Annotated in this window: 37 protein-coding genes; 21 read left to right on the top strand and 16 right to left on the bottom strand. The window is 70.5% G+C overall.

The features are described from left to right. The first annotated feature begins 127 nt into the window (after positions 1-127). The gene (locus ALI22I_RS02735) at positions 128-730 is read left to right on the top strand and encodes a TetR/AcrR family transcriptional regulator (RefSeq protein ID WP_077003979.1); all 603 of its coding nucleotides are present in this window, start codon (positions 128-130) and stop codon (positions 728-730) included. A gap of 13 nt (positions 731-743) precedes the next feature. Here the strand turns inward: ALI22I_RS02735 and ALI22I_RS02730 are convergent, their stop codons facing one another. Further along, a complete protein-coding gene (locus ALI22I_RS02730) occupies positions 744-2,237 on the bottom strand; it encodes an amidohydrolase family protein (protein WP_077003978.1) in 1,494 nt (497 codons plus the stop codon). 195 nt (positions 2,238-2,432) lie between these two features. Here ALI22I_RS02730 and ALI22I_RS02725 point away from each other — a divergent pair, with 195 nt between their 5' ends. Genes ALI22I_RS02725 through ALI22I_RS02705 form a run of 5 tightly spaced genes read left to right on the top strand, consistent with a single transcriptional unit; the run spans position 2,433 to position 11,784 of the window. Then, on the top strand, positions 2,433-3,533 hold the full coding sequence (locus tag ALI22I_RS02725) for an SDR family oxidoreductase (RefSeq protein WP_077003977.1): 1,101 nt from the start codon (positions 2,433-2,435) through the stop codon (positions 3,531-3,533). Next, positions 3,530-4,672, top strand: a complete 1,143-nt coding sequence (locus ALI22I_RS02720; protein ID WP_077003976.1) for a flavin-containing monooxygenase — start codon at positions 3,530-3,532, stop codon at positions 4,670-4,672. Before ALI22I_RS02725 ends, ALI22I_RS02720 begins: the two co-directional genes overlap by 4 nt. Next, positions 4,669-8,976, top strand: coding sequence for a non-ribosomal peptide synthetase (locus ALI22I_RS02715; RefSeq protein WP_077003975.1), 4,308 nt, complete (start codon positions 4,669-4,671; stop codon positions 8,974-8,976). Before ALI22I_RS02720 ends, ALI22I_RS02715 begins: the two co-directional genes overlap by 4 nt. Continuing rightward, positions 8,969-9,604, top strand: a complete 636-nt coding sequence (locus tag ALI22I_RS02710; RefSeq protein ID WP_238598037.1) for a class I SAM-dependent methyltransferase — start codon at positions 8,969-8,971, stop codon at positions 9,602-9,604. The genes ALI22I_RS02715 and ALI22I_RS02710 overlap by 8 nt, the downstream gene beginning before the upstream one ends. Further along, on the top strand, positions 9,604-11,784 hold the full coding sequence (locus tag ALI22I_RS02705) for an MMPL family transporter (protein ID WP_083751368.1): 2,181 nt from the start codon (positions 9,604-9,606) through the stop codon (positions 11,782-11,784). The genes ALI22I_RS02710 and ALI22I_RS02705 overlap by 1 nt, the downstream gene beginning before the upstream one ends. Positions 11,785-11,788: 4 nt before the next feature. Here ALI22I_RS02705 and ALI22I_RS02700 read toward each other — a convergent pair whose 3' ends face one another. Together ALI22I_RS02700 and ALI22I_RS02695 are read right to left on the bottom strand one after the other, a co-directional pair. Further along, entirely contained in the window at positions 11,789-12,976 is a 1,188-nt protein-coding gene (locus tag ALI22I_RS02700; protein WP_077003973.1) for a 3-hydroxybenzoate 6-monooxygenase, read from the bottom strand. A gap of 149 nt (positions 12,977-13,125) precedes the next feature. Next, the gene (locus ALI22I_RS02695) at positions 13,126-15,051 is read right to left on the bottom strand and encodes an anthranilate synthase family protein (RefSeq protein WP_077003972.1); all 1,926 of its coding nucleotides are present in this window, start codon (positions 15,049-15,051) and stop codon (positions 13,126-13,128) included. A gap of 239 nt (positions 15,052-15,290) precedes the next feature. On the opposite strand from ALI22I_RS02695, the gene ALI22I_RS02690 reads away from it, so the two are divergent. Genes ALI22I_RS02690 through ALI22I_RS02680 form a run of 3 tightly spaced genes read left to right on the top strand, consistent with a single transcriptional unit; the run spans position 15,291 to position 18,027 of the window. Continuing rightward, complete coding sequence (locus ALI22I_RS02690) at positions 15,291-16,517, top strand: 3-deoxy-7-phosphoheptulonate synthase (RefSeq protein ID WP_238598036.1); 1,227 nt, start codon at positions 15,291-15,293, stop codon at positions 16,515-16,517. A 51-nt stretch (positions 16,518-16,568) separates the two neighbouring features. Next, complete coding sequence (locus ALI22I_RS02685) at positions 16,569-17,354, top strand: 2,3-dihydro-2,3-dihydroxybenzoate dehydrogenase (protein ID WP_077003971.1); 786 nt, start codon at positions 16,569-16,571, stop codon at positions 17,352-17,354. A 13-nt stretch (positions 17,355-17,367) separates the two neighbouring features. After that, entirely contained in the window at positions 17,368-18,027 is a 660-nt protein-coding gene (locus ALI22I_RS02680) for an isochorismatase family protein (protein WP_077003970.1), read from the top strand. Between the two features lie 31 nt (positions 18,028-18,058). On the opposite strand, the gene ALI22I_RS02675 is transcribed toward ALI22I_RS02680, so the two are convergent. Further along, positions 18,059-20,488, bottom strand: a complete 2,430-nt coding sequence (locus ALI22I_RS02675; RefSeq protein WP_077003969.1) for a LuxR C-terminal-related transcriptional regulator — start codon at positions 20,486-20,488, stop codon at positions 18,059-18,061. Between the two features lie 299 nt (positions 20,489-20,787). Between ALI22I_RS02675 and ALI22I_RS02670 the strand changes: the two genes are divergently transcribed. Together ALI22I_RS02670 and ALI22I_RS02665 are read left to right on the top strand one after the other, a co-directional pair. Continuing rightward, positions 20,788-21,276 carry a BlaI/MecI/CopY family transcriptional regulator gene (locus tag ALI22I_RS02670; protein WP_077003968.1) on the top strand — a complete coding sequence of 163 codons (489 nt, stop codon included), beginning with the start codon at positions 20,788-20,790 and terminating at the stop codon, positions 21,274-21,276. A gap of 46 nt (positions 21,277-21,322) precedes the next feature. After that, positions 21,323-23,125 (top strand): AfsR/SARP family transcriptional regulator, encoded by a 1,803-nt coding sequence (locus tag ALI22I_RS02665; protein ID WP_077003967.1) that lies wholly within the window; start codon positions 21,323-21,325, stop codon positions 23,123-23,125. Here the strand turns inward: ALI22I_RS02665 and ALI22I_RS02660 are convergent. From ALI22I_RS02660 to ALI22I_RS02650, 3 genes are read right to left on the bottom strand one after another with little or no spacing between them, the layout of a single operon-like run. Continuing rightward, the gene (locus tag ALI22I_RS02660) at positions 23,094-24,128 is read right to left on the bottom strand and encodes a ketoacyl-ACP synthase III family protein (RefSeq protein ID WP_077003966.1); all 1,035 of its coding nucleotides are present in this window, start codon (positions 24,126-24,128) and stop codon (positions 23,094-23,096) included. The genes ALI22I_RS02665 and ALI22I_RS02660 overlap by 32 nt on opposite strands. A 48-nt stretch (positions 24,129-24,176) precedes the next feature. Next, a complete protein-coding gene (locus ALI22I_RS02655) occupies positions 24,177-29,450 on the bottom strand; it encodes a type I polyketide synthase (protein WP_077003981.1) in 5,274 nt (1,757 codons plus the stop codon). Between the two features lie 58 nt (positions 29,451-29,508). Further along, the gene (locus tag ALI22I_RS02650) at positions 29,509-30,294 is read right to left on the bottom strand and encodes an alpha/beta fold hydrolase (RefSeq protein WP_077003965.1); all 786 of its coding nucleotides are present in this window, start codon (positions 30,292-30,294) and stop codon (positions 29,509-29,511) included. 187 nt (positions 30,295-30,481) lie between these two features. Between ALI22I_RS02650 and ALI22I_RS02645 the strand changes: the two genes are divergently transcribed. Both ALI22I_RS02645 and ALI22I_RS02640 read left to right on the top strand, forming a co-directional pair. Next, a complete protein-coding gene (locus tag ALI22I_RS02645) occupies positions 30,482-31,483 on the top strand; it encodes a C40 family peptidase (RefSeq protein WP_077003964.1) in 1,002 nt (333 codons plus the stop codon). A 70-nt stretch (positions 31,484-31,553) separates the two neighbouring features. Further along, positions 31,554-32,513 carry an amidohydrolase family protein gene (locus ALI22I_RS02640; RefSeq protein WP_077003963.1) on the top strand — a complete coding sequence of 320 codons (960 nt, stop codon included), beginning with the start codon at positions 31,554-31,556 and terminating at the stop codon, positions 32,511-32,513. 41 nt (positions 32,514-32,554) lie between these two features. Here ALI22I_RS02640 and ALI22I_RS02635 read toward each other — a convergent pair whose 3' ends face one another. Beyond that, a complete protein-coding gene (locus ALI22I_RS02635) occupies positions 32,555-34,468 on the bottom strand; it encodes a PA domain-containing protein (RefSeq protein ID WP_143531915.1) in 1,914 nt (637 codons plus the stop codon). Between the two features lie 365 nt (positions 34,469-34,833). Between ALI22I_RS02635 and ALI22I_RS02630 the strand changes: the two genes are divergently transcribed. Further along, a complete protein-coding gene (locus ALI22I_RS02630; protein WP_238598035.1) occupies positions 34,834-36,633 on the top strand; it encodes a hypothetical protein in 1,800 nt (599 codons plus the stop codon). Here ALI22I_RS02630 and ALI22I_RS02625 read toward each other — a convergent pair. Beyond that, entirely contained in the window at positions 36,619-36,843 is a 225-nt protein-coding gene (locus tag ALI22I_RS02625) for a hypothetical protein (RefSeq protein WP_077003960.1), read from the bottom strand. The genes ALI22I_RS02630 and ALI22I_RS02625 overlap by 15 nt on opposite strands. A gap of 205 nt (positions 36,844-37,048) precedes the next feature. Here ALI22I_RS02625 and ALI22I_RS02620 point away from each other — a divergent pair, with 205 nt between their 5' ends. After that, positions 37,049-37,705, top strand: a complete 657-nt coding sequence (locus ALI22I_RS02620; protein WP_143531914.1) for a hypothetical protein — start codon at positions 37,049-37,051, stop codon at positions 37,703-37,705. Positions 37,706-38,221: 516 nt separating this feature from the next. On the opposite strand, the gene ALI22I_RS02615 is transcribed toward ALI22I_RS02620, so the two are convergent. The 4 genes from ALI22I_RS02615 to ALI22I_RS02595 form a co-directional block, all read right to left on the bottom strand. Then, complete coding sequence (locus ALI22I_RS02615) at positions 38,222-38,746, bottom strand: hypothetical protein (protein ID WP_077003958.1); 525 nt, start codon at positions 38,744-38,746, stop codon at positions 38,222-38,224. 46 nt (positions 38,747-38,792) lie between these two features. Continuing rightward, a complete protein-coding gene (locus ALI22I_RS51890; RefSeq protein WP_202970597.1) occupies positions 38,793-39,086 on the bottom strand; it encodes a hypothetical protein in 294 nt (97 codons plus the stop codon). A 237-nt stretch (positions 39,087-39,323) separates the two neighbouring features. Continuing rightward, positions 39,324-40,170 (bottom strand): IS5 family transposase gene (locus ALI22I_RS02600; protein ID WP_238598034.1). Its coding sequence is split into 2 segments (ribosomal slippage): positions 39,324-39,828 and positions 39,827-40,170, totalling 849 coding nucleotides; the frame shifts between segments, so codons are not numbered across the junction. A gap of 102 nt (positions 40,171-40,272) precedes the next feature. Next, entirely contained in the window at positions 40,273-41,139 is an 867-nt protein-coding gene (locus ALI22I_RS02595; protein WP_077003957.1) for a GNAT family N-acetyltransferase, read from the bottom strand. On the opposite strand from ALI22I_RS02595, the gene ALI22I_RS54990 reads away from it, so the two are divergent. From ALI22I_RS54990 to ALI22I_RS02565, 5 genes are all read left to right on the top strand, one after another. After that, complete coding sequence (locus ALI22I_RS54990) at positions 41,086-41,811, top strand: GNAT family N-acetyltransferase (protein WP_338013454.1); 726 nt, start codon at positions 41,086-41,088, stop codon at positions 41,809-41,811. The two genes, ALI22I_RS02595 and ALI22I_RS54990, sit on opposite strands and share 54 nt — an antisense overlap. Positions 41,812-42,197: 386 nt before the next feature. Continuing rightward, a complete protein-coding gene (locus tag ALI22I_RS02585; protein ID WP_077003956.1) occupies positions 42,198-42,650 on the top strand; it encodes a hypothetical protein in 453 nt (150 codons plus the stop codon). Next, entirely contained in the window at positions 42,647-43,717 is a 1,071-nt protein-coding gene (locus tag ALI22I_RS02580) for a tyrosine-type recombinase/integrase (protein ID WP_077003955.1), read from the top strand. Before ALI22I_RS02585 ends, ALI22I_RS02580 begins: the two co-directional genes overlap by 4 nt. 186 nt (positions 43,718-43,903) lie before the next feature. Then, entirely contained in the window at positions 43,904-44,245 is a 342-nt protein-coding gene (locus ALI22I_RS50320; RefSeq protein ID WP_077003954.1) for a hypothetical protein, read from the top strand. A 604-nt stretch (positions 44,246-44,849) separates the two neighbouring features. Next, complete coding sequence (locus ALI22I_RS02565) at positions 44,850-45,056, top strand: hypothetical protein (protein ID WP_077003952.1); 207 nt, start codon at positions 44,850-44,852, stop codon at positions 45,054-45,056. A 235-nt stretch (positions 45,057-45,291) separates the two neighbouring features. On the opposite strand, the gene ALI22I_RS02560 is transcribed toward ALI22I_RS02565, so the two are convergent. The 3 genes from ALI22I_RS02560 to ALI22I_RS02545 all read right to left on the bottom strand — a co-directional run bounded on the left by ALI22I_RS02560 (position 45,292) and on the right by ALI22I_RS02545 (position 48,532). Next, a complete protein-coding gene (locus ALI22I_RS02560; RefSeq protein WP_077003951.1) occupies positions 45,292-45,828 on the bottom strand; it encodes a hypothetical protein in 537 nt (178 codons plus the stop codon). A 1,312-nt stretch (positions 45,829-47,140) separates the two neighbouring features. Further along, positions 47,141-47,656, bottom strand: a complete 516-nt coding sequence (locus ALI22I_RS02550; RefSeq protein ID WP_077003949.1) for a helix-turn-helix domain-containing protein — start codon at positions 47,654-47,656, stop codon at positions 47,141-47,143. A 558-nt stretch (positions 47,657-48,214) separates the two neighbouring features. After that, positions 48,215-48,532: a hypothetical protein gene (locus tag ALI22I_RS02545; RefSeq protein WP_143531912.1), complete on the bottom strand. Its 318-nt coding sequence runs from the start codon at positions 48,530-48,532 to the stop codon at positions 48,215-48,217. 586 nt (positions 48,533-49,118) lie between these two features. On the opposite strand from ALI22I_RS02545, the gene ALI22I_RS02540 reads away from it, so the two are divergent. Continuing rightward, the gene (locus ALI22I_RS02540) at positions 49,119-49,460 is read left to right on the top strand and encodes a histone-like nucleoid-structuring protein Lsr2 (protein WP_077003947.1); all 342 of its coding nucleotides are present in this window, start codon (positions 49,119-49,121) and stop codon (positions 49,458-49,460) included. The last annotated feature ends 643 nt before the right edge of the window (positions 49,461-50,103 follow it).

Below are 50,103 nucleotides of genomic sequence, written 5' to 3'. Positions count from 1 at the left end.
TTCCAGAACGCCTTCCTGGCCTGCGCGATCGTGGCGCTGGTGGTGGCGGTCGTGTCCCCGCTGCTGCTGCCCGCCGGCAAGCCCAGCTCGGACGGCGGCCCGGTCTTCGCCCACTGACCCGCCGAAGATGACGACGGACCCACCACGCACGGAGTCGGTTCGGCGGGCTCGTCCGCGCCGGGCCGACGCCGAGCGGAACATCGAAGCCATCGTCCGCGCGGGGCTGGCCTGCTTCACCGAACGACCGGATGTGAGCATGACGTCCATCGCGCAGGCAGCCGGCGTCAGCCGGGTCACCCTCTACACCCACTTCCCGACCCGGGAGGAACTGCTGGTCAGGGTGCTGGACAGCGCGGTGGCCGAAGCCGACCGGGCGTTGGCCGCGGTCGACGACGGGCCCGCCGACGAGGTGCTGTCGCAGATCGTGCGCTCGTCGTGGGACGTGCTGGGCCGGTACCGCAACCTGATGCTGGCCGCGGAAGTCCTCACGCCGCAGGAGCTTCGCGGCACCCACCGGCTGACCCTGGACCGGATAGCCCGGCTCGTCGTGCGCGGCCAGGCCGAGGGGACGTTCCGCGACGACCTGGGCGCGGAGTGGATCGTGACGATCTTCTACAGCCTCGTCCACTCCGCCGCACTCGAAGTCACCGAGGGCCGGATGAGCTCCGCCGAGGCGGCCGACGCCCTGGACCGGACGTTGCGCGCCGCGATCACCAAGTCCCCACAGTGAGTCGCAAGGCGAGTCACAAGGCGTCGAACACCCGCCGGAGGGCTTCCTCCGGGATGCGGAGGTGACGTCCGGAGTACGAGCGCAGCGCCGCCAGGTACTCGCGCTCCAACTCGGTTTCATCCAGCGTGGTGGACCGGCCGCCCTGGACCAACACGTCGCCGCCGACGATGACGGTGTCGACGTCGATCGAGCCGCCGAGGGTCAGGAATGCCTCCAGCGGGCGCGGGTTGAGCAGGTAGCGCCAGTCGGTGGTCGGCACCAGGACCAGGTCCGCCTGCTTGCCCACCTCCAGGGAGCCGACCTCGTCGTCCCAGCCGAGCCCGCGGGCCGCGATCCGGGTGGCCATGGCCAGCGCCCCGCTGGGTCGGACGCGGGTGTTGTCCGCCGCCATCTCGTTGTGCATCTGCCAGGCCGCGCGCATCGCCTCGGGCATACCCCCGAGCGGGTACGGGCCCGCGTCCGTCGACAACGAGACGTCCAACCCGGACTCCGCGAGGTCGGAGATCACCCTGGTCTCGCTGAGGCTGGACTCGCCGCTCGGGCCGTACTTCGCCGGCGATTGGCTGATGTGCGCGCGTGCGTCCAGCAGCAGTTTGCGCTCCTCGTCGTCGACGAACGCGCAGTGCACCGCCATCAGCCGGTCCGACAGCAGGCCGAGGTCCGCGAGCCGCCGCACGGGCGTGGCGCCGTAGTAGGCGCGGACCACGTCGGATTCGTTGCGCAGCGCGGCGACGTGCGTGGCGAACCGGGTGTCGTAGCGGCCGACCAGGTCGGCCAGTCCCCGTCCCAGTTCGTCGGACATGTTCGCGACGTAGAGTGCCGAGGGCCGCACGCGGACCCGTTCACGCGGTGGAGCGCTCAGCAGGGCTTCCAGGTCGGCCAACACTCGGTCGGTGTCGCGGGTACGCCGGTACCGCTGCTCCCCCGGCGCGCACACCGCGTCGGCCGCCCAGGTGCTCACGGACAGGCGGATGCCCAGGTCGCCGGCCGCGGCGATCATCGCGTCCGGCCGGTTCAGCGAACCGGTGTCGCCCAACGTGGTCGCGCCGGTGCGCAACTGGGTCCACAGGGAGTAGCGGGCGATGGCCACCGCTTCTTCCCCGGTGAGGCCTGCGATCATGTCGTTGAAGGAGTCGAAGGCCGCGGAGACCTGCGTCATGGCGCCGCCGCGAGCCAGGAATCCGGGTTCGTCGTCCACATCGGATGGTGGGCGCAGCGCGCCGCGGAACGCGACCCGGGACGCGAACATCTCGTGCCAGTGCCCGTTGACCAGTCCCGGCAGGACCATCATGCCGCCCGCGTCGACCGTCCGCACCTCGGCCGTCAGGCCGGTGGCCACCGCGTCCACCTCGGCCACGTCGCCGACCGCGACGATCCGGCCGCCCAGCGCCAACACCGATCCGACCGGGTGGAGGCGGTCCGCGGCGTCGGCGGTGTGCACGTAGCCGCCTCGGACCAGCGTGGCCCTGCCATCAGGATTGCCAATGCCGCCATCGGAATCGCTCATACCACGTCTCCCCCTGAGTACCCTTGATCGGTCGCTTTTGTACCGGTGTGACAACTTCTGTCGTCGAGGCGGGCCAAGTCTGTCGAGACGCGACCTGGTGGACAAGCCTTGACTGCCCTACGGCGGTAGGGTACTCAGAACCCGAACTGTGGTGTTCGAGTTATTGAAAAGCCGCCAACTGGGGGATGTTTCCGCATGTCGTTGTTGATGACCGGTGGCACCGGTTTCCTGGGCTTACACCTGCTGGGCGAGAACCTGCGCGCCGGACGCCACGTGACCCTCCTGGCCCACGCGGGCACCACTCCGGCCGGTGAGCGCGTCACGCGTTTCCTCGACGCCACCGGCCTGCGGGACCACCTGGCGTCCCCGCTGGAACGGCTGCTGGAGATCGTCGAGGTGGACGTGCGGCTCCCCGGCCTGGGCCTGCCCGCCGGCGAGCTGCGCGCGCTGGCCGCCGGCGCCGAGGAGTTGTGGCACGTCGCGGCGTCGGTGGTGCTCGACGGCCGGGACGACCACGTCTGGCAGTCCAACGTGAACGGCACGGAGAACGTGCTGGCCCTGGCCGCCATGATGCCGCGCGATGCGCTGTTCCGCCACGTGAGCACGGCGTTCGTGGCCGGCCGCACCCGACGCGGTGCCGTGACCGAGGCCGACAGCGCCGCCGCCACCGAGTTCGAGAACAACTACGAGCGGTCCAAGCACACCGCCGAGGGTTCGGTCCGGCGCTGGGCCGAGCAGCACGACCGTTCCGCACTCGTGCTGCGGCCGAGCATCCTCATTCCCGGTGACGGTCCGATCGCGGCATTGCCGGAGCACACGCTGCGCACCGTCAGCCGGATCATCGGACGTGTCCTCGAACGCTCCTCCACCGCCGAACCCCGGGTGGTCGTGCGCGTGGGCGCCGATCCCCGGGCGCACCTCAACCTCTTGCAGGTCGACTGGGCGGCGAAGGCGATGCTGCTGCTGGGCGAACGGATTCGTGACGGCGTTCGGACGGCGCACGTCGTGCACGACCACGACGTCGCGGTGCGGACCATCTCGGCCGCTCTCGAGGACGTCTCGAAGGTCCGGTTGCGGATGATGCCCGCCGCGCCGGCCGAGCCGACCGAAGCCGAGGAGTGGTTCCAGCGGCGTGCCGCGGGTTTCCTGCCCTACCTCTACCACCGGCGGAACTTCGACGCGTCCGCGACCCGAACGCTGCTGCCGGACCTGCCCCGGCCGGCCATGATCGACCGTGAGCACCTGCGGCGCTGCGTCGCGCTCCCGGAGGCCGCGACGATGCGGAGGTCGGCATGACCGGCCGGGCAGTGGTCATCGGGGCAGGGTCGGCGGGCTTGGCCTCCGCTGCGGAACTGGGCCGACTCGGTTTCGCTGTCACCGTCCTGGAAGCCGGGGAACACGTCGGCCACCGCTGGCGCAACCGTTACCGCAGCCTGCGCCTCAACACGCTGCGCGCGCTGTCCGCCCTGCCGGGGCTGCCGATCCCCCGCCACCACGGGAATTGGCTCTCCGGTGGGACGTTCGCCGACTACCTGCGCTCCTACGCCGAGCACCACGACCTCGACGTGCTGATCTCGACACCCGCTACGGCAGTCACGCGTGACGCCGGTACCGCGTGGCTGGTCGACACCGCGGAACAGCAGTTGCGAGCCGATGTCGTGGTCGTCGCGACCGGTAACGCGGCCGTGCCGGTGCTCCCCTCCTGGGCCGCCGGGTTCACCGGCGAGATCCTGCACTCGGCGGATTACCGCGAGCCGGAGCCGTTCGCGGGCAAGGACGTCCTCGTCGTCGGTTCGGGCAACTCGGCGACCGAGATCGCCACCGACCTCATCGGACACGCCCGCGACATCCGGCTGTCCGTGCGGACCTCTCCCCTGCTGGTGCCCACCAGCACCCTTGGGGTGTCCACGCACCGCATGAGCGTGTTGGGGGCCGGGCTGCCGGACGCGGTGTGGAACGCCGCCGGCCTGAGCACCCACTGGTCGCTCTACCGGGACCTGGCACGGTTGGGCCTGGGTCAGCCCGAGGTCGGCTCGCACACGCGGTTCCGCGAGACGGGCATGGCGCCGGTCGCGGAACGCGGGTTCGCGCGCGCGGTGCGCCGGCACCAGATCCAGGTCGTGACGGCAACCGAGACCGCCACCGGCAACGAGGTCCGGTTGAGTGACGGCACCGTGCTGCGTCCCGACGCCGTGGTGCTCGCCATCGGCTACCGCCCGTCCTTCCCCGCCCTGCTGGGCGACCTCGACGTGTTGACCGACAACGGCACGCCGGTCCGCTGGGGCGGCCCGATCCCCGGTGCTCCCGGCCTGTTCGTCGTCGGAGCGCCGTCGCTCCAGGGCGACATCCGCGAGCACGGACGGGAAGCCAAGCGCGTCGGACGTGCCGCCGCCGTGATCACCTCCGCCCACCACGCCCACGGGACAACCCGATGACCGATCCCGATGTCACGTTCGACTTCGTCTCGTTGCCGGACCTGCTCCGGCAGTCCGCCGCCCGCGAACCGGATCGGATCGCGCTGCGCGAAGGCGGGCGCACGATGACCTACCGCGAGTTGGTCGACTCGGCCCACCGCCTGGCCAACCACCTGCTGCGGCTGGGCTGCGTTCCCGGTGACCGGGTGGTGAGCACCCTGCCGCGCGGAGTGGACGCCGTCGTCGCCCAGGTCGGCATCATGGCCGCCGGCGCGGTGTACGTGCCGGTCGACGCGGAGTACCCGACCGCCGTCCTGCGCGACATGCTCGCCACGATCGCGCCCCGCCACGTCGTGGGCTCGACGCACGAGCTGACGACCGTCCACCTCACCGAGGCGGTGCGGGAGAGCCCGGCCGACGTGCCACTGGTGCGGGTGGAGCCGTCGAGCGGCGCGTACGTCATCCACACCTCGGGCTCGTCGGGCACGCCGAAACCGGTGCTGGTGTCGCACCGGGCCATCGCCCACTCGACCATGGCCCGGTGGCACCGCTACCCGGAGCTGGTCACCGGATTCCTGCTGGTGTCCCCGATGACCTTCGACTCGTCCATGGCCGGTCTGTGGTGGACGCTCGGCCAGGGCGGCACCCTGGTGCTCGCCCCGCCGAACCCGGTGGCGCTCGTGGCCGAGTTGCGGCGCGTGCTGACCGACCCGGCCGCCGGGGTGTCCCACACGCTGCTCACGCCCACGCTGTACCACCAGGTGCTGGACGGACTGGGTGAAGTCCACACCGGTGTCCGGCACGTCGTCGTGGCCGGGGAGGCGTGCCCGGAGAGCCTGGTGCGGCGGCACCACGCCACGTTGCCGGGTGTCGAGCTGGTCAACGAGTACGGCCCGACCGAGGCGGCCGTGTGGTGCACCAGCGCGGTGTTGCGGCCGGACGAGGACGTGACGATCGGGACCCCGATCGCGAACGTCGAGGTGCTGGTCGTCGCACCGGATGGCACCCCGCTCCCGACCGGCGAGGTCGGCGAGCTGTGCGTCACCGGTGACCAGTTGGCGGACGGCTACCTCGGTGACGAGGAGCTGACCGCGCGGCGGTTCGTGGCGCACCCCTCCGGCCACCGGATGTACCGGACCGGCGATCGCGGCCGGCTGCGCCCCGACGGACGGCTGGAGGTCGTGGGCAGGCTGGACGAGCAGGTCAAGATCCGGGGTCACCGGGTCGATCTGGCCGGCGTGCGCGCCCGGCTCGCGGACGCGGAAGGCGTCGCGGACGTCGTGCTGGCGCTGCGGGACCGCCCGAACACCGAGGGCAAGGTGCTCACCGCCTACGTCGTGCCGACCACCGACGCCCGCGCCGTCGAGGACGATATCCGCGACACCTGGGCACAGGTCGTCGACGAAGTCGCCGCAGGCGCCGCCGCCACCGGCACCGATTTCGACACCAGTGGCTGGACCAGCAGTTACACCGGCCGCCCGTTGCCGGACGACGATATGGCCGAGTGGGTGGACCACACGGCCCGGCTGCTCCGGGAAGGCCCGCACCGCACGGTGCTGGACTTGGGCTGCGGCACCGGGCTGCCACTGCTGCGGGTCGCACCGCACGCCGAGCGCTACGTCGGCGTGGACGTGTCCGAACGGACGCTGGAGGGGCTGCGGCACGCGGTGGACTCGGCAGGGTTGAGCCAGGTCGAGTTGCGGCGAGGCGAAGCGAGCGATGTCGCGGACTTCGCGGGCGACGGTTTCGACCTCGTCGTGTCCAACTCGGTCAGCCAGTACTTCCCGAGCGCCGACTACCTCGACCGGACGGTTCGCGGCGCGATCGCGGCGGCCGGCCGCACCGGGCGGGTGATCATCGGCGACATCCGGGACCTCTCGCTGCTGTGGGAGTTCCACACCGCCGTCGTGCTGGCCCGGTCCGCGCGCGACACCCCCGCCGACGTCATCGCGTCACGGGTGGCCAGGCGGGTGCAGGACGAAGCGCAGCTCCTGGTGGATCCGCGCTGGTTCGCCGCCCTCCCGTCGCGGCTGCCCGGCACGCACGTCGAGGTCCGGCCGCGCCGAGGGTGGCACCGCAACGAGATGACCGACTTCCGGTTCGACGCCGTGGTGCACACCGACCCGGCCGTCGAACTCGTCGAGATCGAGGGCTGGCTGGAGTGGTCCGGTCCCGACGACCTGAAGGCCCTGCTGGCGACCCGACCGGAGGCCGTGGGGCTGCGACGGGTGCTCAGCGCCCGCACCGCGGGCATCACCGCCGCCGCCCAGGCGCTCCGCTCCGGGTTCGACGGCACGACGGCCGAACTGCGTGACCTGGCGGCGTCGTCCGATCCGACAGCCGTGCACCCGGAGATCTTCTTCGAACTGGCCGAGGAACACGGTTACACCTGCCACCTGAGTCGCGCCGACGCGTGGGACGGTGGCGCGTTCGACGTCGCACTCATCGCCCACAGCACAGCGCGCGCCGTCCTTCCACGGTTCCCCACCACCGGGGCGGCCACGGACGCACTCACCACCGATCCGCTGCGCAAGCGCGGTGTCAGCTCGCTACGCGCCGCGTTGGTGCCCAGGCTGCGCAGGCACGCCGAAACCGAACTGGTGCCGCACGAACGGCCGGGCGCGTACGTCGTGCTGACCGAACTGCCCACCACCACGCACGGCAAGGTCGACGTCGCGGCGCTGCCCGCGCCCGGCCAGGACCGCCCCGAGTTGGACACCCCGTTCGCCGCACCGCGCACCGCGACGGAGGTGGCCGTCGCCGAGGTCTGGTGCGCCGTGCTGGGGCTGGACCGGATCGGCCTGGACGACGACTTCGTCGAGCTGGGCGGTGACTCCCTGCTGGCGGCGAACTGCGGCGTGCGGCTGACCGAGCGGCTGGACGTGGCACTGCCGGCGGGCGCGTTGTTCGCCGCACCCACGGTCCGCGCGCTGGCCCGGCTGGTCGAGGACGCCGCACCGAGGTCGGCCCCGACCGCCGTCACCGGGAGCGGCGGCACGCTGCCACTCACCAGCGCGCAAACCGCGTTCTGGTTCCTGGACCACTACCAGCGGCCGGGCGGGTCGCGGCACCCGGACTTCGCGCTGCCGGTGCACTACCGCATCTCCGGCCCGTTGGACGTGGACGCCCTGCACACGGCGATCGACACGCTGGTCCGGCGGCACGAGGCGTTGCGCACGCGGGTGCTGCTGGAGGCCTCGGAGGGCACCCAGCTGGTGCAGCCGTCCTGCCGTGACGTCCTGTCGGTGCACCGGGTGCCCGCCGTAGACGCCGACCAGGCGCTCCGCGAGGCCGCCCGGAACGACGCGCAGCGCGCCCTGGACCCGGCCACCGGCGAGGTGTTCACCGCCGAGCTGACCAGCGCGTCGGACACCGAGCACCTGCTCGTCCTGCGGGTGCACCACATGGTGGCCGACGGGTGGTCCATCGACGTGCTGGAACGGGAGCTGGAGGAGCTCTACAACGCGGGCCGCGCGGGCCGGGAGCCAGCGCTGGAATCGCCGCCGAGCTACGAGCAGCTGGTGCACGGCGTCGACCGGACGTTCTTCGTGGACGTGGCCTGGCGTGAAGCGGAGCCCTACCGGACGGCGTTGCGCTACTGGGGCAGCCAGGCCGACGGCGCCAAGCCCATCCGGCTGTCCGACGACGAGGTGACGCCCGGATCCACCCGGCTGTGCAGCGTCGACCTCGGCGTGGACGAGACGTCCGCGCTGCTGGAACGCGCCCGCCGGCACGGTGCGACGTTGTTCTCCGCGGTGGTCGCCGGGCTCGCGTGCCTGCGGGCGCAGGACTCCGGTGACGACGACGTGCGGCTGCTGACGTTGAACGCGGCACGGGACGAGCCCGGCCTGGACCGGATGATCGGCCTGCTGCTCAACCCGATGCTGATCCGGCTGGACGTCCCGCGAGGCAGCACCTTGGCCACCGTGCTGCCGAAGGCCGCCGCGACGGTGCGGGACGCGCTCGCGCACGGCCAAGTGCCCCTGCTCGCGCTGTGCGAGGAGGTGCCCGACCTGATGTCGGTGATGACCGAGTCGCAGTTCGTCGCGGTCGAGTCGCTGCCACCGGTGCGCGGTCTGCGCCTGGCCGACTGCCGCGTCCACCGCACCGACCCGTTCGACGAGGAGTTCCTCGGCCGCGGCTTCGAGTTGCCGGTGGAACTGCTCGTGGTGGCCCGCCGTCTGGGCGACGGGCTGCGGCTGACCGCCCTGCACGACCCCGCCGTCATCGACGGCCCCGAGGCGCGCACGTTGCTGGAACGGCTGCGCGCCCTGCTGCTCGACCCGGATTCCACGGAGGACGTCGATGAGCCCGTCGGTGCGTAGCCACCCCGTTTACGCCTCGGTCTACGACCGCTACAACCGCGGCGCCGAGCGCACCTGGCTCGGTGAGGCCAGGCACCTGGCGCTGGGGCACGCGCGGGGTCGCGTGCTGGAGATCGGCGCGGGCACCGGCATGAACCTCCTGCGCTACCGCGATGTGGAGGAGGTCGTCGCCACCGAGCCCGACCCCGCGTACCGGCGGCGGCTGGAGCAGCGGGTGCCGGAAGCCCAAGTACCGGTACAGGTCGTGGACGCCCCGGCCGAACGGCTGCCGTTCCCGGACGCCTCGTTCGACACGATCGTCAGCACACTGGTGCTCTGCTCGGTCGACGACCCGGCGCGCAGTGCCGCCGAACTGCGGCGGGTGCTGCGGCCGGACGGCGCGCTGCTGCTCGTGGAGCACATCCAGACCAGCGCGGGCGGGTTCACCAGGCTCGCGCAGCACGCCTCGGTGCCGTTCTGGCGGCTGTTCGTCGGCGGCTGCCGCACGAACCGGCCGACGCTGCGCACCGTGGCCGACGCGGGCTTCGAGGTCAAGGAGCTCGACCGGTTCCACCCGCCCCACGTCCCGTTCGTCATGTTCCCGTTCGTCGTGGCGGTGGCGAGCCCGCTCGAAGGAAAGGCCGGCTAGTGCTGGAGAAGTCGAAGTCCGACCGCCGTTCGGTGGTCCTGGGCGGTATCGCGCGGGTCGCGGTGCGCCGCCGGTGGTGGGTGCTGGCGGCGGCGCTGGTGTTCGCGGCGTTGGCCGGCGCGTTCGGCGGCACCGTCTCGGACAAGCTCATCAACGGCGGCTACACCCCGGAGTCGTCCCCCGCGACCGAGGCGGACCGGTTGCTGGCCGAGCGGTTCTCCGCCGGGGAACCGAGTCTGGTGCTCGTGGTGAGCGCGGACGGCGGGATCGACCAGCCGTCGGCGGCGCAGGCCGGTGCGCGGTTGACCGAGGAGATCGGCGGCGACTCCCGGGTCGGGTCGGTGACCTCGTACTTCACCACCGGTCTGCCGGACCTGCGGTCCACCGACGGCTCCCGCGCGCTGATCTTGGTGAAGCTGGAGGGCGACGAGCAACAGGTGCAGGCGGCGACGGCGGAGGTCGTGCCGAAGTGGCGGGACTCCGCGCAGCCGCTGCGGGTCGATGTCACCGGACGTGCGCAGGTCAACGCGGAGATCGCCGAGCAGAGCGAGCGGGACCTGGTCAAGGCGGAGCTGATCGGCGCGCCGATCATCCTGCTGATCCTGGTCCTGGCCTTCGGCAGCCTGCTGGCCTCGGTGTTGCCGGTGGTCGTCGGCCTGCTCGCGGTGGCCGCGACGACCGCCGTGCTGAGCGTGCTGACCGAGGTCACCGATGTGTCGATCTTCGCGTTGAACCTGACCACGGCGCTGGGGTTCGGGCTCGCGGTGGACTACAGCCTGTTCATCGTCGCCCGGTTCCGGGAGGAACTGCGCGGTGGACGTGAAGTCGCCGACGCGGTGGTGGCGAGCGTGGTGACAGCGGGCCGCACGGTGATCTTCTCGGCGATCACGGTGGCGTTGTCGTTGAGCGCGTTGCTGATCTTCCCCATGTTCTTCCTGCGGTCGTTGGCCTACGCGGCGATCTCGGTGGTCGTGGTGGCCGCGGTCAGTTCGGTGACCGTGCTGCCCGCCGTGCTGGCCGTGCTGGGCAAGCAGGTGCTCGGCCGGGCCCGCAAGAAGCCGCCCAAGCCCGAGGGGCAGTGGTGGGGTCGGGTCGCCCACGCCGTCATGCGGCGGCCGGTGCTCGCCGCGCTGCCGGTGCTGTTGCTGCTCGCGGTGGCCGCGCTGCCGTTCCTGGACGTGAAGTTCGGCATGGCCGACCACCGGGTGCTCCCCGAGAGCTCACCCAGCCACAGCACGGCCGACGGGATCACCGAGGACTTCGACCGCTCGATCGGCGACTCCATGCCGGTGCTGGTCGACACGGGTGACCAGGCCGCCGCGGGTGAACTGGCCGAGCGGATCTCCCGGCTGCCGGGCGCGGAGTCGGTGGAAGGTCCGACCGGCGTCCACCGCGATGGTGAACTCGTCCAGCCCGCGTCGCCCGCGTCGGCGGCGATGGTGGACGGCGGGTCGGCGTGGCTGCGCGTGTGGCCGGCCGAAGGGCCGTACTCCGAGGCGTCCCAGGACCTCGCCCAGTCCGTGCGCGCCCTCGACCCGCGATTGCGGGTGGCGGGGCCGAGCGCGGTGCTGGTGGACACCAAGGACGTGCTGTCGGAACGGTTGCCGTGGGCGTTCGGGCTGATCGGGTTGTCCACGTTCGTGCTGCTGTTCCTGTTCACCGGTGGCCTGCTGGTGCCGTTGAAGGCGCTGGTGCTCAACCTGATCAGCCTCAGCGCGAGCTTCGGCGCGGCGGTCTACATCTTCCAGCAGGGGCACCTGAGCTGGTTGGTCGGCGACTTCACCTCGACGGGCTACCTGGAGACCACGATCCCGGTGCTGGTGTTCTGCATCGCGTTCGGGTTGTCCATGGACTACGAGGTGTTCCTGCTGTCGCGAATCCGCGAGGAGTACCTGGCCACCGGTGACAACACGCACGCGGTGGCGCAGGGACTCCAGCGGACCGGGCGGGTGTTCACCGCGGCGGCGCTGGTGATCGCGGCGGTGCTGGCGGTGCTGGCCACGTCCGGTGTGTCGTTGTTGAAGCTCCTCGGCGTGACGATGGCGTTGGCCGTGCTCGTGGACGCCTGGTTGATCCGGGGTGTGCTCGCGCCGGCGTTCATGAAGCTGGCGGGCAAGGCGAACTGGTGGGCGCCCAAGCCCCTGGCGGCCCTGCACGACCGCCTGGGGCTGCGCGAGTGATCCTCTAGGCCAGGGGCATCGAGGGCACCGGCTCCTGGTAGAGCTCGTCGACCAGTTCGAACAGCCGCGTGACGGTGTGCGCCCCCAGTGACGTGTTGCGCTCCCGGGCCTCCGCGCCGTCCGGGTGGTAGACCTGCTCGCCGATCGCACGGGAAACCTGCTGGACCCATCCCGTGCGGTCGGCGCGCAGGTCGTTGAACCGCTCGAAGACCAGCGGGAAGTCGACCTCTCCCGGCTCCAGCAGATCACGGAGGCTCACCGCGTCCTCCAGTGCCATGCAGGCGCCTTGCGCGGCGTACTGGAGCATCGGGTGGGCGGCGTCGCCGAGCAGCACGACCCGCCGGTCGGTCCAGCGGCGCACCGGGTCCCGGTCGCACAGGACCCACGTGCGCCAGTCCCGGCCCAGGTCGATGAACGCCCGCGTGGTGGCCGCCATGGAGGCGAAGGTGTCGAGCACGAGATCGCGATCGACAGGGCGGCCGGTGACGACCTCGGTCGCCGCGTTGTCCACGGTGGCTGCGAGGTTGAGGAACTTCCCGCCCGCGATCGGGTAGTGCACGACGTGGCGTTTCGGCGCGGCCCAGAGGGTGACCGAGTTCCACCTCATCTCGTCGGGCACCGACTCGATCGGAATGACCGACCGGTAGATCGTGTGCCCGGACACGCGGGGCTCCCCGTCGGCGAGGAGCTGGGCCCGGACGGTGGAGCGGATGCCGTCGGCGCCGATCAGCGCGTCACCCCGCACGATCTCGCCGGACACCAGTTCGACCAGGACCTCGTCGCCGTCGAACTGGTACCGCACCACGGCGGAGTCGGTGCGCAGGTCGATCGTCTCGTACGCGCGGCAGGCGTCCAGCAGGGCCGTGTAGAGGTCCACGCGGTGCACGACGGCATACGGGTAGCCATAGCGCGCGCGGAACTCCCCGGTGAGCGGTAGGTGGGTGATGCGCTCACCGGTGACGCCGTCCATGAGCGTGAGCGCGTCGACGAAGACCGCGCCTTGGTGCACGCCTTCCATCACGCCCAGCCGGTCCAGGGCGCGGAACGCGTTGGGGCCCAACTGGATGCCCGCGCCCAGTTCGGTGAACTGCGCGTTGCGTTCGAGCACGACGGCGTGGTGACCCGCCTGGGCCACGCCGAGGGCGGCCGCGACGCCGCCGATCCCTCCGCCTGCGATCAGCACTGTCGTCATCGGGATGTCGCCATTCCTTTCGTCTCGACGCTCATGGCCGGCGCTCGTGGGTCGGCGCTCGTGGGTCAGCGCTCGTGGGTCAGCGCTCGTGGGTCAGCGCTCGTGGGTCAGCGCTCGTGGGTCAGCGCTCGTGGGTCAGCGCTCGTGGGTCAGCGGGCCACCGGGGTGTCCGCGAGGACTGCGGTGAGCATGTCACCGAGGATCATCGGCCCGTGCTCGGTCAGCACCGACTCGGCGTGGAACTGCACCGAGGCGAACCAGGGACCACGCAGGGCGTGCACCTCACCGGTGTCCGGATCACGGCTCACCCGCACGAGACCCGGCACGCCCGGGCATTCGACGGCGTCGGCGGCCGATCGCACGGCGAAGGTGTTGTAGAACCCGGCGGTCACCGGACGGCCGAACAGGTCGATGCCGCGCTGCATGCCCTGGTTCGGCAGGTCCTTGCGCATCAAGGAGAATCCCAGCAGCCCGCTGAGCACCTGGTGCCCCAGGCAGACGGACAGGAACGGCCGACGCTCGTCGAGCAGCCGCCCGGTGACGTGCCGCATGGCGGCGATCTTGGCGGAGTCGTCGTCACGCGGGTCTCCGGGGCCGGGACCGACCAGCACGACGTCGTAGCCTTCGAGGTCCAACGGCTCGTCGAACCTCCGGACGGTGATCTCCGGACCCAGTGAGCGGAGTTGGAGGGCGAGCATCGCGGTGAACGTGTCCTCGGCGTCGATCACCAGGATCTTCCGCCCCAGCAGTGCCGGCACGGGTTCGATCCTGCGGTCGAGCGGGGCGAACCAGAACGACGCCAACGTGGCGTTGCGCCGGTGGAGTGCGGCCAGGACGTCCGGGTGGTCGGCGAAGCCGGCCCGCGCCACGTGCTCGACGGGTTTCACCGGCTGGTCACCGCGGATGGCGGCGAGCAGTCCTGCGGCTTTGGCGGTCGTCTCGGCGACTTCGGACCGCGGGTCGGAGTGGCGGACCAGGGTGGCGCCGACGCCGATGTCCAACCGCCCGTCCGCGTCGACCTCGGCGGTGCGGATGACGATCGCGGAATCCAGGGTGCGGGCGCCGTGCGCGTCCCGGCCGATCAACGCCACGACGCCGCTGTAGTAGCCCCGGCCGCGCGGCTCGTACCGGCTGATCACCCGGCAGGCGTTCTCCAGCGGGCTACCGGTGACCGTGGGCGCGAACATCGTCTCGCGCAGCACGTCGGTCACGTCCCGGGTCGTGTGTCCCTCCAGCAGGTACTCGGTGTGCGCGAGCCGTGCCATCTCCTTCAGGTACGGCCCGTGGACCCGAACACCGCCGTCGCAGACACCGCCCATCATCTTCAGCTCCTCGTCCACCACCATGTACAGCTCGTCGGTCTCCTTGGGGTCGGCTAGGAACGACAACAGCTCCGGCAGCGACGGGCCGTCCGCCGGGTAGCGGTAGGTGCCGCTGATCGGGTTCATCGTCACGGTCCCGGCGCGGCTCGACACGTGTCGTTCCGGTGTCGCGCCGATGAACACCCGGCCGCCGACGCAGACCAGAAATGTCCAATATGCGCCGGTTTCGCCCAGGAGCAGTCGGCGGAACACGCTCAACGCGTGTCGCGGGGTGTAGTCGACCAACTCGGCGGTGAACGACCGTTTGATGACGAAGTTGGCCCCCGCGCCCCAACCGATCTCCTCGGCGAGGACTTTTTCCACGATGGCGGCGTAGTTGTCGTCGTCCACGTCGAATGCGCCGTCACGGATCTCGATCGGCTCGTCGGGCAGCCGCTCCACCACCGCGGTGAACGCCATCTCGGCCTGGCCGGTGACCTCCAGCGCGAGCAGCGGCGCCCCGTCGTCCCGGTGCGCGAACCCGCGTTCGGCGATCTGCCGGAACGGGACGAGAGTGAGCAGGTCGTGCACTGGTCGCCCGCCTTCGGGAAGATCACCGGCGGGGGGCAGGGGCAGGTCCACCAACCGGTCCACCGCGACCGGGTTGCCGACCAGGAGTTCCACCACGTCCGCGCCGGTGGTGACCGGGCGGTGCAGCAGTGCGAACGCGTCCGCGGCGCCGTGAAAAAGGCGGTCCACATCCACGGGATTCATCGTTATCCCCTTCCGAAGGCGGAGCGGGCAGAAACAGCCGAAAACCTGCGGAAAGCTTCTGGACCGACCGTATTGCGCCGCCACCGACAGTGAAACTACCCACCATGGTCACGTCTACTACGCACTCGTAGGAGCGGATACCAACGACCGACTACCCGAGTTAGTAGTCAAATTCCGGCGATTCCCGGATACGTTCGGCACTGCCGGTGAAATGCACGGCGATCAATCGGAGGAGCACGGTGCTCGCTGATCCTGGCCTGACCGACCACGACCGCTCCCACCGGAGCCTGACCGAGGACGAGGTGCGCTACTGGAGGTCGCTGCCCGCCGCGCAACAGCCGGCGTGGGACGGCTGGCTGCTGCACCGCATGCGCCGAGAACTCACCCTCGCACCGGCGCTCGTCGGCTGGGAGGAGGTCCGGTCACTGCGGGCGTTGCTGGCCGACGTGGCGCGCGGTGAACGCCAGGTCCTGCAAGCGGGTGACTGCGCCGAGGACCCGGCCGACTGCGCGCCCGACGTGCTGGACCGCAAGCTCGACCTGTTCGACGTGCTGGCCGGAGCGATGCGCCCGGACCTGCCCGTGGTGCGGGTGGGCCGGCTGGCCGGGCAGTTCGCCAAACCCCGGTCCCGGGCCACCGAAGTGTGCGACGGGGTGGAGCTACCCGCGTTCCGGGGCCACCTGGTGAACAGCCCTCAGCCCGACCCGCTGCTGCGCCGGGCCGATCCGCTGAGGCTGGTCAGCTGCTACCAGGCCGCGGCGCGCGCCGTAGCGTACCTGCATGCCGCCGACCGCGAGGTGTGGACGAGCCACGAGGCGCTGCTGCTCGACTACGAACTGCCGCTCGTGCGCCGCACCGACGCCGGTCCGGCTGTGCTGACCTCGACGCACTGGCCGTGGATCGGCGACCGGACCAGGCAGGTCGACGGCGCGCACGTCCGGCTGCTGGCCGCGGTGGACAACCCGGTGGCCTGCAAGGTCGGCCCGACGACCACTGTGGACGAACTGCTCGCGTTGTGCCGGGTGCTCGACCCGGACCGCTCCCCCGGCAGGCTCACGCTGATCACCCGGCTCGGCGCCGACCTGGTCGCGGACCGACTGCCGCCGCTGGTGGCGGCGGTGCGGGCGGCCGGGCACCCGGTGGTCTGGCTGTGCGACCCGATGCACGCGAACACGACGACCGCGCCCGGCGGGCAGAAGACCCGGCTCGTGGAGACCGTGCTGCGGGAGGTCCGGCACTTCCGGGAGGCCGTTCGAGCCGAGGGCGCCCACCCCGGTGGGCTGCACCTGGAGACCACACCGGACCCGGTCGCGGAGTGCGTGGCCGATGTCCGGGACCTCGACCGGGTCGGCATCCCCGGCACACCGGACTACCGGTCGTTCTGCGACCCGCGGTTGAACCCGGGCCAGGCGCTGTCGGTCGTGGAGGCGTGGAGCGCTGTCGGGCAACTGACGTCCGGCAACTGAGGTCGGCAACCGAGGTCCGGGACCGGACAGGCTGGACGAGGAGGAGCAGGGATGGAACTGGCGGGGATCGAGGGCAGGATCGCGGTGGTCACCGGCGCGGCCGGCGGCATCGGGGCGGCCGTCACGACCGCGTTGGTGGAGCACGGCGCGCTCGTGGCGGCGATCGACACCGACGGCGGGAAGCTCCAAGTGCTGGCCGAGGAGCTGCGCTCGCAGTTGGGCGGCATCCAGGTCTTCAAGGCCGACGTGTCCTCCACCGCGGAGGTCGACGCGGTGGTGGACCGGGTCGTCCAGGAGATGGGCCGGATCGACTTCCTGGTCAACGTGGCGGGTGTGCTGCGCCCGCAAGCGGTGTTGGACCTGAGCGACGAGGACTGGGCGGCGACGCTGGGGGTGAACGCGACCGGCGTGTTCACCGTGTCCCGCGCGGTCGCGCGGCGGATGGTGCCCGAGGGTGGGGGCGCGATCGTCACGGTCGCGTCCAACGCCGCCGCCGTGCCACGGGCCCGGATGGGGGCTTACAGCGCGTCGAAGGCCGCCGCCATCGCGTTCACCAAGACGCTCGCGCTGGAACTGGCCAAGTACTCGATCAGGTGCAACGTCGTCTCGCCCGGCTCGACGGACACGGCGATGCTGCGCACCCTGGCGGGCTCCGCCGACCCCGCGGTGGGTGCCATCGCCGGTGACGCCGCGAACTTCCGCGTCGGCATCCCGCTCGGCAAGATCGCCCGACCGTCCGATGTGGCCGATTCGGTGCTGTTCCTGCTGTCGGACAACGCGAACCACATCACCATGCAGGAGCTGTTCGTCGACGGCGGCGCCGCTCTCGGCGTCTAGGAGGAGTGAGACGGTGGCAATCCCGACGATCGAGCCTTACCCGATGCCCGGGGCGGACGAACTGCCCGCCAACACCGCGAAGTGGACGGTCGACGCCGACCGGGCGGTGCTGTTGATCCACGACATGCAGCGGTACTTCCTGGCGCCGTTCCCGGCCGGTCTGTCGCCGGTCGTGGAGCTGGTGGCCAACATCCGGTCTCTGCGCGACCGTTGCGCGGCGCTGGGCATCCCGGTCGCGTACACCGCCCAGCCCGGCGGCATGACCGACGAGCAGCGCGGGCTGTTGAAGGACTTCTGGGGTCCGGGCATGACGCTCTCCCCCGAACACCGGCAGGTGGTGGCGGGCCTGGAGCCCGCCGAGCACGACCACGTGTTCACCAAGTGGCGCTACAGCGCGTTCCACAAGTCCGACCTGCTGGACGTGCTGCGCCGCAACGGTCGTGACCAGCTGATCGTGTGCGGTGTGTTCGCCCACGTCGGTGTGCTGATGACCGCGGTGGACGCGTACAGCAACGACATCGAGACGTTCCTGGTGGCCGACGCGGTCGCCGATTTCTCCCTCGACCACCACCGGCTCGCGCTGACCTACGCGGCCGGGCGGTGCGCGGTCACCCCCATGACCGAGACCGTCCTGCGCGCCCTTCCCGTGCGGGAGGTGAACACCGTCGGGTGAACGATCACGCACGACCCCGGTCGCGCGCGGGTCATACGAAGCGGGCGAGTTCGACCCGTGAGGAGATGCCCAGCCTTCGGTACATCCCTCGGAGGTGGTAGTTCACCGTGTGCGGTGACAGGAGTACCCGGTTCGCGATCTGCTGGTTGGTCAGGCCAGAGCCCGCCAGCAACGCGATGGTGCGCTGGGTGTCGGTGAGCCGGTTCCACTCCGGCTCGCGGTGGCGGGGCGCCGCGGGTGGGCGGTCGAGTGCGAGCAGGTCCTCGCGCGCCTGGTCGGCGGCCCACGCGTCGACGTGCCGTCGGGCCGCGCGGTCCAGCAGGTCGGGATCGCTCTCCTGCACCCCCCGGGCGTGCGCCGCGGCGGTCTGGATCGCGTCGAAGCAGGAGTTGGCGGTGGCCAGGTGCTCGATCATGTCCAGCGATGTCCTGGCCAACTCGGTGTTGCCCACCGCGCGGGCCAGCGCGACCAGCCACGCCGCGGCGCCCGGTTCCTCGACGAACAGCGCCGGTGACGTGACCAGCCCGGTCAGCCGGGTTTCCAGCGCGTGCACGGCGGCCCGCGTGCCGTGCGTCGCCGCCACCAGCCGCAGGTCGGCCCAGTCGCACGAGATCGACGGCACGACCGAAGCCTCGGCCGCGACCGCGGCGGCGTGCCGGACGTGCTGCACGGCGGCGGGCAGGTCGTCAGTGGCCAGAGCCACCTTGGCCAACACCGCGAGCGCGGCGGGCACGACGACCGGGGACCCGCTCTCCTTCGCCGTGCCGAGCGCGGCACGCACCTGCGCCACCGCGTCCGACCACCGGCCCGCGCGAACCAGCAGCCGCGCCCGTTCGATCCCGCCGCGCCCGCAGCCGGCCGCCAACGTCCACTGGTCGTTGTCGCGCCCCACCGAGTCCAGCACGGCTTCCGCCTCACCGAACTCACCGAGCTGGCCCAACTTGTCGGCGAGCCCGAGCGAAAGCCAAGCGCCCCACCACGGGTGCTCACGCCCTTCCCGCACCGCGTCGCGCGCCAGGCCGAGCCCACCGACCAGGTCACCGGCCGCCCAGCCGGTGTCCGCCAGCACCGCCGTGGCCATGAGCGCATCGGTGGAACCGGCCGGTGTCCGCGCGGCGAGCACCTGCCCCGCCTCGTGCTGCGCGTGCCGGTGGTCCGCCAGGGACAGCGCGAGCAGCCGGACGGCGACGGCTGCGGCGGCGGTGCCATCGGGCGCCGACCCCTCGGCCACGACCTCGTTGGCCAACGCGACCGCTTCCTTCGCGTCGCCCCGCCACAGCACCAGGTGGGCCAGCAGACCGCGCAACTCCGCGGCCGACGTGGGGTTCACCGGGTGCGCCAGCGTGTCCCTGGCGACCTCGACCGCCTCGGCGTACCGACCGGAAGCCGCGAGCGCGCCGACGGCCAGCACGGCGTGGGAGCCGCGGGCCGTCTCCTCCGCTTCGACCGCGCGCACCTGCCCGCGCGGGGTGGCGTCGTCGTGCCCGGCCCTGGCCCGGTCGATGTCGTCGCTCAACGCGCGCCGGACCAGTTTCGGAATGGACTCGACCACGACCTCCCACACCAGGTCGTACTGGAACGCGAAGCAGTCGCCTTCCGACCTGAGGACACCGGCCGCCAGTATCTCGTCCAGTTCGGGCAACAGCATCGCGGTGCGCTCACCGAGCAGATCGGACACCTGGGAGAGCTCGAAGTGCCTGCCGAGCATCGAGGCGACCCGGAGCACCTGCCACGCCTTGGACGACAGCGAGTTGAGACGCCGGTGGACCAGTTCGTGCACCCGGCCGGGCAACTGGGTCGAGCGGAGCCGGACCTCGCCTTCGGCGACCCGAAGGCGCCCTTCGACCTCCAGCCCTTCCAGCAGGGCGACGACGAACGCGGGCACGCCCGCCGCACGCCGGAGCAGCTGCACGAGGTGTCGGCCGGGCGGTGCGCCGAACCGGTCCACGACCCGTTCGGCCACCGTCGCCGACGACCAGGGGGCCAGCTCGATCGTCACCGCGTCGAGGCGTTCGGCCAACTCCACGTGTTCGGCGCAGGTCGTGGCGATCCACAGGACCGACGCGGCGGCGGACGCCAACCCGTCGAGCGTGCGCTGCGCCGAGTCCGGCAACTTCTCGAAGTCGTCCAGCGCCACGAGCACCGGCCGGCGCGAGTCGGAGAGGTCGTCCAGCCAACGCGGCAGCCGTGCCACCGGGAACCGGCACCCCTCCTCGGAGAACGACACCGGCAGCTCGCCGAGGACTTCCACCCCGCTGTGGTCCGGCAGGTTGCGCACCACGTGGAACCCGCGCTCCAGCGCCGCTTCTACGGATTGCCGAAGCAGGGTGCTCTTGCCCATCCCCGGGCCGCCGGCGACCACGATCGCGGTGTTCGCACCCCGGGCGACCTGCTCCAACCGCTCGAAGACGGCGGCCAGCTCGGTGCGCCGGTCGGGTAAAACCGCTGATGTCGAAGGCATGTCCCCCACGTTCCCCCATCCAACCCAGGAAGACTCCGCGTGCCGCAGTGGCACAGGAACAGGCTGGAGGCGCACGACTTGCCTCGCAACGTCACCGTTGGCGCCAAGACGCAGTGGGCCCCCGTACCCGCTCCGCACGACGTTCCGACCGGAAACCGTTCCGACCGGTTCACCCTCGCTGACGACTCGCGCGGCGTCCTGCCCAGCACAGTACAAAACCGAACCCCCGTTGGGTACCTTCTCCGGACGATCGCGGCGGTCGGGCGGAGAACCGGGCGGAGAACCGGGAGGAGCGACGGATGCGCGCGACGTTGGAGCGCGAGGTACTTCAGGTGCTGTGGTCGGCGGCGGCCCCGCGAACCGTGCGGGAAGTGCTGGAACGCGTGAACGCGCAGCGGGACCGGCCACTGGCCTACACGACGATCATGACGGTGTTGCGGAGGTTGACCGACAAGGGCGCCGTCGCCCGCCACGAGTCGGGCCCACGGCACCGCTACGAGGCGACTGCCCGGGACGAGACCGAACTGGCCGTGCTGCGGCTCCTGGCCGACCACGGCGACGCGGCGTTGGCGCACATACTCCGACTCGCCGCCACCAACCCGGTGTTCCTCCGCCGGCTCCAGTCCGTGCTGAGAACCGTCCACCCGGCCGAGCACCGCGCCTGCCGGCCCGATCCCGCCGAGCCCGCCCGGCCGTGGACCGACGTCTACTTCGGTCCGGACACGCCCCGGCCGCCGGCTCCGGGCGGGAACGACACCGGTGACTGGACGAGGTGGATCGCCGGGTAGCCCACTGCAGCCGAACCACACTGCCGCACCACATTGGGGGAATGCGATGCACTTCTCGGTTCTGGGGCCGCTGGCGGTGCACGGCGCGGCCGACCACCAGGTGCCGAGCGCGATGATGCCGCAGCGCCTGCTGGCCCTGTTGCTCCTCAACGCCAACCACGTCGTGTCGACCAGCACCATCGTGGACGAGCTGTGGACCACCGCGCCGTCGAAGCGGGCCCGGCAGACCGTGCAGACCTACGTCTACCAACTCCGCCGGGCCCTGGGGCCGGAAGCGGGCGGGTCGGTCGAGACCCACCCGCGCGGCTACCTGATGAGGCTGGCCGAGGACCAGCTGGACCTGTGGCGGTTCGAGGACCTGGCGGCCCGGGGACAGGCGGCGCTGAGGGGCGGTGATCCGGCGCGTGCCGCGGAGTTGCTGACCCAGGCCCTCGACCTGTGGTCGGGTACGCCGTTGGAGGGCCTGAACGCCGGTCCGGTGCTGGAGGCCAGGCGGGTGCTGCTGGACGACCGCAGGCTGGTGGTGCTGGAGCAGCGGATCGACGCCGATCTGTCCCGCGGCGAGCACCGGGCGTTGCTGCCCGAACTGGCCGCGCTCGTGGCCGAGCACCCGTCGCACGAGGAGTTCACCGCCCAGCTCATGACCGCCGCGCACCGGGCGGGACGTCGGGGTGAAGCCCTCACCGCCTACCAGCGGTTGCGGCGGCACCTCGTGGACGAACTCGGCCTGGAGCCGTCCGGCCGCCTCCAGGTGCTGTACCGGGAACTGTTGCGGGACGCGCCTCCCGCGGCCGAACGCCGTGTCGTACCGGCACAACTGCCGTTCGACATCGTGGATTTCGTGGGTCGGGGCGCGGAGATGGCGTCGGTCGTGCCAACCCTGCGGGCCGACGAGCCGCGCCGGGTGGTGCCGCTCGTCGCCGTGATCGGGCAGGCCGGGATCGGCAAGACGGCGTTCGCGGTCCGGGTCGGCCACTCGGTGCGTTCCGCGTTTCCGGACGGACAGCTGATGGCTTCGTTGCACAGCGCCGACGACGAGCCGGCCGATCCGGGGAACGTGCTGCGGTCGTTCCTGTTGGCGTTGGGGGTGCCGGTGGACCGCCAACCCGCCGACACCGACGACCGGTCCCAGTTGTTCCGCAGCCTGGTCGCCGACCGCAGGCTGCTGGTGCTGCTGGACGACGCCGCGTCGGTGGAGCAGGTCGTGCCGCTGCTCCCGGCGGGGCCGGGTTGTGCGGCACTGCTCACCTCCCGCGTGCGGTTGCGCGGCCTGCCGGTCACCTCGACGGTCGAGTTGGGACCGCTGCCGGTCGAGGACGGCGTCGCGCTGCTGTCCGCCGTCCTCGGTCCCGCCAGAATCGCCGCCCACCCGGACGACGCCCGCCGCGTAGTCACGATGTGCGACCGCTCGCCGTTCGCGGTGCGCACGGCGGCCGAGAAGCTGCTGTCACGCCCGGTGTGGCCGCTGTCGAAGTTCGCCGCACGGCTGGCCGTGGAGTCCCAACGCCTGGCGGAGTTGCACACCGGCGCCCTCGACATCCGCGCCCGCCTGGACTCGGCCCGCGCCCGGCTGGGCTCGTTCGAAGGCCGGTCCCTGGAAGCGCTCTGCGAGGCGTTCGGCGCGAACCGCTTCGACATAGCCACCGCCGCGACCGTGCTGGACGTCCCGGAACGAGCGGCGGAGCGGCTGATGGAGGCGTTGGTCGACGCGCACCTGCTGCACATCGTCGGCGTGAAACCCTCCGGCACGGCCTGGTTCCGCTTCCCCGATCTCGTCCGCCTGCACGCCGTGGCCGGTCGGCGCGTGCTGTCGCGGGTCAGCGCTCCGACCAGTCCGGCACCTCCGTGATCTCGACGACGGCCGCCGTCCAGTTGAAGCCGCCGCCGACGCCGACGACCATGACCCGGTCACCGGCTTCGACCGCACCCGTCTCGACCAGGTGGCTCAGGCCGGCGAACTGGTCGGCGGCGCCGGTGTGGCCGACTTGGCTGCCCCACTCCCAAGTGGTGCGCTCCAGTTCGATGCCCAGCGGCACCAGGCAGGACAGGCGCATCAGCTCGAAGCCGAAGTTGGGTGCGACGAACCGGCGGATGTCCTCGATCGCGGTGTCCGCCTCGGCCAGTGCCTGGTTCGCCGCACGCCGCATGCCCGCCGCACGCCGGGGGCCGCTCTCGTCCAACGGCATCAGGTCGGAGAACTCCAGCGTTCGCGCCTCCAGCTCCACCGGGTACTGGGCCGGGTCGGCGTAGTCGTGGAAGGGTTGGTTGCCGCGCTGGAGCCCTTCCAACTCGGGGTCGGAGACCGTCACCGCGGACAGCACCCGGGCGAAGCCGCCACGGCGTGACAGCACGACGGCCGACGCGCCGTCGGCGAACAGCAGTCCGGCGCTGGAGCGCCACCTGTTCCACGCGGGCTCGGTGAACTTGTCGCTCGCGGTGATCATGGCGGCTCGGCCGGGTCGGCCTTCGAGGTAGGCGGCGGCGAGCTGGATGGACGCGACGCCGCCGTTGGAGAGTTGCCGGATCTCGTAGGAGACCCCGCTGCGCCCGAGGACGCGGTGCTGCACGAAGGACGCGGCGTTCCACCCGTCGAGCCCGTTGTAGTTGGCCACCGCGTGCAGCAGCAGGTCGACGTCCTCGGGCCGGTGCCCGGAGCGGACGAGTGCCTGCTTTCCGGCCCGCACCGCCATGTCCGGCTGGGTGTCCTCCGGACCGGCGATCGCGACGTGACGGGTCTGGGTCCGTTGAGCGGCGGCCGGTTCGCACCGCCCGTCGGCCACCGCTTCCTCCACCGACACCGTCTTGGGGTGGAACCAGCCGAGGCCGGCGATGTGGAGATCGTCGTAGCGCATGTGTGCCCTCCGTCGGGGTCGGGTCGGGTCGGCGTCGCGTCGGGTTGCTCAGCCACCGACTCCGGTGAGCTGCGGAGCAGGGTCGTCCGTGCCTTCCTCTTCGGTGCCTTCCTCTTCGGGGCTGACCTCGTCGGAGGGCACGAGTTGGTCGGCGAGGTAGTCGGCGATGGCCGTCACGGTCGGGTGGTTCCACAGCAGGGTCGCGGGCAGGCTGAGCCGGAACCGCTTCTCCAGCCTGCGCCGGATTGACAGCGTCATCACCGAGTCCAGCCCCAGCTCGCCGAGCGGACGGCGGACGTCCAGCTGCTCGGCGTCGATCTTCAGCTCGCCCCCGATCTCCTTGGCGACCTGTGCCAACAGGTGAGCCCGCAGTTCCTCCGGGTCGAGCGCGGCCAGGTCCTCCCCCGAGCCGCTGGCTTCGTCGCCGGCCGTGGCGCCGAAGCCCAGCCCGCTGAGCACCGGCAACGGCGCGACGCCCGGCTCCAGCTCGGTCACCCGGAGCACCGCGGCGTGCGCGAGCCCGTACCGCGCGGCGAACTCCCAGGCGCTGAACGCCTCCGTGGCCGAGATGTCGCCGACCCCGCGGTCGCGCAGCTCCTGGTCCACGACGTCGCTGACCGCCATGCCCATCCCCCGCCACGACGTCCACGCCAAGCTCGCCGCACCGGCATCGCCGGTCGCCGCCCGGTGCCGGGCGAGGGCGTCCAGGAACGCGTTGGCCGACGCGTAGCTGGCCTGACCGGTGAGCCCGAGCAGTTGGCCGATCGAGGAGAACAGGACGAAGAAGTCCAGCTCACCGGCGGGGAACAGCTCGTGCAGCACCAGCGCGCCCTCGACCTTCGGCGCCAACACCGTCCGCAACGACGTCTCGTCGAGGTTGCGCAGCATCCGGTTGTCGAGAACACCGGCGGCGTGCACGACACCGCGGATCGGAGGCAGGTCCAGGGCGTTCGGGTCGAGCAGCCGCGCGGCCTGCTCCCGGTCGGTGATGTCCAGCGCGACCGGCTTCACCGTGACGCCCTGGGCTTCCAGCGCACGCACCGCCGCGATGCGCTCCAGCAGGGCAGGGTCCCGCACGTCGTTCCACTCGGCCCGCGGCGGCACCGTCGAACGCCCGACCAGCACCAACCGCCGAGCGCCCCGGCCCGCCAACCAGCCCGCGATCTCCAGGCCGAGCACACCGAAACCGCCGGTGATCACGTAGGTCGCGTCGGCCCGGCACTCGAACGGCGGCCGCGTCGGCTGTTCGTCGATCGTGGCCAGGCGCGCGGCCAGCACCTCGCCGTTCCGGATGGCGAACACATCGGGCTCGACCTGGGCGCGCAACACCCGCACCAGCTCGCCGAGCCCGAGGTCGTCCCGACCCGGGTCGAGGTCGATCACGCCTCCCCACATCTCGGGGTGCTCACCGCCGATGATCCGGCCCAGCCCCCACACCGGGGCCTGGTCGAGCCCGCCGAAGTCCGATGCCTCCACCTGGCCCGACGTGATCGCCCACAGCCGGGGCGCCAGGGTGCCGTTGTTCTCGGCGATGAGCTGGGCGGTCCGCGCCAGGTCCCACGCCGAACGGACCGCCGCCGCACCGACCGGCCCGTCGTGCCCCGCGACCGCCGGCCCTGCGACCGCCGGCCCTGCGACCACCAGCACCGCGTCACCAGGCCCGAGATCCGGCACGACCTGCGACAACTCGTCGGTGGTCGCGACCACGCGGGTCCGCACGTCGAAGGTCTCCAACTGCCGCGCCACGGCTTCGGCGCGGGGCCCGAGCACGGCGACCGTCCCGAGCGGGCGCTTGCGCGGCACCGAGACGTCCACGGCCTGCCAGTCCACCCGGTGCACCAGCCGGCGCGGGCTCACCGGCGCGCCCTGGTCACCGTCCAACGTGCCGTACCGGAGACCGTCGAACACCCCCAGCACGGTCCCGTGCTCATCGGTGATCACGACGTCCACGGTGTCGTCCGCGACGAGCCGCACGTGGATCAGCACGTTCGTCACCGGTTGTCCGGCGAGCACGACCCGGCCGACGTGCGCGGGCATCCGCAGCACCACGTCACCGGGGAACACCAGCGGCACGACGGTGAGCACCGCGTCGACCACCGAGCCCCAGCCCGGCGTCTCCGAACCTTCGGGGTGCGACCGCACGGTGGCCAGCACTTCCTCCGCGCCGGCCGTCAACGCCTCGACCGTCCACGGGAAACCCTTGTCGGCGACACCGACCTGGTGCAGCCGCTCCAGCACGGCACCGGGCTCACGCGGCTCGGCGCACCTCAGCCTGGCCTCGGCGAGGTTGAAACCGGCGTCGGCGACGGTGTCCGCCGAGACGGTGGCAGTGCTGTGCGTCTGCCACGCCTGGTCACCGCTGTCGGCCCCGACGATCCGCGAAGCGATCCGCACGGTGTCGTCCTGCCGGATGACCTGGAGTTCGCGCCGCGCGGTGACGGAGACCGGCACCTTCAGCGCCACGTCCGTCAACGCCTCGGTCGCGCCCGCTTCCAGGAACGTGTTGAGCAGCACGGCCGCCGGGATGATCTCCACCCCGTGCACCGGGTGGTCGCCGGGGTACGGGCGGTTGTCGTGGTCCAGCGTGGTCTGCCAGACCTGGAGGTTCGCCGCGCCCGCCACGTCCAGCCGCGCGCCGAGCAGGTTCTCGGCGGCGACGTCGTGGCCGACCCCGCCCCGGCCGCGAGTCGAGCCGGTGAACCAGTACGGCCGGTGCTGCCACGCGATGCGGGGCAGGGTGAGCACGGCCCCCCGGGGCAGCGCGCCGGCGAAGTCCACGGCCGCGCCCGCGCAGTGCAGCAGGGCGAGGTTGTGCAGCACCGTCTCCCACTCGGGCTTCGTGCGGCGCAGCGTGCCGGTGACCAGCACATCGGACAACCGCATCTCGCCCAACGTCTCGGACACGGAGTGCGCCACGACCGGGTGCGGCGAGATCTCCAGGAAGATCCGGTGCCCGTCGTCGGCGGCGGCCGTCACGGCGGCGCCGAGCCGCACGGGGTTGCGCAGGTTGGCCGCCCAGTAGGCGCCGTCGCGCGCCTCGGTGGACCGGGGGTCGGGCAGCGCGGTGCTGTAGAGCGTGATCGCGGGCTCGTTCACGGTGAGGTCGTGCGCCGCCGCGGCCAACTCGTCCAGCAACGGGTCCATCTGCGGGCTGTGGAACGCCACGTCCGAGGACACCTTGCGGACCATCAGCCCCTCGGCGGTCCACTGCTCGCACAGCTCCGCCAGCGCGGCCGGCTCACCCGCCACCACCGTGGAGAGGTCCGACGACTGGATCGCGGCGACGACGTCGGACCGGCTGTCGAGCCGCTGCTCCACCTCCTGGAACGGCAGACCGAGCATGGCCATCGCGCCCTTGCCCGCCACCCGGCGCAGCAGCACCGAACGCCGCGAGACCAGCCGCGCGCCGTCGGCGACGCTGAGCACGCGGGTCACCACGGCGGCGGCGATCTCGCCCACGGAGTGGCCGATCACCGCGCCGGGGCGGACCCCGAGCGACTGCCACACCTCGGCGAGCGCGACCTGCATCGCGAAGATCATCGGCTGGATGCGGTCCACCTCGGCGTAGTCGCCGGTGACCAGCACCTCCAGCGGCGAGAAGCCCATCTCCTCGACGAAGATCGGGTCGATCTCGGCGATCACGTCGGCGAAGACCTGGTTCTCGGCGAGCAGTTCGGCGCCCATGCCGAACCACTGCGAGCCGTGGCCGGAGAACACCCACACCGGGTCGGCCGGCGCACCGGGCAGCACCGTTCCGCTGGTCACGCCGTCCACGTCGTCCTGGCCCCCGGCCAGCGCACGCAGGCGGGAGATCAGCGACCCGCGGTCGTTCGCGGTGATCGCGGTGCGCTGCGGCAGGTGCGTGCGCCGGGCCAGCAGCGTGTACGAGAGGTCGTGCAGGGACGTGGACCGGCCGTCGGTCTCCAGCCAGTCCGCGAGCTTGCCCGCGTACTCGGTGACCGCGGTCTCCCTGGCTCCGGAGAGGGTGAACAGGCCGATGCCGTCGATCTCGCCGGTCTTGGCGGTCGGTTGCGGCGCCTGTTCGAGGACGACGTGGCCGACCGTGCCGCCGTAGCCGAAGCTCGACACCGCCGCGCGCCGGACGTCCCCTCGGACGGGCCACGGCGTCGGCTCGTCGACCACGCGCAGCCCGTTGGTGCTCCACGGGATGTTGGGGTTGGGCGTGGAGAAGACCGCGTTGGGCGGGATCTCGCCGTGGTTGAGGGCGAGCACCGCCTTGATCACCCCGGCGACGCCCGCACCGGCTTCCAGGTGGCCGATGTTGCCCTTGATCGACCCGATCAGACACGGCGCGTCCGTCGCGCGGCCCTGGCCGTAGACCGAACTGAGCGCCGCCGCCTCGACCGGGTCGCCGGCGCGGGTTCCGGTGCCGTGCGCCTCGACGTAGTCCACGTCGTGCGCGTCCAGACCGGCGTTGCGCAGGGCTTCCCAAGCGACGTGGGCCTGCGCTTCGCCGTTGGGCGCCATGATGCCGTTGGTGCGGCCGTCCTGGTTGACTGCGGTGCCGCGCACGACGGCCAGCACCCGGTCGCCGTCACGCTCCGCGTCGGCGAGGCGCTTGAGCACCACGACACCGACGCCCTCACCTCGGCCGTAACCGTCGGCGGTGCTGTCGAACGGCTTGGACTGGCCGTTCGGCGAGGTCGCGCCCGCCGCGTCGAGCACCATGGTCAGGCCGGGCCCGGCGATCAGGTTGACCCCCGCCGCGACCGCGACCGAGGTCTCGCCCAGCCGCAGGCTCTGGCACGCCAGGTGGATGGCCACCAGGGACGACGAGCAGGCGGTGTCCACTGCGAAACTGGGTCCGCGCAGGTCCAGCACGTAGGAGACCCGGTTGGCCACCGCGCAGAACGCCGCGCCGATACCGGTCCACGCCTCGATCCTCGGCAGGTCCTCCAGCATCTGCCTGCCGTAGTCGTCGGAGCCGACGCCGACGAACACACCCGTGTCGCTGCCCGCGAGGCCGTGCGGCGGGATGCCCGCGTTCTCCAACGCCTCCCAGGTGACCTCCAGGACCAGCCGTTGCTGGGGGTCCATGATCTCGGCCTCACGCGGGGTGACGCCGAAGAAGTCGGCGTCGAACGCGGGCGCGTCGGAGAGGAACGCGCCGCGTCGGGTCGTGTGCCGCATCGCGAGAGCACTCTCGGTGCCCGGCACCTCGTACGGGTCCCATCGGCCCGGTGGGATCTCGGTGACGGCGTCCCGGCCGGCGGAGAGCAGGTCCCACAACTGCGCGGGCGAGTCCACCCCGCCTGGCAGTCGGCAGCCCATTCCCACGATCGCGATCGGCTCGGCGGACATCGCACGCTCCCCTCGGTCGGTGATCACCCCATCCTGGGCGGCACCGTCCAAGCCGCGATCAAGGATCGATGAAATCCGCAGGTGGGAGCCGTTTCGCGTGACCGCTGACGATCGACGCGGCCAGATCCGGGTCGTCCTCCACGACGAGGTGGCCGCTGCCCGGGACCAGGGCGTGCTCGGCGTGCGGGAGCAGCCTGCGGGCCCTGGCGGCGTCGGCGAGCGGCACGAGCCGGTCCCTTGTCGCCCACGCGAGCAGCACCGGGTACGGGACCCGGCCGCGGAAGCTGTACCGCCAGGTGAACTTCGTCATGGCGATGATGTCGCTGGACGCCAGGGCGGACGCCGCCGCCGCTGCCGCGCGGGGGTGGATCAGCGAGGGCTTGGCCGAGAACGCCGTCAGCATGAGCCGGCGTGCCGGCGCCTCGCTCATCAGCCACGATCGCGTCGCCGGATCGGCCACAGTGGACATCCGGGCGGCGTTGCGCAGCAGGGCGGCGGTGACCCACGCTCGCGGGCGGGTCCAGAACCCGATGGGGCACAGCGCGGTGACGCCCGCCACAGGGACGAGTTTGGCCAGTTCGAGCGCCACCGCGCCGCCCATGGAGTGCCCGACCACGTGCGGACGCGTCAGCCCCAGGGCGGGCAGCCGTTCGGCGACCAGCCGGGCGGTGGCGGTGATGACACCGGCGTCGTAGTGGAACCCCGGCTCGCCGCCGTGCCCCGGCAGGTTCACCGGCTCGACCCGCCACTCCCGGTCGAGCCGGTCCACCACCGGTTTCCACGAGTTCGCGTCGCCGCCGCCGCCGTGCAGGAGCAGCAGCGGGGCGACCTCGTCACGCGCCACGAGTCCTCCTCAAGTCGAACACAGACGTAAGGGAACAGTAGCCACCGACCACCTACTAACCAACTTAGTGATACTTACTATGAGTGATAGTGGACGAACCGGGCCGCCTTCCGTAGCCTGTCCGGGACCCAGCCGGTTCACCCATTCGGGTGGCCGTCCCCGAAGCTCGAAGGAGGCTTGCGCGATCGTGGCGTTCCCACCCGCTCAGCGCACCGCCCGGGCCGCGCTGGCGGCCGCCGCCACCGCAGTGCTCGCCACCGGTCTCTCCGTGCCCCAGGCGGCAGCCGACCCGGCATTGCCGACCAACGCCTCCGAGGCGTTGAAGAAGTACACCGAACTGGCGGGCCAGGCCGAGAAGCTCAACGAGGAGCACCTGCGGGCACAGGACGACCTCAAGGCCAAACAGGGCGAGCTGGACAAGGCCAACAGCGATCTCGCCGGCGCGCGCCAGGCCCAGGAGCAGCTGCGCGGCCAGGTCGACCTGCTCACCGAGGCCAGTTTCGAGGGCGCCCGGTTCAACCAGCTCTCCGCGCTGCTGGTCAGCGACTCGCAGCAGGACTACCTGAACCGGATGTCCGCGCTCGGCATCCTGGCCGGCGAGAACGCCGACGCGCTCGACAGCCTGACCAAGGCCGTCACCGACGCCGACGACGCACAGCGACGGGCCACGGACGCCACCAACGCCGCCGCCCAGATCCTGGACGACATCGCCCAGCGCAAGTCCGACCTCGACAAGCAGGTCGCCGACGCACGCGCCCAGTACGACAAGCTCAGCGCCGCCGACAAGGCCACCCTCGCCGACGCTGGCGACACCTCCCGCATCGCCGTCCCCGCGGGCACCGCCGGCAAGGCACTGGAGTACGCCCTGGCCCAACGCGGCGACGACTACGTCTTCGGCGCGAACGGCCCGGACCAGTGGGACTGCTCCAGCCTCATGCAGCAGTCCTACCGCGCCGCCGGCATCTCGATCCCCCGCACCACCTACGGCCAAGCGGGCATCGGCCGCACGGTGTCACGCGGCGAGGTCAAGCCGGGCGACCTGATCATCTACTACTCCGACCAGCACCACGTCGCGATGGCGGTCGACGGCGTGCGTGCGGTGCACGCGTCCACCGAGGGCGTGCCCGTGAAGATCGCCGACATCGACTCGATCGGACCGATCAACGTCATCCGGCGCCTCGAAGGTTGAACAGCGCTCCCGACGGTTACCTCTAAGTCGTACACCGACGTCAACTATGAGGTAGCTGCCGGGAGGCGACGTGAAGATCATCGCAATGGAGGAGGCCTTCAAGATTCCCCAGGTCGACCCGCTCGTGCGCGACCACCCGTTCAACGAGCAACTGTGGGACAAGATGCCCCAGACCAAGCTGCTCGACGTCAAGGACGGACGGCTGGCGGACATGGACGCGGCGGGCATCGACGTGCAGGTCCTGTCGCACACCACGCCCGGCTTCGAGACCATGCCGGCCGAACTGGCGGTGCGCCTGGCCAAGCAGTCCAACGACATCTTGGCCGAATGCGTCGCCGCACACCCCGACCGGTTCGCCGGACTTGCGTCACTGCCCACACCGGACCCGGCCGCCGCAGCGGACGAACTGGAACGGGGCGTCAAGGAACTCGGCCTCAAGGGCGCGATCATCAACGGCACCACCGGGAACCGGTTCCTGGACCACGAGTCGTTCCGGCCCGTCCTCGAACGCGCCGACGCGCTCGGCACGCCGATCTACCTGCACCCCGCGCCGGTGCCCGGCGAGGTGGCCGACGTCTACTACGGCGGATTCCCGGACGCGGTCAACACCGTCCTGGCGACCGCGGCGTGGGGCTGGCACGTCGAAGTCGGCCTGCACGCGCTGCGGCTGATCATCTCCGGGGTGTTCGACCGCTACCCGAACCTGCGCTTCATCATCGGCCACGACGGCGAAGCCGTGCCGTTCATGTTGGCGCGGGCGAGCGAGGCGATGGCCGTCGTCGGTCTCGAACGGTCCGTCGAGGAGTACTTCGCCGAGCACTTCTTCGTCACCACCAGCGGGTTCTTCGCCCACGCGCCCTTCCTGTGCCTGCTGCACGCCGTGGGCGTGGACCGCATCCTGTTCGCGGTCGACTACCCGTACGACTCCAACAAGCGCGGCCGTGACTTCCTCGACCACCTCCCGGTCAGCCTCACCGACCGCCACCGCATCGCGCACGGCAACGCCGAGCGGCTGCTGGGCATCGCCTGATCTGGCGGGACCGGACGCCGGTCCCGCCGGATCACACGTGGTCAGCCTCCGTAGTGGAAGATGTAGAGGCCGAAGTCGCGGTCACTGGCCAGCACGTACTGCTCGCCCGTCTCGTCCTTCCACACCTCGACGCCCCAGAAGTTGTTGCCTCCCTCGTCGATGAAGGCCCCCACCTCCCGGATGCCGTTGCGGCCGTACTCCACGACCCGGAGTCCGGCGGCGTAGTAGGACAGGTAGGCGAGCTTGTTATTCTCGGGGTCCATCGCCACCTCGTGGACCGACAGGTCGCCGAACCCGCGCGCGTAGACCGGGTCCTGCGCCTCGGGCACCGAGTAGGTGTCGATCTGCCTGATCGAGCCGGTCGTACCCGGCCTGGTGGGGATGTCGGTGCCGAACAGGCGCACGTAACCCCACCCGTCGAACACGGACTTGATCGTGGTCGACTCGCCTCCGGCGGCCGGCGTCGGCGTGGTGCAGGCGTTCGCCTCCGTCACGCCGGGCACGCCCAGCAGGCGTAGGCCCGCGTACCGGTTGACGAACACGTACGGGATGGCCCCCGCTGCGGCCATCGTGGACCCGCCCTGGCAGTCCGACCGCACGTTCTGGAACACGATGCCCGCCGTGTAGCCGGCGGCGATGATGTTGTCCAGCTTCACCTGGAACGTGCACACACCGCGTTCGACCAGCGCCGTGCCGGTGCCCGGCGGGACCGCTTCACAGGCCTGGCCGACGTAGGTGGTGTCGCCGCTGACCGTCGTGTTCTCGTCGATCGGCTTGGTGTCGGCCGCCGAGGTGGCGTTGTACTCCTGGCCCGCGTACGGACCGGAGTCGATCTTCGCCGTGACGCGGTACGGGCTGAAGTCCTCGTCCGTGCCGATCATGAACTTCCGGTTCGGCGACAGCTCGGACTGGTGCGAGTTGCCCTCCGGCGCGATCTCCTGCCCCCGCGCCAACCGTTCCTCGTCCAACGCGGCGTAGTCGCTCTCCGCGACCAGGCTCACCTTGCCCGGACGCGGGTCGGTGACGTCGAGCAGCACGTACCCGCCGTCCCAGTAGTTCACGTTCATGACGTACCGGCGGCCGACCTTGGCGATCATCATGTCGTGGCTGAACACCGACGTGAGGCTCGCCGGGCTCGGCTGGTCGACGCCGAACACCGCGCCCAGGTCGAGACCGTCGTTGACCAGCACGGGGTTGCGCGGGTCGGTGATGTCGAGGATGTCGACGTCCGTGCCCTCTTCGTCGTCCACCAGCGCGACGTAGGTCTTCTTGTCGAAGACGTTGGTCCACATCCGCATGCTGTGCACCTGGTTGGGCGCGGGGTCGAGGCCGCCCGCGGTGTTGGTGAAGTCACCGACGTGCATCGCCAGGGGCTTGGGACTGCGCGGGTCGGTGACGTCCCACAGCGAGATACCGCCCGAGTTCGCCCCTGGGGGCGTCTCGCCGGGGCAGGTCTCGTTCTGGTGGATCAGCAGGTCGCCGTGGAAGAACGGGCTGTCGTCGATGTGCTCGACCTGGATGCCCTCACCGACGTACGACCCGTCGCTGGTCGGGATGAACGCGCTCGTCACCTCCGCCGGCTTCGTCGGATCGGAGATGTCCATGACGTGCACGCCGGTGCTCTCGCACGTCGGCTCGCGGAACGCGGTCAGGTAGGCGTAGTCGCCGAACGCGGTCACGTCCGCCACGCGTCCGGTGTTGCCCGCGCCGGACGGGTTGGTCACCTTCGCCTTGCCGACCACGGAGACGTTGCGCGACACCGCCGGCAAATGCCCCTCGTCGCCGTCGTGCTGCTTGTACAGCCCGTCCGCGATCCCCTCACCGGGGAAGTCCTCCCGACCACCACCGTGCTCGGGATGAGCACTGGACGAGCCGGTCACCGCGGCACTGAGCGCGAGGGTCACCGCGCCCAGCACCGCGAGTCTGCGAGCCCGTTGTTTACGTTGACGGCGCATCCGATTGTCTCCGATCCGAGGGGTATCCAGCCGGCCGGACCATACGTTCCGGATCCGGGCACCGGTAGATACCCGAGTAGGGAGTTTCCGCACGGACCCGCAGGCGCTCCTCTGCCGGACACCGGGCTTGTCGGCAATATTGCGGACAACGAGCGCAACGGAGCACGGCGCGGACAGTCATCCGGCGTGTCGCGCGAGCGCGGTCCCCGGAGTCCGTGGCCGGGAACTAGCATCGGACGAACGCGAGAGCGGTTGTCCGCCTTCCGCATGGCTCTCCTCGCACACAGCAGCCAGTGACAACATCGGGGAACGTCACGGCAGGCAGAACGGAGCGATCCCCAGTCGTGCACCTGAAGAGCTTCTCCGTGAACGGGTTCCGTTCGCTGCTACAGGTCAAGGACATCCCCATCAGCTCGCCGACCATCGTCGCCGGTCACAACGACGGCGGGAAGTCCGCGCTGCTCGAAGCCCTGTCGTTCCTGCTCGGCGATTACGCCGCCGCCGAGGAGGAACGTTCCTACATGCCCGGCACACCGGCGGCTCGATGTGAATCGACCGACGTCGAAGGGCTTTTCGCTCTGGGCGAGTGGGAGCAGAGCGCCTTCCAACTCCCTGCGACGGTGCGGATTCGGCGCGTCGCAACCGAGGAGTCCTCGTATTGGGAGTGCTGGAAGTCCGTGCCGACCGATGACCGCCTCCGCGATCTGACGCAATACAAAGCATCCGACTTGCAGCAGTTGGTGCGCGAACTGGACCTCAAGGCTGCCTCCACCCGCAAGGCGGACTGCCTCGCGGCCCTCGCCGAATACGCGCAGTCGCACACCAGCGGTGAAGACTGGCTTCCCGCACCCAAGGACCTGACCACTCGCCTGCCCCGCCTGCTCCCGTTCGACGGCAGGGCGGCCAAGGCCAACGACGCGGTCAAGGCCGCGCTCACCGCCCGGTTCCAGACGCACGTCAAAGACCCCGATCTTCGCGGAAGGCTCACCCAGATCGAGGACGAGGTCAAGATCAGGCTGCGCACGGACTCGAAGTCGCTGTGCGACCACATCAGGCACAGGTGTCCGGACATCACCGAAGTGTCCGTGGAACCGGACATCTCGTTCAGCCACGGCTTCCGCAGCGCCGAACTGCGGATCGCGCGCAGCTCGGGCGGAGCGGTCGACCTCGCGCGATCCGGCGACGGGAGCGGGCGGCGGATCTCCCTGGCGATCTGGGAGTGGACCAGCGACCTGCTCTCGGAGCAGAACGCCAGTGAGGCGGACCCGGACGAGCACGGCGAGGTCGCGCCGTCGCCCTTGCAGACCATCGTCGTGTACGACGAGCCGGACACCCACCTCGACTACGCCCACCAGCGGAAGGTCATGGACCTCATCCGCGAGCAGAGCGCGATCCCGCACGTGAACGTCGTCGTCGCCACGCACTCGATGAACCTCATCGACGGCGTCGACATCGCCGACGTCGTGCACCTCAAGCTGGAGGACGGGGTCACCGTGGTGGAGCGGCTGGGCACCGAGTCGCACGAGGCCATCGACCGCTTCCTCGGCAAGATCGCCGCGAGCGTGGGCTTGCGCAACTCGGTGCTGCTGCACGAGCGCTACTTCCTGGCGGTCGAAGGCGAGACCGAGCAGCAGGCGATCCCGCCGCTGTTCCTGCTGAGCGAAGGAGTGTCACTGCAGGCGGCGGGCATCGCCCTGTGGGGCTGCGGCAACAACGAAGGCGCTCTGCACCTGGCGGGCTACCTCTTCGAACACGACCGTCACGTGCGGCTGATGATCGACGCGGACAGCCGCAGGAAGAGGATGTTCCAGGACAAAGCGCTCGAACTCCGGTTCGGCCCGAGGAAGAAGGACATCGTCGACATCGTCGGTGAGCCGGACGGCTACAAGGAACTCGAAGAATTCTTCCCGGACGACCTGTGGGCACAGGTGGCGAACGAGCGCTGGCCGCGCGGCACCCCGTGGGCGCCGGAGGACTTCGCGTCGAAACGCGCCGGGAAGTTCAGCTATGACGTGCAGCAGATGCTCCAGGAGCAGAGCGAGTCCGGCCCCGCGGGAAAGCCGGCCATGATGCACGGGCTCGCACTCTCTCTGTGTTCTCCGAAGCAGGTCCCCGAACAACTCCGCAAAGCCTTCAAGGAGATGCGAACGCTAGCCGCAAAGTAAGTAGCGATCGTCGACGTCGTGCGGTCCCTCGACGTGGCGTCGCCGCGCCTGCATCCGCTCCTTGCGTTGGTCGTCGGTCGGGGGCGTCCAGTGATGCCACCCGACCGGCGGCTTCCACCGCCGGTAGTGCTCGCGCTCACCGAGGCCGCACCACCTGCACCCGTTCGGCGTGGTCAGACCCGACTCGCCTTGCTCGTCATCGCTGGTCATGCAGCCTCCCCGGTCCGTGCTGTAGTTCTACCGCCTCCCACCGACATTTTCGCCGCCGCGCACCGAAGCCGCAGGTCCGCAACCAGGTCGACTCCGTCAGGACACAGTTCAGCGACAACGTCGAGCGGAGCCGGCCACACCGTCACACGCGCTAGACCGCTACGAGCCGTCCCACGATTCAACCACCACCCTCGGAGAACGACCGATGGCGAGCCCGCTGCCGCCGAGCCCCGACGACGAACCAACCTCGACACCGAGCGCAATGCCACATCCGGTGCACGTTCACAACGAGCTGACCGGAGATGTTCACGGCCCCTCGATTCAAGCGGGCTCTGTGACCGGCGGGATTCACGTCCACCTTGCACCCGCGTCCCTGCCCGCACCACCAGCGGTGCACGACAGCGGCATCCGCCGCACCTTGCGGATCTTGGTGGGCTGGGGACTCGCCCTGACACTGTTGTTCGTGGGGTGCGGATTCCTCTCCTACTTCATCAACATCTCGGTCGGGCAGGGGTCGCTGAGCCGGAATCTGGCGGCCGATGCAGCGCTTCTGCTCCTTGTCCTGACGTTCCTCGCCGTGCGGTGGAAACGAGTCGGAGCGGCAGAGATGTCATTTCTCGCGTACTTCGGCAAGCTGCTCACCCGCTGCACGCCCAAGAGCGTGACCGCGACACCGACCCGCACCCTCTCCGCGGTCGCGGGCACCGTCATCGTCCTTCTGGTGACGTTCCTCGCGACCCCTGCCACGAGCTCGGAATTCACCGTCGCGCAAGGCCGGAACGGCGTATTGATCATCTTCGCGGCTCTCGGGTGCCTGGTGGGCAACGCCCTCGTGGTCCGATGGCGGAATCGACCGCGCTGACCGCCGTCACCGCGTAGCCGCGTGCCACGGTGAACGCGACCAGAGTTGTCACCGGCCATCCGGCCACCGAGGAGCAACAGGCCGCCGAAAGTCAGGGAGTACCCGGTGACCTGTGCCGCTCGAAAAGTCATCGCTGCTGTTCAAGCGGCGTGGCCGCCGGTGTCCGACGGCCTCGCCCGCACGCACACCACGAGCCTCGTCCGGGGCCACCGACCTCGCCTTCGGCTCTCACCGCCCACGGCCTTGGCACCGCCCACCAGGGCTTGATCGACAAACTCCGCACCCAGGCGGCCTCGACACCATCATCGTGGTCAGCGCCACGAACCCGTTCGCCGAGACAGCCGAGCAGGCCGTCGAGGACCGCAACGCCCCGGCGACGGCCGGGTCCGCTTCCGGAACCACGACGACGACCTCGGCTCGACCGCCTCGGCCGCGACCGGCACCGACCACCGGCTCATCACCGGGCCGGTCACCGACTACATCGCCCCCCTCCCGCCCGACCGGTGGCCGCCGAGGCTACGGGCGGAAGACGGTCAGCGTGGTCGGGCCGGTGAGGCTGGAGATCCCGGTGCCGGCGCATTGCAGGACGTCCGGCGTCACGAGTACGGCCACCTGTTCCGCGCTCGCGGGGGCGAACGTGCCGCTGGTGATCAGGCCCGTGTTGGTGATCACCGCCTGGCCGCCGATGTCGCTGACCGTCCAGTTGTACGCGAACGTCGTCGGCGCGGCCAACGGGTTGCTCCACGTGTAGGTGCGTGACGCCGCTCCGGCGCTGAGGAGCGTCGCGCACGACACCGTGTCCGTGAACGTCTGGGCGTACGACCCGCTGGGCGCGCCGAGGTTCGTGCAGGCGGGGAAGAACCCGGTGAGGTTGCCGGTCACGACCCGCGGGGTGTTGGTGATGGGCGGGTCGTAGGTGACCGCCCACGTGCCGACGCAGACCTGGTCCACGGTGACGGCATGAGCGGCGCCGGTCGTGGCGAACAAGCCGCCCGCCGTGGTCAGCACCAGCGCCAGGAAAGTACCGAACCTCCGTGACATGACACCCAGCCCTTCATCGACGGTTCCCCGACCCCCACCTTGTGTCCTATCCGATTCCACGCCCCCGGACACCGCTGTTCAGAGCGGCCCGCTCGCAGCCGATGCCGTCCTCGTCGCCGTCCAGCCGATACACGTCCGAGCCGATGACGGTGACCGGCCCGCGCACGTACGCCGACTCGTCGCCGGAGCCGCCCTCGCAGTCGACGTCGCTCGCGATCGGCACGCACGGCGTGCAGCCGGCGTGGCAGCCCTGGTTCGGCGCGGGCGGCGGCGGGGCCCGGGGCGCCGGATTCGGCTGCGGGTTGGCCAGGTGATACCACCCGGACCGGCAGCGGATCACCAGACGCACCACCCGGTCGGTTCGGCACAGGCAGACGGCGTGCCCGACTTCACTGCGTGCTTTACGAGAACCTGTTCCAGCAACTCGTCGGGCCGTTAATTAAAATAGTGACCAGATACGACAACGACAGGTTGTGATGTCGTCTCTTGTGGTGGCTGATCCGGGCGCGGGCTTGGCTTGTTCGTCGCCAGTTCGACCAGTGCGGGTACGCGGACGTGCTAGAGCGTGTCCTGTCGATCAGCGGAGCCAGATCATGATGGCGGCGATGACGACTTCGGCTCGGTAGATCGCGGCGCGCTTGGCGTATCGGGTGGCCAGGCCGCGCCATTGCTTGAGCCGGTTGAAGCAGCGCTCGACTACGTTCCGGTCGTGGTAGAGGTCGCGGTCGAAGCAAGGTGGTCGGCCGCGGCGCCGGGATTTCTGATCAGCACGCTCGGGGATGGTGGTGGCGATCCGGCGCCGGCGTAGCTCGGCGCGGGTAGACGGATGCGAGTATGCCTTGTCGGCGATGACCCGATCCGGCCGCGACCGGGGACGCCCCGGCCCCAGCCGGGGCACCCGGATCGCCTCCAGTAGCGGCACCAACTGCGGGTTGTCACCGGCCTGTCCGGGCGTCAGCAGGATCGACTGTGGACGGCCGCGCCCGTCCACAGCCAGGTGCACTTTGGTGCTCAACCCGCCGCGGGATCGTCCCAGTGCCTCGCCGCCGACCGGCGCAACCGGCCACGTGCCGCAGCCCCCTTTTCCGGGCCCCTGCCGCATGCTGATGGGCCCGGGCGATGGTGGAGTCGACCGACACCGCCCACTCGATCGTCCCGACCGCGTCATCGTGCGCCTGGACCTGCGTGAGGATCCGATCCCAGGTCCCATCCGCCGTCCACCGGCGCAGCCGCTCATGGCAGGTCTTCCACGGCCCATACCGCTCCGGCAGATCCCGCCACGGCGCACCCGTGCGTACCTTCCACAAGAGCCCGTCGATGACCTGGCGATGATCCCGCCACCGGCCACGACGCCCGTTGGAGCGCGGCAACAGCGGCATGATCCGCGCCCAGACCGCATCGGTCAATTCACCACGACGAATCATCCGACCATCATCGAACCCCGACCTACCCCATGTCCTCAAAGGGCGTTCGGGCCCAGCCAGGGTCAGCGACGCGGCCTGTCCGATACCGCCGCCTGATCATTTTCAGGCGGCTCGGCTGACGTCCAGCCGTTCGGACGACGGCTCGTATCCAGCTGCCCTGTAGGCGGCGACGGCGGCAGCGTTCGAGGTCGGGGTGCTGACGAGTGCGCTTGACGCACCCAGTTCACGCAGCGCCGCCGCAGCGGCGACGCTGATCGCCGTCCCGTAGCCGCGACCGCGATGGTCGGCGTGCACGCCCACCGGCTCCAGCAGGCCGGGCTTGCCGGGCCCTGCCGACCAGACCGTCGCCGCGGCCACCGCGTTGTCCTGGCCGTCGTAGCCGATCAGGCAGCGGGCGTCGGCATAGACCGGCCCGGCCGCGAGGACGTGCCAAATCTCCTCGGTGAACGCCGGGCTGCCGAACGCCGGGCGATGCACTGCGGTCCGCACCCCCGCCGTCTCCGGACCGGCTACCTCGATCCGCAGGCCGGAGTCCTTCACCGGCTCGGCGAGGTCGTGGCGCAGCGGCGTCCACGGCTCGTCCAGAATCCAGCCCGCCTCCAAGAGGACCTCGCGGAGCAGGGCGCCGTTGGGGATTTCGAGGCCGACCTTCCCGGGCGGCAGGACCCCGCGCTCCGGATCATCGAGGTCCGCCAGCAGCTGGCGCGCCAGATCACCGTCCTGTCGCAGATCCGGCGCGGTCGTCAGGCGCAGCACATCAGGGTCGTCCAGGTATCCGACGGCAATGATCCGTCCGTCCACGTTCCAGGTGCGGACGGCCGCGGCCAGCCTCTCCGCGCCCAGCGCCCAGGCCCAACCGAGGTCTCCCGGATGGAGTTGCAGCGGCGTGCGGTCGTCCTGCCATACGCGTAGGGCATCCACGACCGCGGTCAGCCCATCCACGTCGGGCTCGTTCAGAACGATCGTCATGTCCCGCAGCTCACACCATCGCGGCGACCGGCCGCACCTGGTTTTACTCAGCCAGTCAGATCGACAGGACACGCCCTAGTCGATGCGCGCACCCACGCCGGCCAGGCGGAACTGCTGGTGGCGGTGGACGTGGAGACCACCGTGCTGGGCACCGTCACGGTGGTCCGGCCGGGCACCCCGTACGCCGAGGTCAGCCGGGACGGCGAGGTGGAGTTCCGGATGCTCGCGGTGAACCCGCCCGCCCGCGGTCGCGGTGTCGGCGAGGCACTGGTGCACGCGGCGATCATGCGGGCACGGGAATTCGGCGCACGGCGACTGGCGATAAGCAACTCCAAGCACATGACCACGGCACACCGGCTCTACCAGCGGCTGGGATTCCAGCGGCTGCCGGAACGGGACTGGCGGCCGGTGCCGGGCGTGGAAGCGACCGCGTACGCGTTCAGCTCGAATTGTCGAAGTAGGACTCTCGGCGCGGTAGGAAATATGGTTCTCGGATGCCTTGAATCGGACCATGACCCTTCTTGGTCAAGCATGACAAGCTTATTTGACTTGACTGACGGCAACCGTCTGCGACCGGTTTTGGGTCGAGTCATTTCACTGGACGAAAGGCTGTGTGGGGAATTCCCCACTCGTGTACGGGAGCCTCAAACAGCTGCTAAGCTGCATGTATGAGCCACTCCCCTTCGAGAGGAGTGGGGAATTCCCCACAGGCGCGTGTTCGGGCAAACCTCTCGGACACAAGATCGTGTGTTGGATCCCCAGTCCAATAACACTAGTTCAGGTACCCGACCGCAAGTGGCGGTCGGGTGTTCAAGTGGTCGGCACGGCCTCTACCGCGTCAGGCGGTGGTGGCCGTGACTGACAAGGTCATCGCCGGTCTTCTACCGGGTACAGCGCCACAGCGAAACCGTCGTGTAAATCCAGGCGGTGTTTCCGGGTCATCAACCGGCAAGGCGGCGTCGCCGGTTTCCCGGCAATCTCCATCGGCTCCGAAACCCCGGACTCTGGACAAGCGGCGCACCCCCGCGCCCCCGGTTCAGTCGCTGGGGCCGTTGAGTGTGCGCGATCGTCCGCGTTATGCCCTCGCCCGCTTCGACGACCGAGGCCGACTGGCGAACCAGCCGTTGCTGGCGGTGCTGGGGTGGGGTCCGCAGGAACGCGTGGACATCCGGGTGCACGGGGCCTCGCTGGTGCTCCAGCGCAACCCCCGGGGTGTGTTCACGCTGACCAAGCGCGGACTGATCCCGATCCCCTCGGTCATCCGACGCTGGTGGTCCTTCGAGACCGGTGACCCGGTTCTGCTGGTCGCGGTTCCGGAACGCGCGGCGATGGTGATCCACAGCCTGGTCGTGCTGGACAAGGCCCTTCCCGATCCGCGCCGGGTCGTCGCCGCGTCCCGCGCGTTCGACGGCGATGGCGACGTGGGCCGCGCCGGCGTCGCGCCCGGTCCGGGAACTGCGTGCGTGAACGTCGGCGAGTCGGGCGGCGCGGCGGCGGAGGGGGTGTCGTGACGACCGAGTCCCAACCGAGCGACTCCGATCTGGAGAAGGCACGGCAGGTCCTTGCGCTGCTGGGGGTGTCGCCGGAGGCTCTGGTGGCCTCACAGCCGGCCCGGCCCGCGCGTGAGGTGCCCACGTTCACCGACTGGGTGCCGGTCGTGTCGGGGCTGGTCGGTGAGGGCACACGGAAGCTGTACAGCACCTACTGGAACAAGCTGGTGGCGCTGTGGCCGCAGCGCAGGCTGGACGAACTGCCCGCCTCGGACCTGACGTGGCTGTTCGGCCACGTCCGGCAGACGGGGGTCCGGCGCCGCAACTGGCGCGGCGGACACAGCGCGGCCGAGCACATGTTCAGCGCCACCCGGTGCCTGTACAAGTTCGCCGTCGACGACGGCCTGATCACCGCCGCCCAGGATCCGACGCGGAAGGTCAAGAAGCCCAAGCGTGCGGTGCCCACTCGGCGAGGGCTCAACAACATGGTCCTGGAGGCGATCACCGCGGCGGCCTCCACCACCGGCGACGATCCGGCGTTGGACGCGCTGCTGATCCGGCTCCACGTCGAGACCGCCGCTCGCCGCGGGGGTGCGTTGGCGTTGACGCTGGACGACCTGGACCGGGAGCAGTGCCTGGTCCGGTTGCACGAGAAGGGAGAGCTCAGCCGCTGGCAACCGGTGTCACCGACGCTGATGACCCACCTGGTCGACCACGCCCACCATCGCGGCGCGCGTGAGCCGACCAGCAAGGTGCTGCGCTACCACAACGGCAAACCGTTGACCTACCGACGCTACGACGGGCTGTGGGAACGACTGCGCGAGCACGTCGAACCGGTCCGCACCCAGAACATCTCCACGCACTGGCTGCGGCACACCACGCTGAAGTGGGCCGAGCGCAACTTCGGCGAGGCCGTGGCCCGCGCCTACGCCGGCCACAGGCCCAACACCGACTCCAAAACCGGCGCGATCGCGATCTACGTGAAGGCCGATCTCGAGGAGGTCGCCACCGCACTGGCCGCGCTGACCGGCGAGCCACACCCACTGGCCGCCGACACGCCGACCGAACTGTTCGACAACGGCGACTGACCATCCTCAGTGTGGTTTGGGGCGGCGATCCCGTCGCCGCCCCAAACCATGTTCGCGTGGTCGCTGGTCTCGTCTGGCGACACGCGCAGCCGTCTTTCACTCGACAGGGGTTTCCGTTGCCCCTGTCGGCGATCCACCGGCAGCGGCCGGCACGCTCAGGCTGGCTCCTCCGACCGTCGTCGTGCCATGCAGCACTGCGGTAACCGCGGATTCGGGGTCGAGGGTCAGGCTGCCGACCTCGAACAGGCGGGCGTCGGTGTTGCAGTAGAGCCGGATGATCGTCTCGTCGCGGGGCTGGACGAAATCCTTGCCCTTGCAGGTACCCAGACCTTCCTCGTGTCGTCGTCGCGGATGACCGGGACGGGCTTCCTCCGCGGATCGGGTTGCCTGACGCGTTCCATCGGCGAGCGGGCGATGCCCTCCTCGTCGACCATCAGCCATGTGAACTGCTGCACGCCCTTGTGCTTGTTCAACGCGGTGGACGCGGAGCGGGTATCGATCATCCACGCCTGGAACGCCTCGACATGACCCTTGGTCACCGCGCACGGGTCGTCGGCCTCCGGATCGGGCGAGTACCCACCCGTTATCGGGCGAGCTGCGCGGCGGCGAGCAGGTCATTGCTGCGGGTGGCCCGGTGGCGGTCGCGGTCGCCGTACGGAGGCTGTCGCCTTCCCCGCACGAGCGGGGTTGGTCCAGGCATCCAGCCACCGGTCGATCTCGGCACGGTGTCACCTCGCGCGAGCGGGTGGGCCCCGGTTGCTCGACCACTACCGCTACATGGTCGAGTTCTTCCCGTGCCAGAGGGGTGGATCCGGCCCTGCCGGTGACCAGACGCCGGTGGACTTCACCAGTGCGTCGAGGTCCGACGTCGTCGAAGGGCGCACCCGCCATGCCGGGCAGGGTGTCCAGCCGCTGCTGTTCAGGGCGATCGCCCAGGTACGCGGCACCGCCGCGGATCGCCGTGACCGGACACAGGCAGACGGCGCGGGGACGATGCGCCGTCCAAGCGGCACTTGCGGATAAACGAGGGCTCCAAGTGAGACCCCTGCCCATCGCCACCACGACAGGCATTGGTCCACCCTCCGACGACAGGCGACCTACCGGCCACACGAGGCGGCTAGGCTGCTCCACCATGGCGAGTCCGGCAGAGGTTGAGCGCAAGGTTCGGCAGCTCGACAACGACGTCCAGTCAATCTACGAGATGCTGGCGACCATCGAGGCGACGCAGAAGCGGCAGGGGAACCGGCTGGCCGAGATCGCCGGGGCGCAGGCAGAGCACGGGGCCAAGCTGGACACCATTCTGGCCCTGTTGCGCGGTGAGCAGCCCGACCAACCCTGACGGTATTCGCGCCGGGCTGGTCCCGGCCCCGGCGGCCCAGCGGTTCCTGGCCCCGTCCTCGCTACCGGCGACCCGGAGACCGAACGAGCCCCGAGCAGCACTTACCGCTCGTCCCGGCGGCTGTGAAGCAGACCACGACGGGGCAGACCACGACGGGGCCGAAATTCGGCGGCACGGACACCGCCCTCCGAGCCGGTGGGACGGGATGCCAGGACGTGCGGGCGGATACGGCCGCTCAGGCAGTCTCGGCGAGCGACTTCCCGGCAGGCTGTGCCGATGCGGAAAGGTGCTCGACCAGGACGGTGCCGATGGAGTCGGCCGTGACCCAACCGTCCTGCTCGACGGCATTGTCGGACAGGGCGAGGACCAGCAGGGGCTCGCTGCCCGCGAGGTCGATGTCGCCGGTCTCCGGATAGGCACGCAGTCGGGTCGAGCCGGGCCGGACAGGTACGACGGCGCGTGCCCCGTGAAGATCGACAAGCAGGCCCATCACCTGCTCATCGCCCTCGGCGGCCGGGTCGACCTGCACGTGCCCGATCTCGGCGGTGATGCCCTGTCGGCCCAACAGCGCCACAACGGCCCGGGCCAGCGTGTCGCTGACGGCGATGAACCGGGCCCGGCGGGTGATCTCGACGAGCCGCTCGGCAGGCGCGACGGTGACGGCACGATCGTGTTGATCCCGACCGGCCACGGACGCGGGCGTCAGCTGTCGGAACAGCTCTCGTGCCTCCCGGTCCAACTGCTCCGGGTCCACCACGCCGGCCTTTGCCACAGTCCACTCCACTCACCACGACAATCCGAGCGATGCTCACACAGCTTAGGTGCAGCCATGCCCCGCCCCCACGTCGCAGGGGGCGCCGGCGTGTCGCGCGGGACACACAGCGGTACCGGCGGACACCCGGACGGCCCCTACCCGTGGTGATCGCCTCGAACAGGCAGCGAAGGCGTGACCTGCGATGCCTGGCTGATCAGGCCGGGGTGCCGGGCCGCCGGTGGTGACGCGGTGTTCCGTGGCCGAATCACGTGGACCAGGTGTCCCGGCCGCGTTCACTGACGATGACCTGAGACCCAGGTCGTGTGCCTGGCGGTCGCACGTCGGGGTGTCGGATAAGAGTCCGCCCTTCCGCGGCGGTGCCCCGACAGCACGGTCCGAGCAACGCGAACGCCCGGCCGTGGCGTTGCCCGCCCAGCAGCAGCGGTGACGGCCCGGCCGCAGTCGGCCCGGCCGCAGTCGGTGCCGGTCGACCACGGCCGACAGGTGCGCCGCCTCGTCCGCCTCGTCGACCCGCTCGCGCACGTCGTCACCGTCGGCCCGTTCCCTGTCGACCACCAGGCGGTCGTGCTCGTCCACGCTCAGCCCGTGCTGGTACACAACCTCGTCCACCGCGGCCCGGTACGCGGCATGGCGGCCACCGGGTCGTGCTGCGAGGCACGCGGCGCGACATGGTCCGTGACCAGGTGTCGCAGCGTCGAGTCGGGCATGTCCTACCACTCCCCCAGCACCGCTCGCCATACCGACACCACCGGTTCGCCGCCGGTGGCAGCCAGGGCGCGGGCCGGGTGCGCACCCGATCGGGACACCGCTCGTGGAGATAGCCGGATTCAGTCTACACTGAAGTAATAATGAGTGCTGCTACACTGAGCCAGGACGCGACCCGACGGGCGTCCACTCCAGACGATCGGCTTCTGCGCCACGAGATGCCACAACCGAATCGGAAAGAACGCTCGTGAAGCCGGGCTCGACGGCTCGTGCCCGGATCCACCGGCCCGGCCTCGACAGCGAGTCCTAAACGTCCGGATCAACGTGCGGAGGCACACCGAAGGCCGTCACCCGGAGGGTTCGGCGACGGTGTCGGCTCGACGCCGAGCACCGGCGACTCTCCGCCTGCTCCTGCTGCGCCGAGTTCCACTCGAGCCGGACCGGGATGTGGCCGATGTCCCGGGAAAGCGATCGAAACGCAGCGCGTGCAGGCCACGCGGACCACGTGCCGGCGGTGATCGATTCCGCGTCCTCGGCCTGGGTGGGCTTCCCGGTCCGTCGTCGGTCGGTCCGACGATTCGAGCACGGGCGGCGTGGACCGCTGCTACCGGGGGTTCCGGTCGCGGCCCTTGAGATGGCACCGAGGGCACGGCACGAGCGTGCCGGAGCCGTCGTCGACATAGCGTTCCTGGGGCGTGGGGCCGTCGCAGCGCCCGCACCACGCCGGCCAGTCGACGTGATCGGGACGGCGACCCGATCGCCGCGCCGGACCCCGGCGAGGGGCAGGGGGTGTTGTCCGGCGGTCGGACGGCGCTGTGGGGTGATCCCGTGGAGGTGGCGCCTGCGGTGATGCGGGCGCGGAGGCCATGGGGATGGTGTACCGGTTTCGGCGCCGTCCGCCACCGGGCTCGATGGTGACGTGGCCTTGGCCGTGCAGCCGTTTGAGGCGGCGCTGGACGGTGCGTTCGTCCAGCCGGGTCTTGCGGGACAGGTCCGCCACCGAAGGCCAGGCGTTGCGTCCCTGATCGTCGGCCGAGTCGGCGATCGCCAGCAACAACAGCAGATCCGTGCCCGCGGCCTCGGCGTGTTCCCATACCCAGGTCATCACGCGGATGCTCATGCGGGCTCACCGGGAAGGCGCGCCGCCTGTGGCGGCGAATTCACCGCCGTTCTCCGGCACACCCTCTGACATCGTCGACGAGCCCATTTCCTCGCGCACCGACGGCGGCCGGACAGTCCTTGATTCGGAATGCTGTCGCCTTGGTGCCGACATCCGACTTCACGCCCCCCGGTTTGCTTCGCCCGGGATATCGTCACACCGGTCGCGCCGGAAGTCAAAGTTTCCAATGAGCGAAATCCTCTGGAATGCCTGGAATCACTCCGGTATTCCAACGAGTGAAATGGGTTGGACCGGAATGCGCCGGTGCGGTGCGAGCCGGGGCCGGGAGCGTTGATCGCCGGGTTGTCCACACCCCGGCAGATTGCCACCGGTGTCACGACTGTGCCGGGGGTGGGGTGGCGCAACTGTGCCACCCCACCCCCGGCACAGCTGCGCCACCCGTTACGTCCTATCCCGTCCTATCCCCTATGCCCGGCCGGCGCCGTGGACCGTTCATGGCCGCACCTCCGGCGGTGTCGGTCGCACGCCCGGCGACCCTCGCGCCGGATACCGGTAGCGTCACTCCGAGCAGCCGGCCGCCGTGCGCAGCCACGCGTCGTCGGCCTGTGGCGGCACGAAGTCCCGGCCGACGATCACGTCACCGGCGATCAGGTGGACGGTGCCCGTGCGGCAGCCGTCAAGGGCGCGCACGGCGGCGGCCCGGTTCAGGACGATCAGAACCCTCGACGTCGCCGGGTCGGTCGAGGCGCGTTCCGTGACCGACGGAGGCTTGCGCGCCCGGTCGAACCGGCGCACGGTCGCGCAGTCCACCCGGATTTCGACGGCGGGCAGACTTCCCGGAATTCCGGCGATACCGGAACCAGCCCCAACTCGCACCTGCAACCGATGGGTGACAACACAACTCCACCACCTCGATTGCGTACCCGGGAAACGCGTCGAATACCTCTCGGCCGGCGGGCGGGCACGGCGTCACACGATGCCGACAGCAGCCGGGCCGGTAACACTTGCCGACAGTGAACACCGTCAGCGCCGCGCGGACAGCCGACGGACAATCACGAGTGGCCACCGACCATGCCTCCTCCACCGGCGATTGGCCACCGCACCGGTGGCCGCACGGTGCGTAGGCCGGCCGGCAGCCGAAGCTGCGTGGCCGACACGGAAACCGCGTGAGGCCACCCGGATGCCGACGGCTCGGCCGTAACCGTCAACCAGGCCTTGCCGACAACCGTCGACCCGGACGACCGCACTGATGCGCTATCGGCACTGCAAGCGGATCAGCCGGCTCCAAGCCGGCCACCCCCGGCAGCGTCGCCCACATCCCAAGGAAACGTGCAACACCCAACGCCCGCCCGAACGCCCCGACGGCATTACCGCACGATAGGTATAGTGCGGTCGGAACTGAACGTTCACTTCGGAGTGCAGGCGACACTTCGCCTCTAACAATCGGATGGGAAACCCCAAGATGGTTCAGAAGACCATCGTCGAGCTGATCGACGACCTGGACGGCGGCGCGGCCGACGAAAGCATCACGTTCGGCCTCGACGGAGTCGAGTACACCATCGACCTCTCGGAAGACAACGCCCGGAAGCTGCGCGAGGTGCTCGACCCGTTCGTCGGGCACGCACGCCGGGCCGGTGGCCGCAAACAGCGGCCGACCGCCCGCACCGCGGTCAAGGCCGGCGGTGACCGGGAACAGAACCAGGCCATCCGCGAGTGGGCCCGACAGGAAGGACACGAAGTGTCCGAACGCGGCCGCATCCCACAGAGCCTGATCGTCAAATTCCAGGAAGCGCACACCTCCTGAGCCACCCGCGGTTCCGCTGCGCACGCAGACCCCGGTGCGCAGCAGAACCACGGCGCCGGTTCCCGCGGACCCGCCCGCCTGATTCCCGCCCACCGGCGGAATGTCGGACCCGTGGCCGTTCGGCACGGTGGTAGGCGTACCCGATCAACGCCTCGAAGCCCTCCCCCATCCGACCTCGCCGTGTTGCCGCCATGGTGCGCGATCGGACCGGCAGCGTCGCACCAGGCGACGGTGACCTTCGACGGACAGCGGAGCGTTACGGTGGAGCACGAATGGGTCTTCCTGCTCGGCGGACGCGTGGGGCCGCATTTCTCATCCTGCCGCCGAAAGACCCGTCCCCTCGTTCAGGCCCTGTCAGCCGTCACCAACGTCATGACCCGCAACAGAGCCGATCACTCTCTCCCGATGGCCGACGCGCAGCCAAACGCAGCGAGCACAGGCCGAAAACCGGCACCCTCGTCCACTCCTCGCCGTACTGGAGCGCCAGGCCCGCCTGAACCAAGCCGGTAACGCGCCATACACGATGGACAACATCGGGCCTTTCATGTACTGGCATCAATCTTGATTTGAGTGTCCACCGCGGAACACTGGTCGGTAACCTGATTTAATCAGCGCTTCAACTCGCCCGCGTAGAATTGGTACG

Origin of the sequence: Saccharothrix sp. ALI-22-I, from assembly GCF_001984175.1 — a bacterium.
In the GTDB taxonomy this organism is placed as follows: Bacteria; Actinomycetota; Actinomycetes; order Mycobacteriales; family Pseudonocardiaceae; genus Actinosynnema.
This window is presented reverse-complemented; position numbering and strand designations above follow the sequence as displayed.

Excerpts from the sequence above, each read along its gene's own strand:
- ALI22I_RS02735 (WP_077003979.1), top strand. The coding sequence starts at position 128 with ATGACGACGGACCCACCACGCACGGAGTCGGTTCGGCGGGCTCGTCCG.
- ALI22I_RS02730 (WP_077003978.1), bottom strand. The coding sequence starts at position 2,237 with ATGAGCGATTCCGATGGCGGCATTGGCAATCCTGATGGCAGGGCCACG.
- ALI22I_RS02725 (WP_077003977.1), top strand. The coding sequence starts at position 2,433 with ATGTCGTTGTTGATGACCGGTGGCACCGGTTTCCTGGGCTTACACCTG.
- ALI22I_RS02720 (WP_077003976.1), top strand. The coding sequence starts at position 3,530 with ATGACCGGCCGGGCAGTGGTCATCGGGGCAGGGTCGGCGGGCTTGGCC.
- ALI22I_RS02715 (WP_077003975.1), top strand. The coding sequence starts at position 4,669 with ATGACCGATCCCGATGTCACGTTCGACTTCGTCTCGTTGCCGGACCTG.
- ALI22I_RS02700 (WP_077003973.1), bottom strand. The coding sequence starts at position 12,976 with ATGACGACAGTGCTGATCGCAGGCGGAGGGATCGGCGGCGTCGCGGCC.
- ALI22I_RS02695 (WP_077003972.1), bottom strand. The coding sequence starts at position 15,051 with ATGAATCCCGTGGATGTGGACCGCCTTTTTCACGGCGCCGCGGACGCG.
- ALI22I_RS02685 (WP_077003971.1), top strand. The coding sequence starts at position 16,569 with ATGGAACTGGCGGGGATCGAGGGCAGGATCGCGGTGGTCACCGGCGCG.
- ALI22I_RS02675 (WP_077003969.1), bottom strand. The coding sequence starts at position 20,488 with ATGCCTTCGACATCAGCGGTTTTACCCGACCGGCGCACCGAGCTGGCC.
- ALI22I_RS02670 (WP_077003968.1), top strand. The coding sequence starts at position 20,788 with ATGCGCGCGACGTTGGAGCGCGAGGTACTTCAGGTGCTGTGGTCGGCG.
- ALI22I_RS02665 (WP_077003967.1), top strand. The coding sequence starts at position 21,323 with ATGCACTTCTCGGTTCTGGGGCCGCTGGCGGTGCACGGCGCGGCCGAC.
- ALI22I_RS02660 (WP_077003966.1), bottom strand. The coding sequence starts at position 24,128 with ATGCGCTACGACGATCTCCACATCGCCGGCCTCGGCTGGTTCCACCCC.
- ALI22I_RS02655 (WP_077003981.1), bottom strand. The coding sequence starts at position 29,450 with ATGTCCGCCGAGCCGATCGCGATCGTGGGAATGGGCTGCCGACTGCCA.
- ALI22I_RS02635 (WP_143531915.1), bottom strand. The coding sequence starts at position 34,468 with ATGCGCCGTCAACGTAAACAACGGGCTCGCAGACTCGCGGTGCTGGGC.
- ALI22I_RS02625 (WP_077003960.1), bottom strand. The coding sequence starts at position 36,843 with ATGACCAGCGATGACGAGCAAGGCGAGTCGGGTCTGACCACGCCGAAC.
- ALI22I_RS02620 (WP_143531914.1), top strand. The coding sequence starts at position 37,049 with ATGGCGAGCCCGCTGCCGCCGAGCCCCGACGACGAACCAACCTCGACA.
- ALI22I_RS02615 (WP_077003958.1), bottom strand. The coding sequence starts at position 38,746 with ATGTCACGGAGGTTCGGTACTTTCCTGGCGCTGGTGCTGACCACGGCG.
- ALI22I_RS02595 (WP_077003957.1), bottom strand. The coding sequence starts at position 41,139 with ATGACGATCGTTCTGAACGAGCCCGACGTGGATGGGCTGACCGCGGTC.
- ALI22I_RS50320 (WP_077003954.1), top strand. The coding sequence starts at position 43,904 with ATGCAGCACTGCGGTAACCGCGGATTCGGGGTCGAGGGTCAGGCTGCC.
- ALI22I_RS02565 (WP_077003952.1), top strand. The coding sequence starts at position 44,850 with ATGGCGAGTCCGGCAGAGGTTGAGCGCAAGGTTCGGCAGCTCGACAAC.
- ALI22I_RS02550 (WP_077003949.1), bottom strand. The coding sequence starts at position 47,656 with ATGAGCATCCGCGTGATGACCTGGGTATGGGAACACGCCGAGGCCGCG.
- ALI22I_RS02540 (WP_077003947.1), top strand. The coding sequence starts at position 49,119 with ATGGTTCAGAAGACCATCGTCGAGCTGATCGACGACCTGGACGGCGGC.